Source organism: Sporosarcina cascadiensis (genome assembly GCF_009650995.1).
GTDB lineage: Bacteria > Bacillota > Bacilli > Bacillales_A > Planococcaceae > Sporosarcina > Sporosarcina cascadiensis.
Genome location: NZ_WHVV01000020.1, coordinates 1 through 50,292, shown reverse-complemented (window position 1 = coordinate 50,292; position 50,292 = coordinate 1). Strand labels below are relative to the sequence as shown.

Annotated in this window: 54 protein-coding genes, 2 pseudogenes and 1 other annotated feature; of the genes and pseudogenes, 17 read left to right on the top strand and 39 right to left on the bottom strand. The window is 40.4% G+C overall.

Annotated features, from left to right (window positions below; all coding sequences use genetic code 11):
- The first annotated feature begins 284 nt into the window (after positions 1–284).
- Together GDZ68_RS16130 and GDZ68_RS16125 are read left to right on the top strand one after the other, a co-directional pair.
- Positions 285–770, top strand: a complete 486-nt coding sequence (locus tag GDZ68_RS16130; RefSeq protein ID WP_153723338.1) for an RNA polymerase sigma factor — start codon at positions 285–287, stop codon at positions 768–770.
- Positions 767–1,459 carry a zf-HC2 domain-containing protein gene (locus GDZ68_RS16125; RefSeq protein ID WP_153723337.1) on the top strand — a complete coding sequence of 231 codons (693 nt, stop codon included), beginning with the start codon at positions 767–769 and terminating at the stop codon, positions 1,457–1,459. Before GDZ68_RS16130 ends, GDZ68_RS16125 begins: the two co-directional genes overlap by 4 nt.
- Before the next feature lie 160 nt (positions 1,460–1,619).
- Here the strand turns inward: GDZ68_RS16125 and GDZ68_RS16120 are convergent, their stop codons facing one another.
- Positions 1,620–2,147, bottom strand: a complete 528-nt coding sequence (locus GDZ68_RS16120) for a YceI family protein (protein WP_153723336.1) — start codon at positions 2,145–2,147, stop codon at positions 1,620–1,622.
- A gap of 179 nt (positions 2,148–2,326) precedes the next feature.
- On the opposite strand from GDZ68_RS16120, the gene GDZ68_RS16115 reads away from it, so the two are divergent.
- Positions 2,327–2,773, top strand: coding sequence for a MarR family winged helix-turn-helix transcriptional regulator (locus GDZ68_RS16115; protein WP_153723335.1), 447 nt, complete (start codon positions 2,327–2,329; stop codon positions 2,771–2,773).
- 394 nt (positions 2,774–3,167) lie between these two features.
- Here the strand turns inward: GDZ68_RS16115 and GDZ68_RS16110 are convergent, their stop codons facing one another.
- Both GDZ68_RS16110 and GDZ68_RS16105 read right to left on the bottom strand, forming a co-directional pair.
- Positions 3,168–4,754, bottom strand: a complete 1,587-nt coding sequence (locus tag GDZ68_RS16110; RefSeq protein WP_153723334.1) for a 2-isopropylmalate synthase — start codon at positions 4,752–4,754, stop codon at positions 3,168–3,170.
- A gap of 67 nt (positions 4,755–4,821) precedes the next feature.
- Positions 4,822–5,058: a binding site (T-box leader), on the bottom strand.
- 85 nt (positions 5,059–5,143) lie between these two features.
- On the bottom strand, positions 5,144–6,043 hold the full coding sequence (locus tag GDZ68_RS16105) for a stalk domain-containing protein (RefSeq protein ID WP_153723333.1): 900 nt from the start codon (positions 6,041–6,043) through the stop codon (positions 5,144–5,146).
- A 174-nt stretch (positions 6,044–6,217) separates the two neighbouring features.
- On the opposite strand from GDZ68_RS16105, the gene GDZ68_RS16100 reads away from it, so the two are divergent.
- Positions 6,218–6,502 carry a YqhV family protein gene (locus GDZ68_RS16100; RefSeq protein WP_228551142.1) on the top strand — a complete coding sequence of 95 codons (285 nt, stop codon included), beginning with the start codon at positions 6,218–6,220 and terminating at the stop codon, positions 6,500–6,502.
- Between the two features lie 172 nt (positions 6,503–6,674).
- Here GDZ68_RS16100 and GDZ68_RS18265 read toward each other — a convergent pair.
- From GDZ68_RS18265 to GDZ68_RS16035, 14 genes and pseudogenes are all read right to left on the bottom strand, one after another.
- A pseudogene (locus tag GDZ68_RS18265) lies at positions 6,675–6,841 on the bottom strand (ABC transporter substrate-binding protein); the annotation flags it as partial.
- A 58-nt stretch (positions 6,842–6,899) separates the two neighbouring features.
- Entirely contained in the window at positions 6,900–8,330 is a 1,431-nt protein-coding gene (locus GDZ68_RS16095) for a DHA2 family efflux MFS transporter permease subunit (protein WP_153723331.1), read from the bottom strand.
- A 37-nt stretch (positions 8,331–8,367) separates the two neighbouring features.
- Positions 8,368–8,937 carry a TetR/AcrR family transcriptional regulator gene (locus GDZ68_RS16090; RefSeq protein ID WP_153723330.1) on the bottom strand — a complete coding sequence of 190 codons (570 nt, stop codon included), beginning with the start codon at positions 8,935–8,937 and terminating at the stop codon, positions 8,368–8,370.
- A gap of 229 nt (positions 8,938–9,166) precedes the next feature.
- Positions 9,167–9,691 carry a GNAT family N-acetyltransferase gene (locus tag GDZ68_RS16085; RefSeq protein WP_153723329.1) on the bottom strand — a complete coding sequence of 175 codons (525 nt, stop codon included), beginning with the start codon at positions 9,689–9,691 and terminating at the stop codon, positions 9,167–9,169.
- Positions 9,692–9,853: 162 nt separating this feature from the next.
- On the bottom strand, positions 9,854–12,265 hold the full coding sequence (locus GDZ68_RS16080; RefSeq protein WP_153723328.1) for a heavy metal translocating P-type ATPase: 2,412 nt from the start codon (positions 12,263–12,265) through the stop codon (positions 9,854–9,856).
- Between the two features lie 132 nt (positions 12,266–12,397).
- Positions 12,398–12,598 (bottom strand): copper chaperone CopZ, encoded by a 201-nt coding sequence (copZ, locus tag GDZ68_RS16075; RefSeq protein ID WP_153723327.1) that lies wholly within the window; start codon positions 12,596–12,598, stop codon positions 12,398–12,400.
- A 76-nt stretch (positions 12,599–12,674) separates the two neighbouring features.
- Entirely contained in the window at positions 12,675–12,962 is a 288-nt protein-coding gene (locus GDZ68_RS16070) for a metal-sensitive transcriptional regulator (protein WP_153723326.1), read from the bottom strand.
- A gap of 1,051 nt (positions 12,963–14,013) precedes the next feature.
- Positions 14,014–15,555, bottom strand: a complete 1,542-nt coding sequence (locus GDZ68_RS16065) for a BCCT family transporter (protein WP_153723325.1) — start codon at positions 15,553–15,555, stop codon at positions 14,014–14,016.
- A 713-nt stretch (positions 15,556–16,268) separates the two neighbouring features.
- The gene (locus GDZ68_RS16060) at positions 16,269–17,666 is read right to left on the bottom strand and encodes an amidase (RefSeq protein WP_153723324.1); all 1,398 of its coding nucleotides are present in this window, start codon (positions 17,664–17,666) and stop codon (positions 16,269–16,271) included.
- A complete protein-coding gene (locus GDZ68_RS16055; protein WP_153723323.1) occupies positions 17,666–18,988 on the bottom strand; it encodes an MFS transporter in 1,323 nt (440 codons plus the stop codon). The genes GDZ68_RS16060 and GDZ68_RS16055 overlap by 1 nt, the downstream gene beginning before the upstream one ends.
- A gap of 392 nt (positions 18,989–19,380) precedes the next feature.
- The gene (locus GDZ68_RS16050; protein ID WP_228551141.1) at positions 19,381–21,069 is read right to left on the bottom strand and encodes a sigma 54-interacting transcriptional regulator; all 1,689 of its coding nucleotides are present in this window, start codon (positions 21,067–21,069) and stop codon (positions 19,381–19,383) included.
- A gap of 501 nt (positions 21,070–21,570) precedes the next feature.
- Complete coding sequence (locus GDZ68_RS16045) at positions 21,571–22,236, bottom strand: hypothetical protein (RefSeq protein WP_153723322.1); 666 nt, start codon at positions 22,234–22,236, stop codon at positions 21,571–21,573.
- A 493-nt stretch (positions 22,237–22,729) separates the two neighbouring features.
- On the bottom strand, positions 22,730–23,215 hold the full coding sequence (locus tag GDZ68_RS16040) for a hypothetical protein (RefSeq protein WP_153723321.1): 486 nt from the start codon (positions 23,213–23,215) through the stop codon (positions 22,730–22,732).
- A 49-nt stretch (positions 23,216–23,264) separates the two neighbouring features.
- Positions 23,265–23,657, bottom strand: a complete 393-nt coding sequence (locus GDZ68_RS16035; protein WP_194841209.1) for a hypothetical protein — start codon at positions 23,655–23,657, stop codon at positions 23,265–23,267.
- 133 nt (positions 23,658–23,790) lie between these two features.
- On the opposite strand from GDZ68_RS16035, the gene GDZ68_RS16030 reads away from it, so the two are divergent.
- The 5 genes from GDZ68_RS16030 to GDZ68_RS16010 are packed head-to-tail and all read left to right on the top strand — an operon-like array spanning position 23,791 to position 27,994.
- On the top strand, positions 23,791–24,501 hold the full coding sequence (locus tag GDZ68_RS16030; RefSeq protein ID WP_153723319.1) for a lantibiotic protection ABC transporter ATP-binding subunit: 711 nt from the start codon (positions 23,791–23,793) through the stop codon (positions 24,499–24,501).
- Positions 24,494–25,222 carry an ABC-2 family transporter permease gene (locus GDZ68_RS16025; RefSeq protein WP_153723318.1) on the top strand — a complete coding sequence of 243 codons (729 nt, stop codon included), beginning with the start codon at positions 24,494–24,496 and terminating at the stop codon, positions 25,220–25,222. The genes GDZ68_RS16030 and GDZ68_RS16025 overlap by 8 nt, the downstream gene beginning before the upstream one ends.
- Positions 25,219–25,980 carry a lantibiotic immunity ABC transporter MutG family permease subunit gene (locus GDZ68_RS16020; protein ID WP_153723317.1) on the top strand — a complete coding sequence of 254 codons (762 nt, stop codon included), beginning with the start codon at positions 25,219–25,221 and terminating at the stop codon, positions 25,978–25,980. The genes GDZ68_RS16025 and GDZ68_RS16020 overlap by 4 nt, the downstream gene beginning before the upstream one ends.
- Positions 25,981–25,991: 11 nt before the next feature.
- Complete coding sequence (locus GDZ68_RS16015; RefSeq protein ID WP_153723316.1) at positions 25,992–26,654, top strand: response regulator transcription factor; 663 nt, start codon at positions 25,992–25,994, stop codon at positions 26,652–26,654.
- Positions 26,642–27,994, top strand: a complete 1,353-nt coding sequence (locus GDZ68_RS16010; RefSeq protein WP_153723315.1) for a sensor histidine kinase — start codon at positions 26,642–26,644, stop codon at positions 27,992–27,994. The genes GDZ68_RS16015 and GDZ68_RS16010 overlap by 13 nt, the downstream gene beginning before the upstream one ends.
- 296 nt (positions 27,995–28,290) lie before the next feature.
- Here the strand turns inward: GDZ68_RS16010 and GDZ68_RS16005 are convergent, their stop codons facing one another.
- A complete protein-coding gene (locus GDZ68_RS16005) occupies positions 28,291–28,659 on the bottom strand; it encodes a spore germination protein GerW family protein (protein WP_153723314.1) in 369 nt (122 codons plus the stop codon).
- A 177-nt stretch (positions 28,660–28,836) separates the two neighbouring features.
- Here GDZ68_RS16005 and GDZ68_RS16000 point away from each other — a divergent pair, with 177 nt between their 5' ends.
- From GDZ68_RS16000 to GDZ68_RS15990, 3 genes are read left to right on the top strand one after another with little or no spacing between them, the layout of a single operon-like run.
- On the top strand, positions 28,837–29,385 hold the full coding sequence (locus GDZ68_RS16000; RefSeq protein ID WP_153723313.1) for a TetR/AcrR family transcriptional regulator: 549 nt from the start codon (positions 28,837–28,839) through the stop codon (positions 29,383–29,385).
- A gap of 1 nt (position 29,386) precedes the next feature.
- Entirely contained in the window at positions 29,387–29,707 is a 321-nt protein-coding gene (locus GDZ68_RS15995; RefSeq protein ID WP_153723312.1) for a DMT family transporter, read from the top strand.
- A gap of 32 nt (positions 29,708–29,739) precedes the next feature.
- Entirely contained in the window at positions 29,740–30,087 is a 348-nt protein-coding gene (locus GDZ68_RS15990) for a DMT family transporter (RefSeq protein WP_153723311.1), read from the top strand.
- A 93-nt stretch (positions 30,088–30,180) separates the two neighbouring features.
- Here GDZ68_RS15990 and GDZ68_RS15985 read toward each other — a convergent pair whose 3' ends face one another.
- The 3 genes from GDZ68_RS15985 to GDZ68_RS15975 all read right to left on the bottom strand — a co-directional run bounded on the left by GDZ68_RS15985 (position 30,181) and on the right by GDZ68_RS15975 (position 32,340).
- Positions 30,181–30,768, bottom strand: a complete 588-nt coding sequence (locus tag GDZ68_RS15985) for a lysophospholipid acyltransferase family protein (RefSeq protein ID WP_228551140.1) — start codon at positions 30,766–30,768, stop codon at positions 30,181–30,183.
- A 91-nt stretch (positions 30,769–30,859) separates the two neighbouring features.
- Entirely contained in the window at positions 30,860–31,285 is a 426-nt protein-coding gene (gene fabZ / locus GDZ68_RS15980; RefSeq protein ID WP_153723309.1) for a 3-hydroxyacyl-ACP dehydratase FabZ, read from the bottom strand.
- Positions 31,286–31,332: 47 nt separating this feature from the next.
- Complete coding sequence (locus GDZ68_RS15975; RefSeq protein WP_153723308.1) at positions 31,333–32,340, bottom strand: ketoacyl-ACP synthase III; 1,008 nt, start codon at positions 32,338–32,340, stop codon at positions 31,333–31,335.
- 281 nt (positions 32,341–32,621) lie between these two features.
- Here GDZ68_RS15975 and GDZ68_RS15970 point away from each other — a divergent pair, with 281 nt between their 5' ends.
- Positions 32,622–32,942, top strand: a complete 321-nt coding sequence (locus tag GDZ68_RS15970) for a DUF1700 domain-containing protein (RefSeq protein ID WP_194841208.1) — start codon at positions 32,622–32,624, stop codon at positions 32,940–32,942.
- A 247-nt stretch (positions 32,943–33,189) separates the two neighbouring features.
- On the opposite strand, the gene nadD is transcribed toward GDZ68_RS15970, so the two are convergent.
- From nadD to GDZ68_RS15950, 4 genes are all read right to left on the bottom strand, one after another.
- Positions 33,190–33,810, bottom strand: a complete 621-nt coding sequence (gene nadD / locus GDZ68_RS15965; protein ID WP_408020126.1) for a nicotinate (nicotinamide) nucleotide adenylyltransferase — start codon at positions 33,808–33,810, stop codon at positions 33,190–33,192.
- Between the two features lie 112 nt (positions 33,811–33,922).
- Positions 33,923–35,389, bottom strand: a complete 1,467-nt coding sequence (locus GDZ68_RS15960) for a nicotinate phosphoribosyltransferase (protein ID WP_153723306.1) — start codon at positions 35,387–35,389, stop codon at positions 33,923–33,925.
- A 40-nt stretch (positions 35,390–35,429) separates the two neighbouring features.
- Positions 35,430–36,338, bottom strand: a complete 909-nt coding sequence (locus tag GDZ68_RS15955; RefSeq protein WP_228551139.1) for a cysteine hydrolase family protein — start codon at positions 36,336–36,338, stop codon at positions 35,430–35,432.
- Positions 36,339–36,461: 123 nt separating this feature from the next.
- The gene (locus GDZ68_RS15950; protein WP_153723305.1) at positions 36,462–37,268 is read right to left on the bottom strand and encodes an NUDIX domain-containing protein; all 807 of its coding nucleotides are present in this window, start codon (positions 37,266–37,268) and stop codon (positions 36,462–36,464) included.
- A 381-nt stretch (positions 37,269–37,649) separates the two neighbouring features.
- Between GDZ68_RS15950 and GDZ68_RS15945 the strand changes: the two genes are divergently transcribed.
- Complete coding sequence (locus tag GDZ68_RS15945; protein ID WP_153723304.1) at positions 37,650–38,336, top strand: FadR/GntR family transcriptional regulator; 687 nt, start codon at positions 37,650–37,652, stop codon at positions 38,334–38,336.
- A 68-nt stretch (positions 38,337–38,404) separates the two neighbouring features.
- Positions 38,405–39,208: an ABC transporter ATP-binding protein gene (locus GDZ68_RS15940; protein ID WP_153723303.1), complete on the top strand. Its 804-nt coding sequence runs from the start codon at positions 38,405–38,407 to the stop codon at positions 39,206–39,208.
- 119 nt (positions 39,209–39,327) lie between these two features.
- Here GDZ68_RS15940 and GDZ68_RS15935 read toward each other — a convergent pair whose 3' ends face one another.
- From GDZ68_RS15935 to GDZ68_RS15875, 13 genes and pseudogenes are all read right to left on the bottom strand, one after another.
- The gene (locus tag GDZ68_RS15935) at positions 39,328–39,732 is read right to left on the bottom strand and encodes a disulfide oxidoreductase (RefSeq protein ID WP_153723341.1); all 405 of its coding nucleotides are present in this window, start codon (positions 39,730–39,732) and stop codon (positions 39,328–39,330) included.
- A complete protein-coding gene (locus GDZ68_RS15930; RefSeq protein WP_153723302.1) occupies positions 39,725–40,369 on the bottom strand; it encodes a DsbA family protein in 645 nt (214 codons plus the stop codon). Before GDZ68_RS15930 ends, GDZ68_RS15935 begins: the two co-directional genes overlap by 8 nt.
- Before the next feature lie 53 nt (positions 40,370–40,422).
- Positions 40,423–41,262, bottom strand: a complete 840-nt coding sequence (locus tag GDZ68_RS15925) for a M56 family metallopeptidase (RefSeq protein ID WP_153723301.1) — start codon at positions 41,260–41,262, stop codon at positions 40,423–40,425.
- A 3-nt stretch (positions 41,263–41,265) separates the two neighbouring features.
- The gene (locus GDZ68_RS15920; RefSeq protein WP_153723300.1) at positions 41,266–41,679 is read right to left on the bottom strand and encodes a BlaI/MecI/CopY family transcriptional regulator; all 414 of its coding nucleotides are present in this window, start codon (positions 41,677–41,679) and stop codon (positions 41,266–41,268) included.
- Positions 41,680–41,786: 107 nt separating this feature from the next.
- Complete coding sequence (locus GDZ68_RS15915) at positions 41,787–42,926, bottom strand: ABC transporter permease subunit (RefSeq protein WP_194841207.1); 1,140 nt, start codon at positions 42,924–42,926, stop codon at positions 41,787–41,789.
- An 8-nt stretch (positions 42,927–42,934) separates the two neighbouring features.
- Positions 42,935–43,807 (bottom strand): ABC transporter ATP-binding protein, encoded by an 873-nt coding sequence (locus GDZ68_RS15910; RefSeq protein ID WP_153723298.1) that lies wholly within the window; start codon positions 43,805–43,807, stop codon positions 42,935–42,937.
- A complete protein-coding gene (locus tag GDZ68_RS15905; RefSeq protein ID WP_153723297.1) occupies positions 43,807–44,547 on the bottom strand; it encodes a hypothetical protein in 741 nt (246 codons plus the stop codon). Before GDZ68_RS15905 ends, GDZ68_RS15910 begins: the two co-directional genes overlap by 1 nt.
- Entirely contained in the window at positions 44,540–45,094 is a 555-nt protein-coding gene (locus GDZ68_RS15900) for an RNA polymerase sigma factor (RefSeq protein WP_228551137.1), read from the bottom strand. Before GDZ68_RS15900 ends, GDZ68_RS15905 begins: the two co-directional genes overlap by 8 nt.
- 227 nt (positions 45,095–45,321) lie before the next feature.
- A complete protein-coding gene (wrbA, locus tag GDZ68_RS15895) occupies positions 45,322–45,933 on the bottom strand; it encodes an NAD(P)H:quinone oxidoreductase type IV (protein WP_153723296.1) in 612 nt (203 codons plus the stop codon).
- A gap of 193 nt (positions 45,934–46,126) precedes the next feature.
- Positions 46,127–46,693, bottom strand: a complete 567-nt coding sequence (locus GDZ68_RS15890; RefSeq protein WP_153723295.1) for an NADPH-dependent FMN reductase — start codon at positions 46,691–46,693, stop codon at positions 46,127–46,129.
- A gap of 59 nt (positions 46,694–46,752) precedes the next feature.
- Positions 46,753–47,820: an LLM class flavin-dependent oxidoreductase gene (locus GDZ68_RS15885; protein ID WP_153723294.1), complete on the bottom strand. Its 1,068-nt coding sequence runs from the start codon at positions 47,818–47,820 to the stop codon at positions 46,753–46,755.
- 51 nt (positions 47,821–47,871) lie between these two features.
- A complete protein-coding gene (locus tag GDZ68_RS15880) occupies positions 47,872–48,315 on the bottom strand; it encodes a MarR family winged helix-turn-helix transcriptional regulator (protein ID WP_153723293.1) in 444 nt (147 codons plus the stop codon).
- Positions 48,316–48,421: 106 nt separating this feature from the next.
- Positions 48,422–49,078: pseudogene (locus GDZ68_RS15875) on the bottom strand (DUF4179 domain-containing protein); the annotation flags it as partial.
- A gap of 12 nt (positions 49,079–49,090) precedes the next feature.
- On the opposite strand from GDZ68_RS15875, the gene GDZ68_RS15870 reads away from it, so the two are divergent.
- Complete coding sequence (locus GDZ68_RS15870) at positions 49,091–49,468, top strand: helix-turn-helix domain-containing protein (protein ID WP_228551136.1); 378 nt, start codon at positions 49,091–49,093, stop codon at positions 49,466–49,468.
- A 161-nt stretch (positions 49,469–49,629) separates the two neighbouring features.
- Positions 49,630–49,854 carry a hypothetical protein gene (locus tag GDZ68_RS15865; RefSeq protein WP_153723291.1) on the top strand — a complete coding sequence of 75 codons (225 nt, stop codon included), beginning with the start codon at positions 49,630–49,632 and terminating at the stop codon, positions 49,852–49,854.
- Between the two features lie 135 nt (positions 49,855–49,989).
- On the opposite strand, the gene GDZ68_RS15860 is transcribed toward GDZ68_RS15865, so the two are convergent.
- Positions 49,990–50,277, bottom strand: a complete 288-nt coding sequence (locus tag GDZ68_RS15860; RefSeq protein WP_153723290.1) for a hypothetical protein — start codon at positions 50,275–50,277, stop codon at positions 49,990–49,992.
- Positions 50,278–50,292 lie beyond the last annotated feature (15 nt).

The following is a 50,292-nucleotide window of genomic DNA, read 5'->3' as shown; positions in this document are numbered from 1 at the left end:
TTTTTATTTAGTCACAAAAAGTTTAATGGGATAAATATACATCTATGTTTTTATGTGTATTTCATGCAACGCTAGTGGAGAGTGCCTGTGTGAAAAACAAACATGAATGTTACAATAGTCATGTTTGTTGAAACAATCGTGAATGTTTAAATAAACAAGATTGTTTTGCGTACAGGCACCATACACTCACTTGATAGCAGACTTTATATGTCTGCTAATTTTTTTTGTGATTTTTGTAACAAAATGAACTTAACTTAGTCTTAGTTATGAAAGGAGGTAGAAATGTGACTGAGTTCGAGAATATATACAATCAATATTTCCGGGCAGTTTACTTTTTTGCATTATCGTTAAGTCGGAATGAAAAGATTGCTGAAGAAATAACGCAAGAAACATTTTTTAAGGCTTTAAAAAGTATAGATAAGTTTAATGGTCATTGCAAAATCGATGTATGGCTTTGTCAAATAGCAAAAAACACATACTTCACCTATCTTGATAAACAAAAGCGATTTGATACAGAAGATATGGCAGAAGATATGAGCGGAAATAGTATTGAATCACTGATAGCGAATAAGGAAGAAACATTCCGTTTACATAAAGTCTTACATCGCTTAGAGGAACCTTATAAAGAAGTTTTCACATTAAGAGTTTTTGGGGAATTGCCCTTTAAACAAATTAGTCAACTATTTGGAAAAACGGAAAGTTGGGCAAGAGTCACATTTCACCGTGCTAAAGGTAAAATTCAAAATTCGCTAAAGGAGGATTGGAAATGAGTAATAAAATGTCGTGTGAAATAATTAAAGATATCCTTCCGTTGTATTATGATGGTGTATGCAGTGACGATAGCAAAAAAATGGTAGAAGAACATATGTTAAATTGTGATCATTGTAAGTGTGAGTTGGATAGAATGCAAGATGAAATAAAAGTTCCTAAAAGTGAAATTCAAAAGTATAGAAACGAAGGTGAAGTAATTAGAAATATAACCAACGCATGGAAACGGACAAAGGTGAAATCTTTTATTAGAGGTATCATTATCACCATAATACTTTTTTCACTTATCACCCTCGGATATAACCGTTTGTTTCATTGGAACATAACCAAAGTACCAACTAGTGTGGTAGAGGTAACTCAAGTAAGTGAATTAACTGACGGCAAAATTGTATTTCATGTTGAGTTAACCGATGGTTACGCATTAAATGAAACTATTTACAATATAGATAAGGATGGCAAATTTTATGTAACTCCTGTAAGACCAATTGTTAAGAAAAAGGCGCAATCACCTTATGGGTTGGCAAATGATTTTGACTTCATAGATATTGAGGAAGCAGAAGAGAATAATGGTGGCAAAAAGATAAATGCTCTATATTATGGAACTCCAGAAGATAATATATTGATTTGGAAAAAGGGAATGAACTTGCCTAAAGCAAGTGAAGAAATAGAAAACATGTTTCACTTTGAATAAATAAAATGGCTTTTTCTAATTAGTGAAGGAGTACTTTGCTTTAAAGTCTTTAATACGAACTTCAACATTAGAGCGCGATTGTGGAGCAATTCATACAAAGCTTAACAAGAAAATGTGACGAGAAAAAAACGCACAGTACTGTGCGTTTTTTTATATTTCCTCACTGTGCCGGATTCACTTCTAGTTCAAGTTCAATTTTAATGTCTTTACCGACCAGGACACCGCCTGTTTCAAGTGCTGTGTTCCATGTTAAACCGAATTCTTCACGATTTAATTTCGCAGAACCTTCGAATCCATATGTCTCTACACCCCACGGATTCGTTGCTTTGCCATTGTATTCTACATCGAATGTTACAGGTTTCGTTACGTCTTTAATGGTCAAATCACCTGTTACTTTATAGTCATCGCCGTCTTTTTTAATGTTCTTTGATTGGAATGTAATGGTCGGATAACGTTCTGCATCAAAAAAGTCCTCTCCGCGTAAATGGTTATCGCGGTCTTCCGATTTTGTATTAATGGATGCCGTTTGAATTACGAATGAAATATTTGCATTGGTCAAATCTGCCAAGTCCGCTGCTTCCACAGTTGCTGTGTACTCTTCAAACGTGCCTTTTACTTTTGAAACCATCATATGCTTTACTGAAAATCCAATGCTTGAGTGTGAATTGTCTACTGTCCAACTTGTCATAATTAATCTCTCCTGTTCATTTGATATTACCTCTAATTCGAGATATACTAATTAGAAGTATATTCGAACTGTCGGCATTCGTCAATAAGAAAGCTTGATGCTTTCTTCTTCAGTTGACAAGAATTGAAGGCGGCCGTATAATTTTCTCGAATTCGAGATATTGAAAAGGTGTGAGTGATATGAATAAAAAACCGACCGATGAAGAATTATCCCTGAAGTTATTTGTTGTACTGAACCGTGCCTTGAATGCTGTAAAGAAGCGCGTGGAGGAAGATATTAAAGGCTTGGGGCTGAACCCTACGGAATTTGCTGTTCTGGAGTTGATTTACCATAAAGGAGATCAGCCGATACAAAAAATCGGCGAAAAGATTTTAATCGCCAGCAGCAGCATCACATATGTCGTCGATAAATTGGAAAAGAAAAATTACCTCGAAAGAAAGCCCTGCCCAAAAGACCGCCGCGTGACGCATGCCGCGATCACTGAAGCAGGAAGGCAGTTCATGGACGAAGTATTCCCTAAACACACTCAGGATATTAAGGAAATATTTTCTGGTTTAGATACCGGTGAAAAAGAATTGATGATTGAACAGCTGAAAAAGCTGGGGCTGCACGTGCAAGGCTTGTGACAGCAGTTCGGTGAGTTGATTTGCAGTGCGGGCGCGCCAAAAAAGCGTTCTGCCGCACCAAAACACTGTCGAAACGAACCAATCAACACGGGGGCCGAACATTTACCGGGCAGCAACGCACTAAACACGCCCGCCAACGATCCAAACCACCCGTTTGCCGCACCAATGAGCGGACACGCGGCGATCATGAGCGCCTGCCCGGTGGTTATGAGCGCGAACCCAGCGCATTTGATCACATATACATGAAGTATGAGCACCCGCGGTACGTTAATGAGCGTAACCCGGGGTTTAATGATCATGCAGGGATAAATTGCACGGCTATTCACAATGGGACACCAAAAAAACAAGCTCTCCCCGTCATCTACATCCCCGGGAGAGCTTGTTTCCAATGAAATTAACTATTTGCAGCAACCGGCTGAACGGATGATTCCTTCAGTCCCGCCACAATCACGCTATTGACCGCATTCATGTAGGCCAGTGCACTTGCTTTCAAAATATCGGTGTCCGCAGCTTTTGCAACATACTTTTCGCCTTCATGTGAAATGGTAATCTTTACTTTCCCCAGCGCATCTTTCCCGCGCGACACGCTACTGATGTCATACTCCACCAGCTTGACGTTGATTTTCGTAATGTCGGCGATTGCGGAATACAAAGCGTCAATCGGACCTGAACCGACGGCGCTCGCCTTAAAGACTTCTCCGCCTTTACGGATCTTCACGCTGGCTGAAGGGAAACTAGAATTGCTGACGACTTGCAGATCATCGAATTCAAAGAAATGGTCGCTGTAATTTGTTGCATTCGCCATGTCGTTCTTCTCGTAATAATTCTCCACGATGACATACAGATCATGATCATATACTTCCTTCTTCGCGTCCGCAAGCGCCAGGAACCCTTCGAAAATCCCTTCAAAGTCTTCCTTAGAAAGCTGGCTGAAGCCCAATTTCTCCAGCGCATTTTTCACTGCATGACGGCCGGAACGCGCGGTCAGAATTAATTCCATATCGTCCAGTCCCACATCTTCCGGATGCACAATTTCATACGCATCCCGCGACTTCAGCAAGCCGTCCTGATGGATGCCAGATGAATGCGCAAACGCGTTATCCCCCGTGATTGCCTTGTTCACCTGCACATCCAGTCCCATGAAGCTGGAAACGAGACGGGACGTATTCATGATTTCTTTCGTATTGATTTGTGTAGTGACGTTATAAATCGAACTTCTCGTTTTTAGCGCCATGACGACTTCTTCTAGTGCTGCATTGCCCGCGCGCTCGCCAATGCCGTTAATCGTACATTCCACTTTATCCGCCCCGTTTTTGACCGCCGCCAATGTATTTGCAGTCGCCATACCCAGGTCATTATGGCAATGAACGCTCAATAACACGTCGGGATTCAAGTTTTTCATCCGGTCATTCAGCTTGTAGATCATGGCGCCGAATTCTTCCGGTTCCGCAAAGCCGACCGTATCCGGCACATTGATCATCGTTGCGCCTGCTTTCATAACTGACTCGATTGTGTGCCATAAATATTCAAATTCCGAACGTGAAGCGTCTTCCGTGGAATACTGGACTTCAGGCAATAAAGTCTTGGCATATTTCACCGCGTCCACGCCGATCTGCAAAATTTGATCCTTCGATTTATTGAACTTTTTCTCCACGTGGATATCTGACGTGCCGAGCACCATATGGATCATCGGATTTTCTGCCTGCTTCACTGCGTGGTAAACGGAATCGATGTCTGCTTTCACCGCACGCGCAAGCGCCGTGATAATAATATCACTTGTGTTCCCTACTTTTTGCGCCACTGCCTGCACTGCATCAAAATCACCTTGAGAAGATGCAGGGAATCCTGCTTCGATGATGTCGACACCTAGTTTCTTGAGCTGCTGCGCAATTTCCACCTTTTCATAGAGATTTAATTTCGCACCCGGTACCTGTTCGCCATCACGCAACGTTGTATCAAACACCCAAATTTTTCTGCTCATTCCTCTGCACTCCTTTGTGATATGTGATTTAAAATGAAAAACAAAAAAATCCCGCCTCTATATTGGAAATAGAGACGAGATTATACTCGCGGTACCACTCTAATTGACCTGTCAACATCAACAGATCCACTTGAATCGACAGCAATCACTGTCTGTCCCGTTAACGGAGGAAACCGACATCCCTTACTTTTTTTCAGGGAGTGACTCGTGGATGAGTTCGAAATGCGCGCCTGCCGGTTTTCACCAACCACCGGCTCTCTATAAAGGCACTGCGATTTCTACTGGTTCCAGTCTTCGTCTGAACTGATATATTGTATGCAATATTACAATACATCACCCGAAGTGTCAACAGTTTTCTGAAAAATAAATCGGTTGGTTGTTTTCGCCGCTTATTCCATCAAATCATCGACGATTGAAGCCGGCACATAGGTTTTATTCGTTTCCAGAAGTGCAGGTGCTGCTTCGAACTGACGCAATGATTTATTATAGCCGTATTTCTTTTCATCGCGGGTAATCGTCAGCGACTTAGCGTCTTTTACTAAGATTGCACCTGTACCTGTCGATTTCACTTGGTAGCCAAGCTCTTCCGCCACTAAACGAAGAGGGACCATTTTCACGCCGTCCACCATTTTGTGATCTGCTGCGATCAAGTCTTCAAGCGCAGAGTTTGTGTCTTCATCAGAATCTGCTGCAGTTCCATCCAGGACCACTACTTTTTCCGGTGTTGTCTGTGCAGGGATACTTCTAGTCGTTGCTGTATAGAAAACGAGCAGATCCTGATCTTTCAGGTCTTCCGCTTTCACTTCTTTACCTGATACACTTGTGATTTCTGTATTTTCGCCGATTTTCAGCTGCAGTTTCAGACTTGCATCCACTAACTCCTTATCAAATGTGCCGACTGCCGTAAATCCAGTCTGATCTGTCTCCACAATGACAGCGTCGGGACTGTACTGCGGCGGATAAATCATGAGCATCGGCTTGTCTGCATCTGTGTACGCAGTGACCTGATCACCCTTCTTTAATTCGGCTTCTTTGCCTGTGTTATCAAAAACCAACGTATCTTTCATGACTGCCAGCACGTTAGTTTCTTCGCCGTTCTTCAACGTATACAGCGTCACATCGCTGTTTTTCTCCACGCTGTCAATTGTGCCTTCCACTTTAATGAATGACATTTGCTCCTGCACCTCTTCCGCTTGCGAGTCGTCATTTGCAAATACTGCCGCTGGGACTGCCGCTCCGCTGATCAGCAATGCGGACATCGCAAACGGTACAAATTTGTTTTTTTTCATGAAAAACCATCTCCTTTTTAGTATTCATTAGAGTAGTCGTACGGCAAAGAAAAAGGTTACAACACTATTAACCCATTATTCTACTTCTACCCTTCCTGCCGCCTGAAAAACTAATTTCAAAGAAGATGACGATAATGAAAGCGAACATACTTACATAGAATGGATGGTAGCAAAATGAAAGGGGCATACTCATTCATGGAATCCGCTCTTCTACTGATCATTTTATTACGGATTTTTTCAGGCAGTATAGATATTTCAGCTGCGCTGCTAATGTACAAGTTCAATGATCTCGAAAAAGCGTTCTATATTAACACTATGCTGGCACTCGTTGGCCCTTGCGTATTGATCATCACGACAGGTATCGCATTATTTGGACTGGCCGAAAAGATTTCCATAACACGTATGGTGTGCTTGTTTGCCGGAATTACGCTAATTTTGATTAGCTTGAGGTCTGAATAATAACGAGGAAAATCCTGATTTTTCTATGTAAAGAAGAAAAATCAGGATTTTATATCTCAGCAGAGAAATCAATTTCCGCAAACTGAAACCTTATATAAATGTCTATCACTCACCGAGGTTATTCTATGACTTTTTCTCCGTATAGTGAAACTATAGCTTGCACTAATAATCAGCCTGTTGAAGAATCCATTATATTTGGAATGGACACGAGTCCTTTAAATTCCGGCTTCGTCAAATCCGCAATAGAAGACGGCATGGATAAACCTTTTTCTCCGGCACCTCGGTATTAACGAAAATAGAACCGGTATTTGCCAAAACAGGCGTATAATACGGTAGATATATCTCTAAAGCATTCGTTGTGAATGTTAAACCAAATCAATTCTTTATATGATTACACTTATCTAACAGTCGATGATTTAATAAAGAATGACATAATCAGACCTATGACAGCAATCACCAGACCAAAAATAAAGGCGTCTTGCACCCCGGCAGTTAATGACGCACCGATTACCGATGGGTCTAATGGGTCTTTTACGCTCTCCATATAAGTACTCTGAGAAGCTGACATAATCGTAATAGCAACAGCAGTTCCAATGGCTCCGGATACTTGCTGCAGTGTGTTCATTAAAGCAGTTCCGTCTGGATAAAGGTTTTTGGGCAGCTGATTCAACCCATTCGTCTGCGCTGGCATCATTACCATAGACACACCAACCATAAGTATGGTGTGCATCGTGATCACCATAATAATAGACGTTTCCGTTGTGACGTTTGATAAATTCCATAACATAATAATCATAAGAATAAACCCGGGAAGAACCAATCCTCTTGGTCCGTATCTGTCAAATATTCTTCCCGTTATCGGAGACATAATACCATTCAGTACACCGCCCGGTAAAAGTACCAGCCCTGCTGCGAATGCAGTTAATGCCAGTCCTGTCTGTAAGTATAACGGTAAAAGAATCATAGAAGACAAAATAATCATAAATGTGATAAACACGGACAATAACCCTAAAGTAAACATGGGATATTTAAATACGCGCAGATCCAGCATCGGTGTACTCATTTTAAATTGCCGGATAGAGAATAGAACAAGCGCGGCAACACCTATGGCAATAGTAGAAATAACAATCATACTGCCCCATCCATTTTCGCCTGCACTACTGAAGCCATAGACTATTCCGCCAAAACCGATAGTCGATAAAATAATGGAAAGAACATCAATTTTAGGCTTAGTAATAGTAGAGACATTTTGCATATATTTCATACCAAACAGCAATGCAATGACAAAAAACGGTAAGGAGATCCAGAAAATCCAATGCCAGCTTAGATATTCAATAATTAAACCAGACATCGTGGGTCCAATCGCGGGTGCGAACATGATAACCAATCCCATTAATCCCATAGTTGCTCCCCTTTTGTGAACTGGGTAAATCACCAAAATGGTATTAAACATAAGAGGCAGCAATAAGCTGGTGCCGATTGCCTGAACCACACGTGCCAGCAGTAATATGCCAAAACTTGGCGCCAGTGCTGCAATTAGTGTTCCGACAATGGAGAACAGTAACGAGGTAATGAATAATTGACGAGTAGTAAACCACTGGATTAAGAGACCTGAAATAGGAACTAGTATCCCCAAAGTCAATAAATAACCCGTTGTCAGCCATTGCACTGTAGAAGAGCCAACTTGAAATACTTCTATTAAATCTTTAAGCGCCATATTTAAGGCTGTCTCACTAAATAATCCTATGAACCCTGCTATTAAAAATGAAATCAAAATCAGGTTCGTTTTGATTATTTGTTTTTCTTGTTGTACTCCAATTGTTGTCATGAAAAGTCCTCCGATTACTAACTTAAATTTATATAACTTACTTTTTTCTTAATACTGCTGGGATCTGTTCCGCAATAACTTGAAGAGGATTTTCACTTTTCAATGTTTCAGATAAAATAATACCACCTTCCAGTAAAGCGTTAATCACTATACTTAAATCCTTTGACTGTCTCTCACTGTAACCAGCCTCAAGTAATTTATTTTTATAAATTAATTGGAAATGTTCAAAAGCTAATTGACAAGTCATTCTAATAGGCTCGCTTGTTGAATGTTTTTCGCCCGCGATCGTTCCAATTGGCAGACCTATATAATGATCATCCTGTAAAATATCTTCAGATAATTGATATATATGAGCCTGAAATGCTTTTATAGGATCTTCATATTTTTCAAATACCTCTTGAATTTCGGTAATTACAATTTTTTTTGTATGATGAATCGCCTCAATGGCTAAATCTTCTTTTCCTTTTGGAAAGTAATGATAAAGCGAACCTTTCGGAATCCCACTCTCCTTAATAATGTCATTTATCCCTACACCATCATATCCGCGTATTCGAAAAAGCCGGGAAGCCGCTTCTATCAGGATATTTTTAGAATTATTTGCTGTCACATAAGTCACTCCTTACAATTATAGCAACCGGTCTATTATATTCCTTGCAGCGCAGACTTGTCAATAACGGAAGCTTTTCAAGCAAGCATAGAAAATTATAAAAAACATGTATCAAATCCCCGAAAGTCAGAAGACCGATACATGCGATAGGAACCTGTAACAATATTAACGAGTAATGATGGATGCTATTCACTTGTGCGGCTATATTGAGAACAGACCCAGTACGTGGTCATACTCCAGGAACTTCATATTCCATTATATGATCAATTTGTTCTTCGTCACCCATAAAAAAGGAATGAGATGTAGTTTGAATAAAACCTAAACTCTTATAAAAGGCAATTGCATTCTCATTCTTCTCCCAGACTCCCAGCCAAACAAGCTTTTTCTTTTGTCTTTTAGCTATTTCAATCGCTTGATTTAGTAAATATTTTCCGAATCCTTTTCTTTGAAATTTATTTCTTATATAAATCCTTTCAATTTCAAGTGACTCATCACCTCTCTTCTCCGATTGGGCATCGTTACTATTTATCTTTAAATATCCAGCGACTTCATCATCTGAATAGAGAAAGTAAAATTCAGAAGAACTATTGGACATTTCCTCTTCCAGCTGCTTAAGATGAAATGCTCTTTCTAAATAAGCATTCATGTTGTCAACTGAATTCTGACTTGCAAATGTATCGTTGAATGTTTCAATGCTTATTTCTTGAAGTGCCGCTAAGTCATCAAAGTTACACCTACTGATTTTTATAGTCATTTTTAATCGCTCCTTTGCAGTATGTATCTGTACAAAAACTAACGTAACATAATCCTGAATATTTTTCACACAAGTTCTAGTTATTTCAATTGTAAGGAAAACCCCTCTCCAATTAAAAGGAAAGGGGCTGGAACTATTAACTCTCTTCATTCAGTGATCTATTCAAAGTTTAACCCGCTGCAGTCTCAGCGCATTCAAAACGACAGACACTGAACTGAATGCCATTGCTGCCCCAGCTACCCAAGGGGCTAACAAGCCAAGAGCTGCAATTGGAATTCCGATTGTATTGTAGAAAAAAGCAAAAAATAGGTTTTGTTTGATATTGCGCATAGTTTTCCGGCTCATAATAATGGCATCTGCCACACTGTTTAAATCGCCGCGCATGAGCGTTATATCTGCTGCTTCTATTGCGATATCTGTTCCTGTACCGATCGCCATTCCGATATCCGCAAGGGCTAGTGCCGGGGCATCGTTAATGCCGTCACCGACCATCGCCACTTTTTTGCCTTGTGCTTGCAACTTCTTAATTTCCTCGCTCTTTTGTTCAGGAAGAACCTCCGCAATGACATGACTCAAACCAACTTGCCGTCCAATTGCTTCGGCAGTATGCTGGTTGTCTCCCGTCAGCATAATGACATCCAATCCAAGGGCTGCCATTCGTTCAATTGCTTTTTTAGATGTTTCTTTTACCGTATCTGCTACTGCCACGACACCCGCAAGCTTCCCATCGACTGCCACGAGCATCGCTGTTTTTCCTTCACTCTCCATACTCTCCATAGTGGATTCAATGTTTTGAAGAGCGATGTCCCTGCTTCGCATGAGTTTTCTTGTTCCAGCAAGTACATGCTTTCCGGCAACTTCCGCTTCAATTCCGTAGCCGGGGAGCGCGTTAAATGTTGTCGGTTCGATCAAATCAATTCCTTTTTCTCTAACGCCCGTTACAATCGCCTGTGCTAATGGATGCTCGGATTGATTTTCAGCGGAGGCGACCAATTCCAAGACATTCCGTTCCACAAATCCTTCAGCCACGATAACGTCTGTCAATGCAGGCTCGCCTTTCGTCACTGTACCTGTTTTGTCCAATACAACGGTGTCAATTGAACGGGTATTTTCCAGGTGTTCGCCGCCTTTGAAAAGCATACCCATTTCTGCTGCTCTCCCTGATCCTGCCATAATGGAAGTAGGGGTTGCCAGACCGAGTGCACATGGACATGCAATGACGAGAATCGAAATGGTCGGGATGAGAGATGATCTGAAATCTCCCGGTGTTACGACAAAATACCAAGTGAAGAATGTCACTATCGCGATGCCGACTACAATCGGAACAAAGATACCAGAGATCCTATCTGCCAAACGCTGAATATCCGCTTTTGAACCTTGCGCTTCTTCAACGACTTTGACAATTTGTGATAACGCACTGTCTCTTCCAACTTTTGTCGCTTTAATCTGCAGCGACCCGTTTTTATTGATTGTCGCGCCAATTACAGGGTTTCCGACCACTTTATCTACAGGGATACTTTCCCCGGTAATCATCGATTCATCGATTGCTGATTCGCCTGCAACGATTTCACCGTCGACAGGAATCTTTTCACCCGGTTTTACTAAGATGATATCCCCTGCCACTACCTCTTCAATCGGAACTTCCTGTTCAATCCCGTCTTTCAATACACGTGCGGTTTTTGCTTGTAAACCAAGTAACTTTTGAATCGCCTGGCTCGTTTTTCCTTTTGCTCGAACTTCAAATAATTTACCAAGCAAAATGAGCGTGATGATGACTGCAGATGCCTCAAAATAAAGTTCCGGCTCGCCAACACTGCCGGTATTCGCCCATTCAACTGATAAAAAGAGACTGTAGAAATAAGCGGCACTAGTTCCAAGCGCTACTAATACATCCATATTAGCGCTTTTACTTCGCAAAGCATTATAAGCCGCTTTATAAAACTGCGCACCGACTATGAATTGAACAGGTGTAGCCAAAGCAAGCTGTACCCAGGGATTCATAAGGAATTCTGGTAAATAAATAAAAGACGTGAACTCGAAATGTGCAACCATTGTCCACAGCAGCGGCAAAGTCAGAATTGCGGAGAAAATGAATTTCCGTGTCTGCTTTTTGATTTCCTGCTCTTTATGATCCATCTTATCTTTGCCATCTGTTTTGGGAATCAATTCATATCCCATCTTCTTCACATTGACAATCATTTCATTTGGGCTAGTCTGGCTGCTATCATAATTAGCTGTCAAAGTCTCTAGCGCAAAATTAACTGAAGCGCTTGAAACGCCATCCATTTTATTAATTCGCTTTTCGATTTTTGTCGCACATGCCGCACACGTCATACCAGAAATATCGAATTCAACTTTATCTTGAATCACTGCGTATCCTAACTTTTCGATACGCGCCTTAAAATCTTCGACATTTGTTTGTTCAGGATCGTATATGATGGTTGAATTCTCCAAAGCAAAATTGACATTCGCCTTTTCAACACCTTCAATTTTAGATAACCCTTTTTCAATACGGTTTGCACACGCTGCACATGTCATTCCATTGATCTTCAATGTTTTTTCTGCAGTTGCCATTTGTAACCCTCCAATACTCGGCGGGGGTATAAATTTTTGAAAAAAGAAGAATTATACGATAGATGTATAATCACTTCTCAGCCGCTTTATACCCCCACGTGGTGTAAGCGGAAGACGCTCTGTCATTGTTATTTAAGCAACTTCATAGCCTTGGTCTTCAATTGTTTCCTTAATTTGATTTAACGTTTCTTCGTTATCGAACTCCACTGTTACTTCATTGCCTGCAAGGTCGACTTTAACTGAAGAAACACCTTTTAGTTCACCAACGCTCGACTCGATTGAATTCACGCAATGACCGCAAGACATACCTTCTACTTTTAATACTTCTTTCATAATGAAAAACCTCCTATTTTGTTGTTAGTTACAATATATTATACCCCATACCGGTATGTCAAGTGGAGTGCTGTACTTATTTTGTCATTGTTCTCATGACGCTCATAAGTTCCTCTATGGCTGCCTCTCCATCTTGCCCTTTTATGGCATTGACGACACAGTGATGTGTATGGTCTTCCAATAATGCTAGAGAAACCTTATTCATCGCAGATTGAATGGCGCTAATCTGATGGAGAACGTCTACACAATAACGATCATTTTCAATCATTTGATGGACGCCTCTCACTTGTCCTTCAATTTTTTTTAATCGATTCAGCAATTGCTGCTTATTCGGCTGGACAGTTTTCTTTGTCGATTCAGACATACGATCACTCCTTAGAGTTTATTTGTACCCCATACCCCTATAGTAACATCTATAATTAGGAAGAGCAATGATCTTGTCTCGACAGTGACCAATACGCTATATAGCCAACAATTTCTTTATTTCTTCTTCATTTCTTTCGAAGCCAATCAATACTTTCGGTTTGCTTCTCAATCCTAGAAATGATTTTTCCTTGAATACTGGCAGCATGTACCTGTGTAAAAAACCAATATGAAAGTTCGAACATTAATGTTTATTAAAATAGTTGTGAATTTTTTCACACATCATTCACTGACAGGGAGAATAATCTGGATCTGGGATGTTTTAGAGCTTGAGCATTGCAAACGGAACCTTGTCATTGTATGATATATATAAGATTTGCATATAATAAAAAGACCGCCGATTTACGAGATCGGTCGGTCAATGCAATAGGTAGATCCCTTAGGGGGGTCGGCTGTTAATGGAGAGATAACCCATCGGAGCGCTAACTCAAAGATGGGTTATTTGTTTTTATTATTAAATGACAGGATTATCACGATTAATGTTGCAAATGCAACTGCGAACATTAGCGATTCAAACACTGACATAGACACCACCCCTTTCCTGCGGGAGTGTGCCGACCCACCCTTGAGCTATCTATTCTATTGTACTGCTATTCTACCACACACACGTATGTTTGTTCTATAGGGTAAGTTCTTATTTATAGTTTCCAGATTATTAACTTGCCAATAGAACCTATGTCTTGTATAACTAAATTCAGGCTATTTTTGATCACGGTTTAAATGACATGATTATCACGATTCACGTTGCAAAAGCAACGCAAACACCCCATCTTTGAGGCTCTAACTCAAAGATGGGGTGTTTGTGTTCCGAGCAGGATGTTTTCCAGCCATTCGAATTAGATTTCACAAAGGGAGAGAGGTGACGGAAAACTCTCTGGCCGCTCTGTAAGCGGCCAAACACACATAAACGCCGCTCATCAACTTGCATGATGAGTGACGTTTATGGTTCTGACGCGAAATGACCGGCTTATGACTCGCAGCCATGTCATCTCTTATTTCTTTTTAACAATCCCCTGCTCTATCGCCAATACTTTGGCCACTTTTGGTGCATACCAGATCACCGGCAGCAGCAGGATCGATACCGGAACAGCCGCGATGACGACAAATGACTGCAAGGCGCCGATCCCGCCTCCGCCTATTTTAATCAGGATAGCAGCGACAGCAGACATCATGAGTGTCCAAAATACACGGATCGTTTTGGGCGGATTATCGTCTCCTGTGACTGCCATCGAAATAGAATATGACATCGAATCTACAGTAGTGACAACAAATAAAGTGGTCAGCATTAAGAACATGGAAGGCATAATGGCACCAAGCGGCATTTGTTCCGCAATCGCGATAATCGCACTCGGCAGTCCGCCCTCGGCCAATGGCCCGCTCACAGAACCTTCATTATTCAATTCATAGAAAATCCCTGAACCCCCGAGTATCGTAAACCAGAGATTCGCTGCAACTGGCGCCAAAATCGCGACGACAACAAAGATTTCCCGAATTTTCCGTCCATTTGAAATCCTGGCTACAAACAAAGCGACCAACGGACCGAACCCGATAAACCAACCGAAGAAAAACAATAGCCAGGCGCCGAGCCACGCATTATCTCCACGATACGTACTAATATTGATGAATTCACTAATATACGTCGCGTAAGAGGTAAAGAACGATTTGACGATAAATACGCCGGGACCCAGCAGCAGTAAAAATACCGCGATGACCGCCACCATATTCACATTCAGTTTACTTAGAAATTGAATCCCTTTTTCTATCCCTGTTAATGTCGAGACAAGCACTACCCCTGTAAGGATAAGGATAATGATAAGCTGAGTTAAAAATGTATCCGAAATTCCGAAAATCGAATTGACTCCATAACTGACTTGCAGACCAAGGAAACCAATCGGCCCGATCGTTCCTGCCGCGGCCCCTATGATACAAAATATATCAGCAGCCGTCCCCCATTTGCTCGTTAAAATCCGCTCTTTCAATATCGGATACAAAAGAGTTCTCGGCTTCAGCGGCATTCCTTTGTGATTATGTGCGTAAATCAGGATAATAGCGCTGACTGCCCCGTACACCGACCATGCTGTAAAACCCCAAGACATATAACTTTGCGCCAGCGCCGGCCCAATTGCCGCTTCCGTTCCACCTGCAATCCCTTTATGCATGGGCGGGACGTCAAGAAAATAATACATCGGCTCGGCCGCCGCCCAAAAGACACCGCCCGCTCCGAGACCTGTTGTCAAAATGACAGCGACCCATTTGAAATAGCTCATTTCAGGTTTCAACGCATCGCCTAAACGAACCCTGCCATATTTCGACACAGCCAAAACTGCTCCCACCGCAAAAGTAGCCAGCATCAGAAACTGCCAATACGCACCGAAGTAGCGGATGGATAGATCAAATCCCTTGTTCACAAAATTACTGACCGCTTCCACTTTAATGAATGAAAACAGTACAAATGCCACTAGCACCCCACCGCTGCCTATAAATACAGGCCAATCAACCTTTTCCCTAATAAAATGCCAATAATTTTTCGTCATCATTTCCTCCTAAGTTTTCCTTTACCGCAGCTACAGCAAAAAAATTGTGCCAACTAAACTTACCCCTAAAATAAAAAAAGTAACCATCCTGCCGTTTCAACCACTCTCGCAGGATGACTACTTTTAAATTAACGATTTTATACAGCAACCCGTCTGAACTTCCATATACGAACCCGCTGCATGGACTGGGTGTTGGAGATAGACGTATAGTTTACCATACTTCATCCAGGAACACTCGCAAAGTGCCTGGTAGTTTTTTGGAACTGACTATTTGGAATTAATAGATCGGAATGTGAGGGGTTGTGAAGGGTTATGACACGATACAAGAAGCATTATAAACTACGATTACTGGGTAACTCATTTTAATAGGGCGGGGAAACGGCCATTTGGTGCAGAGGGAGCAGCGGTTTGGTGCCGTAATTCGGCATTTTTCTGCGTTATTCCGAGCGTGCAGGCAAAATCAGCGATAACAGGGGATTCTTTTGGTCGGCTCTATGGGTTCAGCCGGATGGCTTTCCCTCAGGCGAAAGACAAAACCCCGCAATTACGCGCCCACCTTGTCGATTGTGGAATAAGCCTGGTCGCCAACTAGGATAAAGCATGGCCCCTAGTCCCTTCCGACCAGGCTGTCCGATTACATTACCAATGATCACTCGATTTCAAAAGTAGGAACCATGAAGGTCCCCTATTTAACTATCAAAATGGTTAAAATCTCAAGTCCTACTATTATATTTGCGAACTCTCTCGGTAAAACCGGCTGCCTGTTCAAGAGCAAATCCCAATTGATACAATAATCCCTCACTCCAATGCTTTCCTATCAATTGAACGCCAATTGGAAGGCCGCCTTTAGATAATCCATACGGTAATGATAATGATGGATTTCCAGTGTAATTGGTAGGTGAAGTCAAACGAAGAAGCGCACTGCGAACGGATTCAGTTTCTTCCCCAATCTGCACTTCTCTTTGACCGATATCAGTAGGCAGGATTGGAAGTGTAGGGGTCAGCAGCGCATCTACTTCTTTAAACACCAAATTATATTCGTCAATTAAAAAGCGACGATTAATTTGAGCTTGAACATACTCATAACCTTTGATAGATTGACTTGCGATAAGACGATCATAGACCTCTTCATCCAATTCTTCTTTATGTTTTCGTAAAGTTTCTTGATGTACTGCTGTTGCTTCTGCTTGAATCGTAACTATTTGGGCATTGGCAATATCACGCAGAACCGGCATGTGGACACGCTTAACTTGTACACCCATTTGTTCATATAGTTTTACGCAGCTTTCCACTGTCTCCTTTACTTCTTCTTCAATCCGTTCAAAATACCAGTCCGGAATTCCTATCTTCAACCCACTAACGTCCCTGCCAATCCGTCCTGAGTAATCTTGCACTTCTCTTAGAACAGAATGAGGGTCATGGACATCATATCCAGCTATTATATTCAATAACAGCGCATTGTCTCGTATGGTATTAGTCATCGGGCCTATATGATCAAGTGTATAAGCCAGTGGAAAGGCTCCCGCCTTACTGACCAATCCGAATGTCGGTTTCATACCGACCACTCCACATGCAGAAGCCGGAATCCGGACCGAACCACCTGTATCGGTCCCGATAGCTCCTGCAACCATGCCCGCCCCTACCGCTGCTCCAGAACCACTACTCGACCCACCGCTGATTTTCTGTCGATTGTAAGGATTATGGCATGCGCCAAAGAAGGAACGATCGCCGGTTGGTCCATAGGCAAACTCATGTGTATTCGTTTTCCCTATGATTACCGCTCCGGCATTTTCCAACTTATTAACTACTTCAGCATTCATTCCTGGATAATGATTTTCGTATACTTGTGACCCCATCGTTGTCCGGATTTCACGGGTGTTAATCATGTCCTTTACTGCTATGGGGATACCATGCAACTGACCTTTAAAGTTTCCTTTATCCGCTTCTTTATCCATCTTTATTGCAGCTTTTCGGGCTCCTTTTGCGGCAACAGTGATGAATGCATTACACGCAGGATCTATCTCCGAAATTTTATCAAGACTTACTTCAACAAGTTCAACAGATGAAATCTCCCCTCTTTTGATTTGCTGAATAAAAGACGTTAGTGTCATTAGGCTATTCCCCCTTTCAATTTCCCCTTGTATTGTTGTTGACCAGGTTTTACAAAAATCATGCAGAACATTCCGATTGCCGCTGCAACTGCAGCCGCCGTAAACATTGCAGAGTAGCCATGGCTGACAACAAGAAAGCCAGTAAGTATAGGCGCAATAATTGTTGCCGTGTTTGTTATGAAGTGTGTAATTCCGCCATACGTACCAGCACGGCTTGGCTCTGTGTCAATGATGACTGACCAGTAGACCGAGTTAGGCAGTGAGTTGAAGGCATTACCGATACACATCAAGACCATAACCCCGGTAATTGAATTTACTGTTGGAATCATTATAAAACAAGTAGCAGTAAGCAAGAGCGATACGACTGCAAGTCCGGAACGTGCAATTCTAAGACTGCCCGTCTTCATCCGCAAGTAATCTGATATTTTCCCACCGAGTAATACAGTGAAACAAGCACCAATCCAAGGAATCATACCTAGATACCAAAGCGCTGACAATTGAAAACCGAATTCATCCTGCAAATACTTCGGCGTCCAGGTTAAGAGTAGGAAGTTAATGTATTGAAACGCGAAATAGCCAAATGCATTAAAGATAAGAGTGGGATTTTTAAAAAAATGATACCACCGGATTGAATTATCATCCGGATTGACAACTTTTTCGTTTGGTAAAAGATCTTCCACAGAACGGATTTTCTTAAGTTCTTCTTTTGAGACTTTCGGGTTTTGTTCCGGCAAGTCTGTAAACATTCGTGACCAGAAGAAAACCCAGATAATTCCGAGCGCCCCCAGCAGAATAAACATCACTTTCCAACTGGTAAAGTGTAACAGTGCCACCGCGACTGGTGCGGTCAGCATTGCACCAAGTGGTGTACCGAGAAGTCCCATCGAAACTGCAAATCCACGTTCTTTTGGGGTAGCCCAGTTTGCATTCGTCTTATTAATTGTCGAAAAAGTTGGACCTTCCGCAAAACCGAACAAGATCCGGACTACAGCAAATCCTGTAAGCGCAGACCCTCCAAACAGAACCAGACCAATATCACCGGCGAATGCTGTTATAACAACAAAAACAGACCAACCTATCCCGACCAAAATCCATACAAATTTTGGACCTTTGCGATCCGCTAAAAACCCTCCAAAGAGTGAACCAAATAAGTAACCAAAACCAAAGTAACCAAGAACTGCTCCCCAAGAAATCGGGTCAAACCCGTATTCTTTAATAATGTCTGCCTGAGCATACGAAATAGCCCCGCGGTCAATGTAATTAATGATCACCATAATAACCATCATTAACATGATCTGATAGCGATAATTCTTTTTCAGCATTTTACTCCTCCATTTCTCATTCTTAAGTAAACGCTTGCACAACTTGATTGATCAATGATCGTTTTTCGACTTCTTCATAGTTATAACATTCAATAATTTATCAAACAATTCGATTTTATTGATTATTCTATGCATTTGAACATACTCATAAAGTATTTGATCGGTGCTCTTCCCTCTTAAATGACGAAATAGATAGTAAAAGACCAGAAAAATTATTCAGCATATATTAAGAAGCAGATTCATCAGGATTTATCTAATAGATGAACACTTTAAATAAAAAAACCAATCGTTAAGAATCTCTTCCCGCAACGATTGATTGGCGTATTTTTAGTACCTATAAACACATATATCCGTAGCTGTGCAATTTTGCATAGCCATTATGCATTTCTGCATTACTTTTCTTTAAAGTAGCGCTTCAACTTTCGGCTTACAGTTGATTGATTAATTTGCAATGCTTTTGCAATTTGAGTAGTAGAAGTGTACTTTTTTCCTGCCAATTCCAAAAGTTGTTGTTCAACCAATTCTACTGCACTTTTTAATGGCATAATTTCATAAACTTGAACCGCCTGCTCGTTCCCGCTGAGCAGATCGAGCGAGCTTGGCAACGCTTCCGGTCCAATCTCTTGCCCCTCTGAGGTAACATAGAGTCTCTCGGTAATATTACGCAGCTCTTGAACATTTCCAGGCCAATCATATTTCTCGAGAATTTTAAGCACATTAGGGTTAATCTTCCTATCATCCTTGTAAAGCTCGTTTAATTCCTTTAAGAAGTAGATAATAAGCGGAATAATGTCCTCACGTCGCTCCCGAAGTGACGGCACCTCAATTGGCACGACATTCAAATAATAATAAAAATCTTCCCTGAACTTACCTTCCTCAAGCTTAACCTTCAAGTCCTCGTTCGCCGTTGCAATAATTCTTACATCAACTTTTTTATCTTCTAAAATTCCCCGTTGCAGTGCACGCACTAGTTTGGCCTGAATAAACATAGGCATTTTGTCAACTTGCTCCAAAAATAGAGTCCCTTTGTTTGCCATCTCTATCAGCCCAAGATGATCCTCTGTTCCAAGTAGTTCCTTTTCTAACATTTCAGCAGAGACTGTTTCACAGCTGATGACCAGCAATGGACCACAGCTGCGGTTACTCCATTTGTGAATCAACGTAGCGATTCCTTCTTTGCCGACCCCCGATTCGCCGAGCAGGAGAATTGGTGAGTCCACTTTTGCAACCCGCTGTGCAAATTGAATTACTTGTTTCATTCCAGCACTTCTGGCGACAAAACGTCGTTCCAGTGCCACGTTTTCACGGAGTTGCTCGATCTCTTGTCGGTATCCTTCCATCATCTGCTTTAGCAAATCAATTTCCACTTTTAATTCCTTTAACTCTGTAACATCTCTGGAAGCGTTTACAACTCGAAGTATATTCCCATTCGAATCTTTTATGGGCGTACCAACAACAAGTAGCCGTCGACCCATCTTAGTTGTTTGAACCAACGAAACCTTTTCCTCGCGTTCCAAAACTTCACGAGTAACAGACGGCGTAAACACTCCTTCCGCCTCAAGCTGATAGACCGTCTTCCCGACAAGTTCGCTTTCCTTATAACCCCATAGCCGCTCACTAGCTGCACTCACTCGCAGAGTCTGGCCTTCCCCATCAGATACGTAAATTACGTCATACGAGTGGTCAAAGATTGCCTTGAAATCAAGCAACAGATTTCGATATGTATCTATTCCAAGTAAAAGTTGATCCAATTCTTCTTCTGTTTGCAGAAGCAAATACTCTCCGTTTTCATAATTCTCCATTTTTCCAATTAACGTCTCTCCAGCTACGTTGCACCTAATCATTTTAAATATATCGGATTCGGAAATCGTTTCTATGAAATCCATTATATAAGACCCTTCAGATATCGCTGCACCCTCAAACTTTTCACGGGCATAATGATTAAGCGATTTAACACAGCCCTTGCCGTCCAAAATCACAAGACCAATTGGAGCAGTTTCAAATAGTAACCCCATTCCTTCTGCAAGTAACCTATCATCATATTTGGTCATCCCGGATTTTGACGAATTTTGGTATTCCATCTGCCTCATTCTCCTTTCATTTACACTGAGCATTTGACGATCACTTCTATTATCTGTTTAAGTAAGGTCTAACACATATGCAAAAATATAAGTTAAGATCCAATAAAACAGCCGGGTTGAATCAGAATTTGTGAAAGTAAAAAACCGGAGAGAGGAGTCCTATTTATTCTCTCTTTTACTATATACGCCCATTCCAACGTAAAAGTATGCATGATTCAAGGAAAGGTTGTCTAATGACTGTGCCGGCACGCGTGCCGTTTCGTTGCAACGACATTATTTTCGGGTGTGGCACACTGTGCAAGAATAGTGCCCGTTTGCAATACATCCTATTCAGGATACCCTATATGATCCCCTCATCTATCAGGTTAAATTCGTCATCGAAATACCATCACTTTTCTTCAATAAAAAGGTAAATTAAAAAGCATCTGTGCATAACAAATTAATAAACAACTTTGTATTGTTTATCACGCAGATGCCGACAGCTCTTTCGTTCAGGAGTTTTCATTGTTTTTGTTTGGTAAATTCCCACGGGACGTTCGTTTCCATTCCGCTTTCAACTATGTTCACACTCTTTATTTCTTTAAATGCATACTTATCTATCCTGATGACCAGGATTTTCGGTGTCAAGTCGGCAGTACATTCTCTGTTTGGCGAAGATAAAAATATGAACAGCATACGGTTTTTAGCGCTGAATGCAACGGCATCTATTTCAAAGGGACAACTTGCAGACTCTTGAAGACCAACAAAAATCAAGTCATCCTCATTAAAATTGACGCTTGGCATTTCATTTTCCAAGCCATACCAAGCCCACATTTCTTCATATTCGAATTGATTTTTAACCTGATTCACTAAATACTTAACAATCGGTGCGGCTTTTCTTGTAAACGCAATCTCATCAAAATTTGCCTGCAAGTTATCCGCATTAGCTAGTACATCAAATTCGATGGCTTGATAGCTTTCATCTAGATCGTTAGTTGCGAATTTACGCCCAAACTCCTCTTGTAAAACTCCTTTTACAAGGTTCTCAGTGTTTGGCTTTGGCTCATCATCCATCTCTGATCTTTTTGGGATCGTCGGCTGTATTTCTTGTTTACCTTCCGTCTTTTGTGCTTTAGAGATCGAAAAATCTACATTTTCTTTATTGGAATCTGGAGCGTCCCCATCCAAAGTCCCCGCATTGTCGCTATCCTTAGCTGGATAAACGCTGACTCTGTCTACACCACCTCATCCTATTAATAATGTGCCAACCAACGAAGCAATCACAAACCAATAGAATCTTTTCATTCCCACACCCCTCCCTTACACGGTTAGACGGATAAAGCGCACGATTGTTACAGATTTTGTCCGCTATCTGTGCGCGATACAGGTACCGATCACTAAGCGCCACAATCGAATAGCTCCGTTTTTGGAAATTGAGTGCTGATCTCTCTTGCAGAAAAGCGCCCTATTAAAAGATACTTTTTCTAACGTCAATTCAAGAAAATGTTGCTCAATCTCTTTGGGCAACTCCTCAACCGCCAATACCTTCATTTTTTTAGTTCCTGTGTTTTAAAAAATTACCGTAACTAAAAAGGGAAACCCAAACATCTGTACAATAAATCGCATGTTAACTTTATAACTTTCCTGCCGCGGCACTGCTTCTTGAATCAACCATCTATTTCTATCGTGATAACCGCTCTAATATATCAAGCATCTTTGTATGACTTTGAAATCCCGCTAAGTTGCCGAATTTAAAATCCTTCGCTGCCCTTGCGCCAAATTCTGAAATCCAATCTCTTTGCCCATTACTGGCAGCAACCGTTTCAAACATAGTAAAATCAACCGGGACATATCCCGGTGCCTGACGTTTCAGATTATTAGCAGCTCTGTCGTAGTCAAATGTTAACACGGCATGTTCTTTTAACGAGATCTCGCCTGCCTCATATAACGCATTGGACATTTCAACTATTTCTCCAAAAGTCGCTTGTCTGACATCATATTTCTCTGAAAGCCCTTTATAAAGAGCAGCAGAATCTTCTGGTTCAGTATATTCTTCCGTATCTCCGACAAGAAATACAGTCCCCTCTGCTTCTTCCGGCTGCAAGTCAGCATGCCTAGTGTAATGAGAGGCTGCTTGATGAAGAGCAATTGAATTCAGTATCATCATCCACCACTTTCCGCCAAATCATCTGACAATTTATTGATCGAACGTAACTTCAGATTCCTGTTTTATACTTGGTTATACTATTTTCAGTTTCCCAAGATGACATATAGGGGTTCTTCTCTTTTTGATGATCCGAAAACACTTCAAGTTGTTTCATCAACAGATCATGAGCTATATCAACCGGATCTCCCGATTCATTTTCCACCGTACCATCGGGATTTTCCTTTTGTTTTGTCTCCATAACAAGTATTTTATCCCCATTTGCTTTTACCACGTACTTACGTATATAGCCGCCTTCATTTCTCACTTCGAATCTCGGTTTCCCACTCGTCTTTTTCTCCTCTTCATCCAAAAAGAGATGGGAGATACCTTCATTTTGTTCTTTGTCATGTTTCCTACCCACATACCCCAGATTATTTGAACCAAGACTGGATTGAATCCTCATCATTTCCCCTCCTGCCATTTTTATCATTACATCTAGTATCGGCTGCTATGAAGAAGATTTGAGAATATTCGCCAATCCTTATAAAATCCTTATAATTGACTTATATACTCCTCTAATAAAGGAGGAGATCGAAATGAATGATTGGCAGATTGAAACGATAAATTTAACAAAAGTATATAAAGGTCACAAAGTTATCGATAAAGTTTCCATGCAGGTTGAAGTTGGTTCCGTCTATGGACTATTAGGACCGAATGGGGCGGGGAAATCAACAATAATGAAAATGTTGGCAGGCTTGGTTCGCCCGACTTCAGGGGAAGTTCTTTATCAAGGAAGACCGTGGAATAGAGAGGATATCCCCAATATTGGAGCGCTAATTGAAAGTCCCGCCATCTATCCCAATTTAACAGCCCATGAAAATTTAGAGGTGTATCGCTTAATGTATAATATTTCGGATCCTCAATGTATCCCAAACGTACTGGAAACCGTTCGATTGACTGATACAGAAAACAAAGTAGCGAAGAAGTTTTCAATGGGGATGAAGCAGCGACTTGGTTTGGCAATTGCCTTACTGAAAAGTCCTAAACTTCTCATACTTGACGAGCCTACCAATGGTTTAGACCCTGCAGGAATAGAGGAGTTTAGAGAAATGATTCGAACATTCCCACAGAAGGGGATCACCGTCATCCTCTCTTCCCATATCCTTTCAGAAGTCCAGCAAGTTGCTACCCACATCGCAATCCTTCATCATGGACAATTGCAATATGAGGCTCCGATTGTACAGGGAGAAGATTTGGAACGCAAGTTTAGGGAAATTATCCTCTCAGGAGGGCCGCAACATGTATAATACACTCAAATTGGAAGCGGTAAAAACTAAGCGAACATCTGTTAGTAAACTATGGATTGCTATCGTGCTATTCGCCGTTATTGTTTCAGCTGTTCTGGCACCTGGTTTTCTTGTTCAAAACTCGCTCAATTGGTGGTACACCTTGTTATATCCATTGGTAACAGCCCTGATTTGCTCAACAATATTTGGAAAACTGGATAAAGACCAAAATTTTCAAACATTATTCCTTAGTAGGACGTACGTCGGCAAATTTTTCACGGCAAAGTGCATGATTGCAGCAGGATATCTCCTCCTTGCCTCTGTATTGTACTGTTTATTATTACTCGCGTTGACATGGGTTTTTCCTTCAGAGTTTGACTCGCTGTCTATAATTTCAGCAGTCTTTGTAACATGGCTAGGTTATTTATTTTTAATTCCGTTATGCGGGATGTTCATGCTTTATTTTCCATCGCTTTTAGTTACTGTATGTATTGTTGTGGCTACGGAAGCGATGCAGATTTTTTATAACCAATTTACAATATGGCAAATAAACCCGTTCATAACGCCTGCAATACTTATGACAACGATTATTAATACGTTGCCAAATGGGCTTCTGAATAATGGGGTTTTAATTCCTATTCCCATACAGCCAATGTTAGTATCATTGTTGATTTCTATTGTTTATTTATTTGTCATGATAGGAATGGGAAGAAGTTTATTGCAAAGGAAGGCCGATCGATGAAGCGGGCGTTGCAACTCTGGAAAGCCGAACGGGTGAAGTGCAGGCGGACGGCCGCCACGTGGGTACATATCTTGGTACCGATAACCATCTCCTTTCTCTTCCTTTGGTATTATCATTCCTCTCCAACTGGCTTGGAGACAAAATGGGAAACCTTTATACAAGTACTGGCAATTGGATTTCCATTCATGATTTCTATTGTGGTATCTATTGCGGCAGCTCAGGAACATCAAAGTAGATTCGCTGTTTTAATAGCAGGGACAGCTACCAAATCTGCCGTGCTCGTTGTGAAAATGGCTCGTCTCACTTGCTGGGGAATCTTCTCCCTCGCCTTAGCCATTAGCATTTTTGGTATAGGTATGTATTTGCAAAACCCTAGTGCCACCGTCGGCATGTATGTTTATTTTTCTACTGTCATTATCTTTATCTCCGGACTGCTGCTATATGTAGTACATTGGTTAGTAGAGTTGCGCTTATCGAGAAACTATTCGATTGCGCTTGGCTTGGTGAAAAGTTTACTCGCGGCTGTTTTTATGACCGGTTTAGGGGATGGCATCTGGATGTTCGTTCCAAGCAGCTGGGCAGTTCGGTACACCTCCTATTATCTGGCCTACAATGAATCCACCGATCCCGGTTTGCTGGAACAAATTAAGCAAGTCGTCATGAATGCAGCAGTAATAGATATAGCGATCACCCTTCTTTTGCTTATTGGATTTTTCCTATGGTTTACCAATTGGGAAGGGGAGCATTTAGACGATTAGAGGAGCATTCCATGAGAAGAATTTTAGTAATAGACGATGAACCAAAGATTCTGAAGCTAATTCAGCGGGCATTTCAAGGGCAGGATTTATCTGTAACCACAATCGATGACCCGCATGATTTGTCCTTGATAGATGTTACGGTATTTGAACTCATTCTGCTGGACATTATGATGCCAGGGATTGATGGGTTTAAACTGTGCCAAAAACTCCGTCAAAAAGTCGATTGCCCGATCATTTTCCTTTCTGCTTTGGAAGATGAACAGTCCATTTTGACTGGTCTTGAACTCGGAGGCGATGACTACTTAGTAAAGCCTTTTTCATTGGCAGAATTAAGGGCCAGAGTCCATGCACATCTCAGAAGAGAGCATCGGACAAAAGAACATTCTATCTTTCGAGGCGATATCCGTCTTAATCTATCAGGAGCTAAGATCTTTGTAAAAGACGTAGAAATGGAACTGACAAAGGGTGAATTTTTAATCATTCAATTATTGGCCATGCACCCTGGCCAAGTATTTTCCCGCGAGCAAATTTTCATTGAGGTATACGGCTATGACCGAGATAGCAATGAAACAGTTATTACTGAACATATTAAAAACATCCGCAAAAAGTTTACTCACTTTAATTTACATCCTATTGTCACCGTTTGGGGGATCGGCTATAAATGGGGAAAATAAAGAGGATTGATCTGTTTCTGCTTCGCTATACTCTTCTGCTTGCCATATCGCTGATCTCCGTCTGGGCAGCGGCTGCTCTATTTGTCGTATCTTCCGGATTCGGTACTCTCTATCCAGCCAATGCCAGTGAATTGTATTTATCCAAAAATCAGCAGGAATTTGTTCAAACAGACAAGATTACAAAAAGTTTATTCCTTCCATTTAATCAATATGCCGTCTATGACGAGTCAGGAGATTTTCTCTATGGAGATGCGGACGATCCTCAAGTATTATGGGATAGTTTTGATAGCAAATCGACTTACTTGGAAAAAGGTCTATATATTAAAGCAATCGAGAGACCTGAAGAGTTCCTTCTGATTTCCTATCCGATCAAAATGATGTACAAAAATAATTGGCTAAGAGACCATTTTCCGAACCCAGAACTTGTATTGATGATTTCTGTGCTGTCTGCATCCGTTTTGATTGTCTTCATTTTCGTCAAAAGATACGCACTGCGGCTTTCTCGCGCGATGGCATGGATCAGTGAAGGTGTACAGGAAATTAAATTGCATCGTTTGAACTTCACCATCAAAGATACCGAATTCAAAGAACTCAATGAAATCACACAAAGCCTCAACTTAATGAGAGATGAATTGATCAGTTCATTGGAAGAGTTATGGAAAGAAAAAGAGCAACGAGAGCTTCAGCTCAAAGCGCTTGGCCACGACATAAAGACACCTCTGACAATCATTAGAGGTAATGCTGAGCTGTTAGCGGAAATAAGCAGTGATTCTGAAACTCAAAACATGCTGGAAGAAATCATTAGCAGTACTCAACATCTCAGTGACTATACTAAAAGTTTGCGACATATTGGACCAAATAGGTTGGAAGAAAAAGAACTAGTTAATGTAACAGCAATTTTCAGCGAACTACAGAAGGATTCACGCTCTCTCGCTTCATTAAATGGTAAGAAACTAGAATGGGAAAATGAAATGGCTCAATCTATTTTTCTACACTGCGAGCGAAATAAATTGAAAAGAGCTTTCATGAATTTGATGATGAATGCAGTAGAACGAGGAACAACCATTGTCACCGTATCCATTAAGACAACTGAAAACATAATTGAATTCTCTGTAAAGGATGACGGTCACGGATTTTCAAAAGAAAGTTTAGCGCGTGCTACAGAGGCTTTCTATACAGACGACCCAAGCAGAAATACTAAACATCAAGGGCTGGGATTATACGTTGTGCAATCTGTCATCTGTGAAGAATTAGGCGGGTCGGTTTGTCTTGAAAATATATTTGCAGATCCTAGCGGCGAAGTAATAGGAGCGAGTGTAAAATGTCAGCTGCCTATATGATTTTGACTGTTAGGGGGGACCAGGCACCTAATTTAAAAACTTACTACTAATACTATAACTATACTACCGACCAAATGAAAAGGTACCGGTTCCAAGAATGCGATCTTGGAGCCAATACCTTTAGTTAGTCACAGTAAAAAAAATTGTAGGATGTTCCTTTGTGGCACAACCTTTTAATTAATTATTTTTACAGCTTCCCGTCCGAACTTCGGTGTACGGACCAGCTGCTTTTTGTGTTTTTGCTCTGCCGGCAGAATACCTGCCCGTATCACTATTTTCTAATTAGAGTAATAAATTCACTTTCTCTTCAAAATCGCGAATATGCTTAAAAGCCCACCGATGAATACTGTCAACGCAGTTATTTTTTTCACGTCCAGTGTAGATGTAAACTTTACTTGGTCCGGCGTAATTACGTATACACCCACAGGTTTGATACGAAACGTGCCGCCACCGCCTTCTCCCCCACGGCCATCTCCTCCGCCACCGACCGCATACAATACTTTTGCTACCGGAACTATCTTTTGCAGTCCATGGTCAATCGGTTCTCCATATACCAGCGACACATCTTTTTGGTTCGCAAACTTCTTGAAAATGGTTGTAACCGGTGTTTCGACATACTGATTTTCTCCAGACTTTGCGTGGATATGGTCTTGTTCGGTATTCATGATCATTCCCCCTTATCTACTCTTTCTATTCACAACCGTTTTTTCCTTCTATCTGTCTCGAAAACGGTTCCTGTTCGTTACACAACTCCCCCTTCACCGCTGTATAAAATTTTTCTTGAAAAAAGTCCGTCCAGACGGTATTATTAAAAATACTAAATATATGGGGGAAATGAGACTATGGAATCCAAAGCAGAAAAAACAAAAAAGCTAATTGTAAATAGCGCCATTCAGTTCCTGCTTGAGCATGGTTTTGAAAAATTAACGTTGGAAGCTGTGGCAAAAGAAGCCGGCGTAAGTAAAGGCGGCCTATTGTATCACTTTCCTAATAAAGACGCGTTATTACAAGAAATCGCGGAGGTTATTTTTAACGAGCTTCAGGAAAACTTTTATCAATTGGTGAAGGCAGATCCAAATGAAGAAGGAAAATGGACTCGGGCGTTTATTGAATCCTCACGGTTGGACTTAGTAAATTTAGCCGAACAAAACATAGGAAAGCTGGCACTGTCCTTGTTGAATAGAGAAGCCGGCAAAAATATTTCTGAAGTATATCGTTCCGTCCTCGTTAAATTAGAAGATGACGGAATCGATCCGATCACATCCACCATTATCCGGTTGGCGCTGGATGGAATCTATTACACGGAACTGCTGAATGTTGCCCCTGTAGGCAAAGAAATACAAGACAAAGTGTTTCAACGACTATTCCAAATGACAGAAACGGAGAAATAATATGAGTCTACTACTTCTGGGCACAGCCATCATAAGCGAAGTATTTGCATCTTCCATGCTGAAAGCTACAGATGGCTTTAAAAAAATCATCCCTACGCTTGGCGTAATAATTGGTTACATCATTGCTTTTTATACTCTTTCCGTGCTGCTGAAAACAATGCCGATCGGTGTTGCGTACGCCATCTGGGCCGGAGTCGGGACTGCGCTTACCGCATTGGTCGGTATGTTCATCTATAAAGAGAAACTAAATAAGCCGAAGTTGGCAGGATTAGTTCTAATTATAGGCGGTGTCTTTTTAATCAACTTTACGTCAGCCATATAATTACACACATTTCGAATTGAGGAGTACGTTCAATGAAAGCCTATTTCATATTAACTCTGTCTATTTTGTTTGAAGTTTTTGCCACCACGATGCTAAAAGTATCCGAAGGGTTTACGGTGATTCTCCCTTCCATCGGATCGATTGTCGGGTACGCATTATCGTTTTATTTAATTGCCATTGCGCTCAAAACGCTTCCTTTAAGTTTTGCTTATGCGATATGGGCTGCGGCAGGTACTGCCATGACTGCAATAATCGGTATATTGATATGGGGCGAGTTATTTAGCGCAGCGAAGGTGGCCGGGCTATTATTGATCATTGGCGGCGTGGTCCTGCTCAATATTTCTGATCCTGCAGAGCCCGAGGAGCAGCCATCCATTTAGTTCTGTATAATTACGAAACGAGATCAGACGCACACTGAACATAAAATGCAAAAAATCATCCTCTTCACTCAGCCGAAGTGTGAAGAGGATGATTTAATTTCCGACTGAAATTTCCTGCGAAAGAGCATCCATTCTTTCTTCCAGCAGATTAGTAAATTCAGCTCGCTGTCCTTTTACATCAGAAAATTGTATAGGCTCGCCAAAAATAAGATAGGCATCCCGCTTACCGAACAATTCTTTCAAGCTATTCGGACCAACATATACTGCAGGTATAATGGGCACCTTTGAACGCATCGCAATAGTGATGGCTCCTTGTTTAAGGGCCGTTTGTTCCTCTATTCTGGTTCCACTTGGAAAGATCCCTACAATTTCACCTTGTGCCAGCAATCGAGAAGGAATCTTTAAAACACTTGGGCCTGGATTTGACCGGTCCACAGGAAATGCATTCAGTTTGCGTAAAAACCAGCCTACTAATTTATTCGCAAATAGTTGTTTCTTTGCCATGAAATGAACTTTGTTTGGCAATAAAGTGATACCTAAATACAACACATCCACCCAACCTGTATGTGTACAAGTGATAACATAAGCTCCATCTTTAGGGACGTTCTGTTGACCATATACATGAATTTTCCCAACTATACGCAAGATACCTTTCAAAAAATATGCCACTATTTTATACACTTCAGCTTCCTCCACAACATAACCGATACGATCATTATTCGATATGGACTGCTTCATTAGCTGTAAAACGAACTAGGGATTGATTTATATATTAATCGCCAAATGCGAAAATTAATTCCAGCTCACATGCTAATTCTCCATCTACGGAGGCTACCCCTGTTCCTTTTCCAATCGACCCTTTTACTCGAGTAATTTCTACCTCCAAACGAAGTTGATCGCCTGGCTGAATTTGTTTTTTAAATCGACATTTATCTATTCCTGCTAACAGACCTAATCTCCCTTGATTTCCCTCTTTCGTAAGCATCACAATTGCACTTACCTGAGCTAATGCTTCCACAATCAACACACCCGGCATAACTGGGTAGCCCGGAAAGTGTCCAGTAAAAAAGTGTTCATTTGCTGTAACGTTTTTTATACCTACAGCTCTTTTACCTTCTTCTAGCTCCAAAATTCGATCTACTAAAAGGAATGGATAACGATGTCTAATAACCTCTTTAATAGCAGAAGAATCTATCAATAGTAAAACCTCCAGAACCATAATTTTTCGGTGTAAGAATCAACATCTCACAAAGGGGTCGGCGGATTAATTTGCTCGTCAAAATTCATTTCTAACAGTTGTCCAGCATGAACCAATCCTGATCCGTAGCCATACATAAGAACTCGATCTCCATTTTTCACGTGCCCTTCCCGTACTCCCAAATCCAGAGCTAATGGGATAGAGGCAGCAGAAGTATTACCAAAGCGGACTAAACTATAAAGAGTCTTTTCAATGGGATATCCTAATTTTTCGCAAATGGGTTCTATCATTCGCAAATTGGCACTATGAGGAATAAACCAATCCACTTGATGCAGATCCGTCTGCGTTTTTTCTAAAATTTGTCGTATACTTTCTGGAATGTTCCGAACAACCCATCGGAAAACCTCTCTGCCATTCTGCACAAGACATTGCGTATCGATCAGCTCGATTCCGTTCACTTTATTCGACAATCCCGAACGATAGATATGCTGTGCCTTGCTGCCGTCACTACCCTGATGAAATCCAAGGAAACTATTTGATTGTTCATCTTTTTCCACTAACACTGCACCTGCTCCATCGCCAAATAAAACGCATGTATTTCGATCCGTGTAATCGGTGACTTTAGAAATAGTGTCTGCGCCGAGAACCAGGACCTTTTTATGCAGGCCCGAAGAAATAAAACTGTTTGCGGTATGTAAGGCATAAACAAACCCTGCACATGCAGCATTTAAATCTATAGCGCCTGTTTGAGTAATGTTTAATCGTTCTTGAATCATGCTGGAAACAGATGGGAATGGAACATCAGGCGTGCACGTCGCCACAATAATCATATCTACATCTTCCACACTTTTATTATATCTATGCATTAAATCCTTCACAGCAGATATACATAAATCACTGGTAAATTCATCAGGACAACTAATTCTACGTTCTTGAATACCTGTTCTTTGAACAATCCACTCATTATCGGCTTCTACCATTTCATTCAGTTCAGAATTCATCAATACTTTTTCAGGCACATAAGTCCCTATCGCTGTTATTCTGGCTCCGGACATTCTCATTCCACTCCAATTTGAATTAATGGTTAGTATTAGTACCTGGTGTCAATTATAACAACTAGTATTGTGTAAAATCAATTTATTTAAAAAACTGATCTTCTGAGAATTCAGTAGAAGGCCATGCATTCACTGGAGAACATCTTGCTACGGCTCTTCAAACTGCTAAATTCCATCTGAAAAATTCTAATGAACAGGAAATCAGTCTGAGGGCCGATTCGGAGAAAACTTCTTCGGCTATAATGGAAGGAAGCAGAACTACTTGGGAGGAGGTGATCACATTGGGGAAAATAAACTTTTTTGGATTACTGGGCGTATTGTTTTTTAATCTGATCATCGTTTCAGGAATTGCAATTGCCGTTGCTGCATTGTTATTTTCATTTTGGACGGTTATTATTTCGTTTGTTCTTTCACCTATTCTCTTGGCGGTTGTCAACCTGTTGAAACTGCAGGACTTTAATCTGATGCAAACCATTCTGAGTGTTGTTCTATTGTTCGTTGGAATTGCGCTAGTCCCGCTAGCTATAAAGACTACACGTCTTGTAACTGAATGGTGCCTAAAATATATGGAGTTGAACAAAAGAGCCATTTACGCAAGATAAAGCCAATTTAGTATTCCACCACATGGCAGTCCTATTTAAAACTGCTCGGGCATTCGATTATTTCATCGGATATCCGAGCGGTTTTATTCGTATAATTAAACATCGGATCATTGATTGCTGTTCCCTTCCACAAAGATAGGTTAAAATAGTCAAGATGAGGGAACTATGATTATCTAATGTAATATACAAAACGCGGCACCTGACTGGATGCCGCGTTTCATTCGTATCAGTGATTAGTTGTACCTCTTCAGCGAATGACTTCTTGATAAAGCCCGTTGCGCTTGATGTATTCATAACAGGAATCTGGCAATAAATACTGCGGTTCCCCTCCCATGGCAAATTCTTCACGAATGTAGGTTGAACTGATTTCCATCGCCAATCCTTTATCCAGCAGTTGAAATCTGCCGTCATCATGATTACGCAAAATCGGTGCATTTGAAATCGTACTTAAAATATCAATTCCGTTTCTGGCCATGACGATAAATTTATTTCGGCTAATTAATTCTTCGGCAAACCGCCATTCTCCCTTGCCTATATCCACCAGCAAATCCGCTCCCATAATAAAATAAAAGTCTACGTCTGGAAAGGTTTTTTTGAAATATTCCATTGTGTAATACGTATAGTGATTGCCTGGCAAAACATTCAGCTCGTAGTCGTCCAGTATGAATTTATGATTATTGCCAATTGCCAGCTTAAGCATTTCTACGCGATGCTCATTTTGCGTCTGCACTTGCTTATCTGACCGCTTGTTTGAAGAAGGCAGAAAAATAACATAATCTAATTTTTTTCGATGAGCCACCGTAGAGGCAGTCCATAGATGAACATTGGTTACTGGGTCGAAAGAAGAACCGTAAATCCCTATTTTCATCCCTGCTTCAAATGCTTTCCCGATATCTTTCCCGGGATTCAGCTCTTGCAAATGTGCTTTAATTTTTTCTGCCATCTCCATCATAAAAACCGCCTCCTTAAAAATTCCTGCATCAGCTATTCAGCTTCTGAATTTTTTCTTTTTCCTCATAAATATTTCTCATCTTATTGTCCCAGCATTTCTGACTTAAATCTACGGGATACTGTTCGGGATTCATGATACGCTTATATTCATCCCACAGAAGCGTTAAATTATTTTGAGCGTATGCTTGGATATCCTGCAGGGAAGGAGTGGCATACACAAGATTCCCTTCCGTGAAAATGTCTTGATGCAAATTGACAGCTTCAAAATTCGTCACAAACTTCGAGATAAATGTATGCGTTGGATGAAACATCTTTAATTTTTCTTCTGCTTCCGGATCTTCATCTTTCATCGCAATATAATCACCTTCTGCACGGTTGTTCACCATATTTACAATACGATACAAGTTCTTCAGCCCTGGAGTCGTTACTTTCTCCGGATTGCCAGATATTTTAATCGTATCAACCATTTTACCGCTTTCATCCTCAATTGCCGTTAATTTATAAACAGCACCGAGGGCAGGCTGGTCAAATGCAGTGATCACTTTCGTCCCGATACCCCATGCATCAATCTTTGCGCCCTGCGCCTTTAGATTCGTGATCGTTTTTTCGTCTAAGTCGTTTGAAGCGATAATCTTGGTTTCCCTAAATCCGGCTTGGTCTAACATTTTTCGGGCTTCTTTAGACAAGTATGCTAAGTCGCCGCTATCTAAACGGATCGCATGAAAATGAATACGGTCTCCGAGTTCTTTCGCTACTCGAATCGCTGCCGGCACACCTGACTGTAACGTATCGTAAGTATCTACTAAAAACGTACAGTCTTTATGACGCCGGGCGTATTTGTGAAATGCTTTATATTCATCTTTATACGCTTGAACCATAGAATGAGCATGCGTTCCAGCGACCGGAATGCCAAACCGCTTACCCGCTCTCACATTACTCGTTGCGGAAAAACCAGCAATATAAGCTGCTCTAGTTCCCCATATCGCCGCATCAAATTCATGGGCACGTCTCGTTCCAAATTCCATAACCGCCTGTTCTCCTGCTGCTTGTTTTATCCGTGCTGCTTTTGTGGCAATGAGTGTTTGGTAGTTTACAATATTCAAGAGAGCTGTCTCTATTAGCTGGGCTTCTGCCAAACTGGCTTCCACCTGCAGTATCGGTTCATTTGCAAAAACCAGTTCCCCTTCTATCATTGACCGGATCGTTCCAGTAAAACGCAGCGTTTGCAAATAGGCCAGGAAATCTTCTTCATAACCCAGTTCTTCACGCAAATAAGCAATATCACTTTCTGTAAAACGATACGCTTTAATAAATTCAATGATTCGTTCCAAACCCGCAAAAATTCCGTAACCAGCACCAAAAGGCAACTCGCGGAAATAAAGCTCAAACACCGCCCGTCTATCATGCATGTGATCTTCCCAGTACGTTTCCGCCATATTGATTTGATACAAATCTGTGTGCAGCGCAAGTCCGTCATCTTGATAGTTCTTAGCCATTTACTTTTCCTCCTTTTTATCTGGTAATGTAATACTTCTTTTACAGCATGATTTCGGTTGATTTCACTAGATGGATGCCATAATTTTTCTGAAGTTCTTTACATGCGCGTTCTGTTGATTCTTCAAATCCTGGAATGGAGCTCATGCAGTCCTCCAGCAAATAAATCTTTGACAGCAATTCAGGTCGCCTCTCGTTATACTCAACAATCTGCAAGACTGATTCTAAGACACAGTGAGATTTTGCTTCCCCGGCAATGATGATTTTGTCGTAAGCGTGCAGTGAGTCTAGAAACGCATAATTCGTCTGCTCTTCCCCCGCATACTCTGGTTTAATGATCCCGTACATTTCGCTCAATGGATCTTGCCCTTTTACGATCTTTTGAATAACCGACTTTCTTGTCATAGAATGAAAGTGAACTATATTCGAAAACTGGCCTTCCAAGGCAGCGCCGTATGTCCCTTCAATACAGTGGTAAGGCCATATTAATAATTGTTTTTTTCCGCGGTGTTCCAAATGAATAATATAATCCAAACTTTCTTTCTGCTTTTCTAAAGCCTTCCATCTTCCGCTTTCTACGTCTTCTCTTGTGATGACCGTAAAAGGAATAGGATGATTTCCCTCTGCATCACTCCACCAACTCGTATGGAATATTTGCTGCAATCCATGTGTATCTAAAGATAAAGCAATCGTTGTAATCTTATCTAAATTTTGATAAAGGAATTTAGTTACACGTTCTATATCCTGATGAGAATTCGGAACACCCAGCTCTCCGTTTTCCATAAAGTCATTTTGAAAATCAATCCCTATGAACAGCACTTTTTCAACGTCCTCATTAAAAGGCGCCAATTTCTCCGCAGCTGCTAATTCTGCCAATTCATTTATCCTTTTCGCACTCACAGTTCCTATTTTAGAGACATCCACTATTTCCTCAAATTTCGTTTTCATCATTTTCTACACACTCCTTTTACTTTATTAACAATTATATATTCGTTAATTGTTTTTCGTGAAAATAAAAGTTATCCTTTTTTATTCGGCATTTCAGACACAGTGGCCAATTTGCAGACATTCCCCTCAGCGCCAAATGGAAGGGGTAATATCTGCCTCAACAAATCGGTATAATTTTGTCGGCCGCTTCGTAGTACTTGTCGGTTCGGCTGTCTTAGGAACTTGATTGCTGTCCAGCGCCTCCGCGATAAAAGGCAGACTGGGTGCTTTTCTGAAAAAACCAGGTTTACTTCTCACAACAGGATCATCAATAATCGCGAGCAGCACTTGGCGCAATTCCTCCAACTTGAATTCATTTGGCAGAAAGTTTTTAACTACTGTCGTTTGAAATACATCTTTCCGTACGGCTTCGAGAGCATCTTGGATGACGTATTGATGGTCAAATGCCAGATCTAATGTAAATACTTCATCTATCGTAAATAATTGAACATCATCGGCATCATCAGCAGCTTTCCTGCTGTCGACTTTTTCATTCGGTACAATTGCGTAATGGGCATTTGATATAATCCACCCGCGTTTATCCCTGCCTAATTTGTCATACACACCATAATGTTCGATATGAATGCCGCTTACACCTGTTTCCTCTTCCAGTTCTCTCTTGGCCGCTTCGTATGCGGTTTCCTCAGGATGAATAAATCCTCCCGGCAAAGCCCATTTGCCGCCTTCGATATTAATTTCACCGTCCGCATCAACACTTGCCCGCTTTATTAACATGAGTGCCAGCGAGTGCACAGAGACTATTTTCTCCTCTCCAGCCAAGTCGTTTGGAACTAACGTGAATATCGCAATATCACTTGTATACCCATCCGGCGTTTTATACTGACTTGAATCATAATTTTTCAGTACTTCTTCTTCTGAAGTAAATTTGGACATTCATTTCATCTCTTTTCTTTTCATTTTAATTAACGATTATCAAACTGTTAATTGAATAATAACGTATATCATGGATGATTGCAAGAGAAACATCGCTATATTTTAAAATATCCCTTAATCGGATAAAAAGGAATTTAGGTCCCATGTAAACTTTTTAAATTAACTATTGATATTACATTATTTTTTGAAAAGGAACACGGAAAGATACCAAGCAACTTCTTGGTTTTGAAATAATATGTACACTTGTCAATCTGGTCTGTTGCGATATAGACTTTCACGATTGTTTGTTACATAGCTATTTGCCTCATCAGTCAAATACATCCTTGTTTTTTTTTAATAGACGTGTTAGTCTGACAATTAAATAAAACAGGAGATGAGCAGATGAATAAGGAATGGTCGTTTCAGCCTTTACGATCACATAGATTAGTGGATGATGTTGTCAATCAATTACAATATAAAATATCCAAAGGCGAGATTCAGCTAGGAGAAAAGCTTCCCACAGAGCCTAAATTAATGGAACTCTTTGGCGTTGGCCGTTCCACAATCCGGGAAGCGATAAGAGTTCTGGTCCACGCCGGATTGCTGGAAAAAAGGCAAGGTTTCGGAACGTTTTTGAAAACAAACCCAACTATACAAGAGCCTCTTACCCATCGGCTCCACCGCGCGGAATTGATGGAGGTATACGAAGCAAGAAAAATGGTGGAGTTGGAGATGGTGCGATTAGCTGCTATTCGTCGCGATGAAGCTGATTTACAGAATATGCGCGAGCATTTGGACATCCGTCATTCTGCACTGCAACATGATGATCGAGAGCTATATACAAAATCAGATATAGAATTTCATATGTCTATAGCCATAGCTTGTAAAAATGGAGTCATAATTGATTTATTTCGTTCATTTTCACAGGAAATGACCCATGCTATGCACATGTTAAATAAAGAGTATCGTTCCCATAATCCGCAATCAGAATATCATGAGAAGCTATATGAAGCGATAAAAGACAAGGATTCAGACCTGGCCGCTACCTGCACTAAACTTATTATTGAAGGAACCATTGCTGAATTATAATTTTTTATATACAAACGTCAGATGATATGCTGTTTAAGCTAATGTTTAGGAAATGGAGTGAATATAGTATGGATAAAGTTATCACTTTTGAAGATGTATCATGGAGAAGAAAGGATCAGGACATTTTAAGCGAAATTAATTGGGAAGTGAAGAAGAACGAACATTGGTGTATTTTGGGATTAAATGGTTCGGGAAAGACATCATTATTGAATATCGTCACAGGATATAATTATCCTACTACAGGAAATGTCTCGGTTTTAGGTTTGGAATTCGGGAGGACAAACTTACCTGAGTTAAGGAAAAGAATCGGATATGTCAGTAGTTCGTTTGATAAATTTGCAACTATTTTAGAACGTGAAACGGTGAAGGAAGTCATCGTAAGTGGTAAATTCGCTTCTTTTGGATTGTATGAAAAGGTTGCCGATACCGACTGGGAAAAGGCAGATGTTTTACTCTCTACGCTTCGATTATCCTATTTAAAAGGAAGAATGTTTAATACATTATCTCAAGGAGAAAAAAGAAGAGTGTTAATTGCCCGGGCACTGATGAGTAATCCTGAAATACTTATATTTGATGAACCATGTACAGGTTTAGATGTGTACTCACGAGAAGAAGTGCTAGACTTGATGAACAAAATCAATGAAAAAAACTGCCATTTACTTTATGTAACCCATCATATCGAGGAGATTACCGATATTATTTCACATGTATTATTAATTCGTGATGGAAAAATAGTTGCTTCGGGCCCCAAAAAAGAAGTCCTGACGGATGAATTATTATCCGAAGCATATAAGATGCCCGTGGCCATTCATTGGGAAGAAAATCGCCCTTGGTTAACGATTAAAAAGTTTACAGCCGGTAAAGTCGAATAATATTTTTTGGTACACAATAGGTAGTAAAAATGAAATACACTATAACCATTTGGAATGAACTGCGTGAAGCCAACATAATTGAGCTTCACACAGTTTGCTATTGTTAGAAATAGTGAAAATTATTTTTTACGCTTCCACATCACTAGCATTGCCGTCGTAATTATCGTAAAAGCCATTAGAGACAGGAAAGGAATCGTGATAAAGTGGAGCCAGTTGATATATTGGCCTGAACACGGCACCCCACTTGTACAAGTGCTGAACTCATGCAGTGAAGGAACTTTTTGCAAGGCATAATGGTAAGCAGAAACCATCATGCCGATTATCGATAGCGGCAGAACATATTGATAAACGTCCCGATCACTCCGATAACAGGCGATTCCTAAAATAATTGTCAGTGGATACATGAGTACACGTTGAAACCAACAAAGGGTACAAGGTATGAAACCCATCTGTTCACTGAAGAATAAACTTCCCCCCATTGCGGTTATGGACGTAATCCATGCAAGTAGAAGGAGCTTATTCACCACTTGAGCCTGCCTTTTCTACCGCTTTAATGAAATCACTCATGCTTGCCCCCTCAAACTGTTTACCATCAATATAGATTGTGGGAGTGGATGTCACGCCGAGTCTATTGGCAGTGGACACGTCTTTCTTAAAAGCTGCTTCCCATTTTCCTTCACTGTAAGCAAGCATGGCTTGTTCCGTTTCCTCAGGACTGGCAACCTCTGCCAAAATATCTTTCATTAATTCATCCGTGAAAAGATTGGTTTGTCCCGTTTTTGTTGTTTGATTATCAAATAATAGTTGATGGAATTCCCAAAATATATCATTGCCAAGTTCTTGATAGACCGTTTCAGCAAATTGAGCCGAGCTCGTTGAATCGGGACCGATGACCGGATAGTTCATAAAATAGAATTTCGCTTTGCCGGTCTTTACCAGTTCCTCATGAATGATGGGAACCATATTGTCATTGAAATCTTGGCAGTGCGGGCATTTATAATCTCCAAATTCCACAATACTGACAGGGGCCGATTCATCCCCCATAAAAGGCTGACCCTCATAATCAATGACAGCCGACTCCTGTTGCACATCATTCAAGACAATAATTCCAATAACCGCTACGGCAATGATGCCAATGAACAAAACTATTTTTTTAGACAAAATCAACACTCCTTAACTATCACTACACAGGGTAGTGTATTATGGTAAAAAATTTACGCAAGCGCGTAAATAAAGAGTCCGCAAATTAGACTGAAAATAATCAATGACGTACATAACACCCTTAATGGAACGCCTAACGGAATATTCCTTGTCGGATTCAAAAGGTACTCAATTCGATAGTTTACAGATGTATCTGCAAAGGAAACGTATGTAAAAGGCATCTTTTTCTGTTTGCCTACTTTCAACATTTTTAATAGGGCACTTCCCAAGTTCACAGTTGTTTCTTGTTGTTTAATGGCATACTCGTCAGCCAAAACCTCTTGAATTATCCTGTATTTTTTATGAAACCACTTTTGAATCGGGATATACCATAAAATCGATGAGCTCAGTGACAGTAAAAATATTTTAAACGGATCCCGACTTTCTTTATGATACTCTTCATGCGAGATCACCGCTTTCAGTTCATCATCCGTCAAAAGATTTAGCAATCCTGTTGTCACAATCACTTTAGGACAGATCAATCCCATCGTAATCGCCATGGGAGAGGGATGCGAGAGAACCATTATGTTCTTCCCATAAGTCCGGTTCACTTCCAATGAAAGCTTCTCCGCCTTGTATAAATGAAATCGTTTTTTCATTTTAGCAGTTTGGACTGCCTGCGAGCCAATTTTCCAAAGTAAACATAGCAGCGTATACAAAACAAGTCCATCAAGCAAGTATTCAAGAGAGGACAGCCCAAAAGCTTTTAACCAGCCATGACAGATCTCAACCAAATTGAATCGGGCATTCCAACCTGCAAACATGGAAATAGCGTATATGGCCATTTGCAGTAAAATAACACCCGATATGATCAGCGAGCCGATAAATATAAAAGATGATTGACGTCTGGACATAAATTACCTACCCTTTTTCAATTCTTCTACTTTTTTTTCAAGTTTCGCAACCAGTTCATCGTCCGCTTCTTCAAGAGCATTTAGCATATGACTGATGACCACATCGCCAAATTCGTCGATGAGCTCGTGGGTCATATCTTTTGATTGGGTATTCAAAAACTCGGCTCTTGTCTGTACCGGCTTATATACGGAAGACCTGCCCTCAGCTCTTTTTTGCAGAATTCCTTTGTCGACCAGCCGATTCATCACCGTCATCACCGTGTTAAAATTGGTGATCTTTTCTCGTTCAAGAGCTTGTTGAACGTCTTTAATGGTCTTCTCCTCACCTTCCCATAGAACATCTATAATCTTTGCTTCCAGAGGACCAAAAAAGCGATTCAATCCATTCTCGTTTATCTTAAACTTTCTAATTTTCATTCGCCATCACCTCACATTACTCATTGTAGTGTAAGATTTTTATCACGTCAATAATGGAACTAACATATGGTTACTATTTTTAAAAATAGAAAGGGTTGAAACAGTTATCAAGCGATTTGGTTATTTTTCATTCGCCAATACACCATAATGTCTAACACGACTTTGGCAATAAGCAGTACAATCATTGTAAATACTACGTTTTGTATGAAAGAGTTCAGTAGAAAGTCTCGTTTTGAACTCAATAAAGATAAGAAATTGTAAATGCTATAATTATTGATCGGGAATAAGTTCAATAGCTTGTAGATGATTCCCCTCTTAAAGAACTCTGTCAACGCTTTAGGTAAAAAGAATAAGCCTAGTGAAATAACCAATGAACTAAATGGAGAACGAGTAATAGAGGAAACAAATAAGGTGATCCCAACAATCGACAGCATACTTACAAAGTGGAATGCCACAACTAATAAAAAGACTTGTAACTGATTGAATTCAACCGGGAAAGTGAATAATTTTAATGAAAAATTCGTTTGGATACTAATATCCCAACCGCCAAAACCGCTATTATAAACATAAAAGCATACGACAGATACAATTTGTATAAAAAGAAATACAAAAGTTGAAATACACGTTGCAGCAATAATCTTAGAAACGGTTAATTGGTTTCTGCCAAATTTTGTCGACAGTAATAACTGGTTGAGATTTCTTGAAGCATCGCTTGAGAAAACAATAGAACAGATTAAGATCGTAATAATGCTTATGAGAATGAATAATTGGTCGTTTACTTTATAAAGATCATACCATGTCACATAACTTCCAATGGTAAGTGGCGCATCAAATGCAGTAAAACCGAGATCTTCAATAGCCTTAAGATTTATTTCATCAATCGTCATTTTATTATTCTGGGCTATAGCTTCATTCATTGTTAAATAAATATCTATATCTTTCGGAAAAAATGTATCTCCAATCTGCCAGGAAAACAAATCAAACGTTTTGTTATCTGACTCCTTGCTTTGGTATCTGTCTATGTAAACTGAAAGAATATCTTTTACCTTTTGATCGGTAAACTCTCCGGTACTTTCTTTCACCACCTCATGATACAGTTCTGTTCCATCACCTATTTTTTCTCCACTAATATGAAGTTGTGAATAATAAAAACCGATGAAGAGGATCCCTGCCAACACAACCAATGACACTAGCATTCCGCCGATAAATGATTTACTTTGTATGATTTTTTCTATTTCATATTTCACAAGGGTCCTCATTTATTCGCGTCCTCCCTAAAATAATATAGATACAAATCCTCCAATGTCGGTTGAACTTGTTGTGCATTGGGAGTCGGCTTCTCCTTTGAAATAATTCTTAACACCGTGCCGTTTGCCGTGTGCTTTTGATTGCTAATTACATAATCAGCCAATATTTCATCAAGTTTGCTTGCTTCCACTACTGATTCCCAAACATCACCACTAATCGTGTTGACTAATTCAGCGGAAGCCCCTCTGTTTTCAAGTCGGCCTTGATTTAACACAAGTATTTCATCTGCAATATACTCAACGTCAGAAACAATATGTGTGGAAAGAATAATAATTTTGTTTTCGGAGAATGAACTAATCAGGTTCCTAAAACGAACACGTTCTTTTGGATCTAAACCGACGGTAGGTTCATCTAAAATCAACACTTCCGGATCATTGATCATGGCTTGGGCAATTCCTAATCGTTGCTTCATTCCACCAGAATACTTTCTGATCTTCTTATTCTTCATATCCTCTAATCCGACCAGCTCCAAGAGTTCAAGACATCTTTTTTTAGCGATCTTTTTATTAATTCCTTTTAAAGCCGCGATGTATAACATAAATTTCATTCCCGTGAAATCAGGATAATAGCTGAAATCTTGTGGCAGAAAGCCTAAGATCGAGCGAAAGGCATCTGGGTTACTATGGATGTCCCTTTGATTATATGTAATGGTGCCTGTATTTTGCTTCGTCACTCCACAGATAATCCTGAATAAAGTCGTTTTACCAGATCCATTAGAACCTAAAAGGCCGTATACGCCTGGTTTTAATGTGAACGAAACATCATGAAGAACAGCAGCATTATCGTATTTCTTTGTAATATTATGTAACTCCAATAACATTAGCAAAACGCCTCCCACTTCTTAACTCTCAAATTATTCATCACAAGAAACAATAAAATTACTAGTGATCCCACGTATCCCATGCCCCAGTATTTCAAATTAAATTCGTAAACGTTAAATAGATTCGTTATAAACAGGATACTGACCAGCACCACTCCTGAGCTTATCCAAAGAATTGCAGAAGAGAGGGTGTTCCTCCATACAGTGAAAACAGAAAATAGAAGGATACAAGAAATATTAAAGGGAACCAGTAAATACAAAAGTATCCTCGATAAAGAGATGGCAAGTACACCTTGCGTAATGAAAGAAATAGAAACAATTAATAGGAGATCGGCTACTCCAAAGATCAATAGCTTGATCATGATATGTTGACGCAACTCGTATTTTAATGTTTGCTCTAATTCCCACATTCCAGATGTGAAGCTGCGGAAAATCTCTTCCATAAAGAAAGTAACAGAGATGATGACGATGACTGTTAAACTTTGAATGATGAAAGCAAATGACTCTTCACTCATAACATTCGTAATTAAAATAGTTGTCAACATGAGAAGCGTCAATTGAATCAGCCAAGTATGCAGCCTGGTAAATTGAATAGACGAATAAATAAGATCGACTATGGAATGCCTGTTAAGTTGATTTTTCATTAATACACGCTTTCCTATGTGAATAAGTTCTTGTTTCTGACTCTCGTCAATCTCTACTTCATGAGCTTTCATTTTTTTTAGCGTTTTATTACTCATTCATAAACTCCTCCCTATCTAACAATTTCCTAAGTTTTTTCAGGCCTTGGTTGATTCGAGATTGTGAAGTCGGTACACTCGTTCCCGTTATTTTCGCAATGGTTTTCACTTTAAAGTCATGATAATATTTCAAGATCAAGGCTTCTCTCTGGATAGCGGGAAGTGTATTGAGGGCGAGTTGAATTTGTTTGTTACTTTCTTGTGTAATGATACTCATCGTAATCGTTTGAGAATCAACATGGATCAAACTTTCATCAAATTCATATTGAGTAAGTTTCTTTTTGTTATAGTGGTTGTTACACGTATTAATCGTTATCGTAAATAGGTAATTAAAGAATTTACCGCTAAATTTATAGCTCTCAATGTTTTCGATCACTTTCAAAAAGATATCTTGAGTCAGGTCAGCAGCTAGAACTCGATCGCCTAGACATCTCCGCACACAATAGGAATAAATTTGATGATAGTATGTATGTACAAGTTCCTCCCAAGCTTCAGGATCACCCGATTTTATTTTCCGAATCAACATATAGTCTTTAATCGCTCTCACCTATCCATAGAAAAATACACTTCACTATAGATTAACAAAGTTCTTTACAAAATCATTTAACTTCTTTGAAAGTTTTTCGCTAATTGGTTTGTTTATTTTACTATTAGCAGGAGCAGTAAATTGGCAATTCACATTAGAAAAAGGGACTTCACCAGGAGTATCAAATAAAAAATGCACATAATCAGCCGGGAAGGCCAATCATGTGCATCCGCGTGATTTTTAGTTGCTTACTGATTTCCTTGTGTAACCCACTCAGCTACTTGTACTGTACGTTTTGCTTGATATTTAACGGCTGCTTGGACATCTTCAACCATTTGTCCGTCCTGTCCAACCGTGACGCTCGTTCCATATGGATTTCCTCCTGCGCCAAATAGAACCGGATCTGTATAACCAGGAGTTACGATAATTGCGCCCCAGTGCATCATGGATGTATATAATGATAAAAGAGTAGCTTCTTGGCCGCCGTGCGGATTCTGAGCAGAAGTCATGGCGCTGACCACTTTATTGACAGTTTTACCGCTTGCCCACAGCCCTCCCTGCGTATCCAGGAACTGTTTCATTTGTGACGCCATGTTGCCAAATCGAGTGGGCACACTGAAGATGATGGCATCTGCCCATTCGAGATCTTCTGATGTGGCAACCGGAATATCTTTTGTTGATTCGACAGTCGCCTTCCATCCTTCATTATTTTCAATAACGGATTGCGGAGCCAATTCCTGCACTTTTAAGACCCTTACTTCAGCGCCGGCTTCTGCTGCACCTTCTTCAGCCCACTTGGATAATTGATAGTTTGTTCCACCCATACTATAGAAAATAACGGCTACTTTTACATTTGACATTTTGCATTCTCCTTTATTGTTTACCTAATTTTTACGAAAACCATGTTCTGCGCATCCTTGATATTGACTGCATTTCACCTTCATTTACAGTCTGCAGGAAACCGACTTATACTATTTATTTACCTGTTTGTCCATTACAGTATGTCTACTTTTGAAATAATTAAACCTGTATACCATTACTTTCGCGGTCTTCTCAAAAATCGTACTCCTCATCTTTCTTCATACGAATAGCCTCCATAGCTTCAACGGTAACTACGGTATCTTCCACTAGTCGTTCCAATCGGAAAAGAACGTCATCATTGACAATTTCTTTACGAAGGAAGTCTTTTTCTTCAATGAATACATACGTTGGAACGATAAGTGCCTTCATATAAGATAAAATAGGTTTTAATTGCTGCTCCACCATCAGATAATGCTTCGCGGTGCCTGCTGTGACGACACTGCTGACGACTTTATCACGGAACGCATTGACCGGCAATAAATCGAAAACGTTTTTAAGTGTTGCAGGAATAGATGCTTGGAATGTCGGTGTTCCGATAATAATCGCATCCGCCGCCATAATCGTCTCTGTAACGTATTTTGTATCTCCTTCATATTCAAAGTAATTTCTCCCGTCACTAAACTGCACGGTGTATTCTGCCAAGTCCAGAAGTGTGACCTCATGCTCAGGATACTTTTCTGATAAAATTTCCACTGTTTTCAGCATCGCGGTTTTCGTCTTTGAACCGACGATAGACCCTGCCAGTGCGACAATCTTCATATTATTCTCTCCTTCTGTTGACTGCCTTCTTTTTACATACCGACCTGAAAAAATCGTCTTTATTCTTCTGACTTCACAGCAGTATGTTTGTTAATAGCTGGAATGATGTCATTTCCGATGATTTCGATATTTTTCATGATTTTCTCAAAAGGTACACCGCCAAAATCAATTTGTGCCATAAAGCGCTGCATGCCGTACAGTTCATGCTGGTAGAGCAGCTTTTCAATAATCTGTTCTTTGCTGCCGACCATTAATGCATCCCGTGTATCAGGCGCTTGGGCGAATTGCTGTTTTGGGTAACCGCTGCCCCGGATCGCCTGGAATCCTCCGTTAATATGCGGATACATCCCCTGCAGCGCTTCCTTTGTCGTATCAGCAACATAGAACAGGCTGGTTGTGGCAATCGGTAATTCATTCGGATCAAAACCGCTCCGCTCTGCTGCTTCCCGGTAGGCATCGACGGAAGGCTTAAAGTTGACAGCCGGCCCGCCTAATGTCGTCAGCATCATGGGAATTCCCATGTATCCTGCTTTAATTGCACTCGCAGGAGGGCCGCCGACAGCACGCCAAATAGGCAGAGAGTCATTTTTAGGTTGCGGCAAAATTTGGGCGTTTTGCAGCGGCGCACGAAATTCGCCTTGCCACGTCACATATTCTTCTTCATTGATCTGTTTAAGAAGTTCCAGTTTCTCCTCGAAAATCTCTTCGTAATCTTGCAGGTCAACGCCAAGCAATTGATAGGCACCCACACGGGAACCGCGCCCCGCAACAATTTCTGCACGACCATCTGAAATTAAGTCGACCGTAGCGAAGTCCTCATATACACGAACAGGATCTGATACGCTCAGCACCGTTGCCGAACTCGTGATTTTTATTTTACTCGTCGCTTGTGCGATGGCACCGAGGACGACGGTATGAGCCTGGGTAGTGAAATAAGTTTGGTGACTTTCCCCAACGCCAAAGACATCAATGCCCGCTTGCTCCGCCAGTTGGCTCACTTCAATCAATTCATTAATCCTGGCTTGCGCAGAAATACGTTCACCTGTCAGCGGATTGGGCATATGATCGCCTAATGAATAGAGTCCAAACTCCATACCTTTTGATAAATCGATACGATATTTTTCCATACTTATTTCTCCTCGCTTTAATTTGATTAGTCAAGTGATAGGGTGAAAAAATTATCTGTTCGACAATCTTTTTCTTTCACTGTTTTTTTGTACACGCGACATGAGCGAATACAGGGTTTTTTGTTCATCTTCTGATAAACACTCATCAAAGAACGACGATTGGAATCTCAGCTGTGCATCAAACGCATGATCCAATTTTAGACGTCCTTTTTCTGTCAGCGATATCGCTTTCGTTTTCCAATCCTGCTTGCGTTCAATCAGTCCCTCTTTCTCCAAACGGGCGAGCATACGGGAAATACCACCCTGCGTCACTGTCGCTTTCTCAGCGAGTTCACTTTGTGTTAACGGCTGATACGTTGATATTTGCATTAACACATCAAATTGTGCCGCCGTTAAATCATATGGTTTTAAAAAGTCATTGGATAATAAGTTACTTTGATGGGTGAATCGTGAGAGCCTCAGCCAAATTAATGATCCGCGTGTATTTTGTTTCATAAATCCTTCACTTCCTTTAATTTCTACAATCACTTTACTACTCAATTGACAGAAATACAAGTTTTCCGCCTGCTACTCTTTTTACTCAATTGGTTTTAATTTCGCTCTAATCAAAGCACGTCTTTCTTTTAAAAACACCGGCAAGTCTAATCGATAAAACTTGAAAAAAATCGGTTTCCTTTTCAGAACTTTCATATGACAAACTCATACCAGTCTGGCCGATTGACAGCTCTTTTACCTTTACCTCTACTCCGTCAACCGTTTGGGAATGATTTGCCGCAATTTTATGGACATCTGAAATCCTATTGACAGGTGCAGAGAAATACCAGCTTTCCCCTTCTTCTCCATGGAGGATCAGTCTAAGCTCGAATTGATCCGGCATATCTTCTGTTAAATTGATCTCCTGAATCGCAGTCCGTTTGGTTGATGAGAGGATGTCCTCCCCGTAACTACCGGTGGATCCCTTCGGCAATTTGCCATTGATGGTAAAATCCATTCCAGCTTTAAAGTACTGTTCATCCAGTTCTTTTTCTGATTCAATCACTAAACCAAGTGAAATATTATTTTGATCATAGAGAATTTCTTTCAGTGTAACGGAAATTCCGTTCTCAGTTTGTGTCTCCCCTATTTCACTCGTCAGTCCATTTTCATTTGCTATTTGCAAGCTGATCAAATCAGAGTTTCCAAAAATGGAGCCGATGATCGGAATTTGCGACAAACTGTTTGCCAATGTGGATGAATAGTGTGATGAACCGATCAATAGGGCGAAGGCGGCTTGGCGATATTACAAGAAGCATTAGAAGTCGGATCACAATATTTCTACATTCGTACATTTCTGGACGAAAAGGAAGTCCACCCACTGCTAGAAAAAATTTGTAAAATGTCTGAAGACGACAAGCAGATGAGAGAGCTGTTACCCGCTTATTATTTGCAACAATTCCAAACCAGTGAACCCATTCCCAACGAAATCATAAGTTTGCTTACAACCCGAGAACAAGAAGTATATTCACTTTTGGCGGATGGCTTGACAAATCGTGAAATCGCAGGAAAGTTATTTTTATCTGAAGGAACTGTACGAGTGTATGTTTCTACAATTTATAGTAAACTCGGAGTCGATTCACGATCTAAAGCGATCCTTCTTAAATTTGAATAGATAGAAGACCAAATATCTGCTTGGCAGCAAACCCTTGTGTGAAAAACTAACGTGAATGTATGAACATTCATGTTTATTAAAACAATCATGGCTATTTTTTACATGTGTCATTTTACAATCTCTCTAGCAATCACTATCCTAATATGAGGCGATAAGAACAAGTGTACCGTTCAACAAAAAAGGAGCTGCATACATATAATCCTTCATGGAAGCACTGGACGGTCGTCAGTCTGCCGATTTTGTCGCGGCATATGAAGTTTCAGGTGGCGAAGGATAAGTATAAACAGTTTCAGATTGCAAAGAAGTTAATTTGTCGGGCATCGACTGTTATAAACGGATGCGATGTGGATGTATCTCTATCAAAATTGGTGTACATTAATCTATAAATTATCCGGACTCTTGATAACATAAATGATAATTCGATTCTGATTAACGCACGGAATTATTACTCTGTACGTATATCAAGAAAAACTCAGTTATTATGTGCATTTTAATATTAGCAAGACACCAACTGTCTAAAACTAATGAGAAATACTTTGGATTTTTTCCATTCTTGTTTCTTGAAAATAGAATTCGAGAAAAGATCCTCTTACCGAAAATCTTTTCGGCAAGAGGTTCTTTTCTTTACTTTTCATGTACCTGATAAGTTTAAAATCCACGTAATCCTTGGTTAGAAACTGCTCACCTAGTACATCTTGGCGTTTTTCCCGAGGTTGAGATAGTGTTAAACCAGAAGATATCAGCACAGTGTATTCATATGCATTCACTGTGCTGCTTTTATTTAGTTTTGTTCCCCAGTTATTCAACATTTATATTTCACCATT

Bases quoted from the DNA above. Each gene is read 5' to 3' on its own strand.
- GDZ68_RS16125 (WP_153723337.1), top strand. From the start codon at position 767: ATGAGTAATAAAATGTCGTGTGAAATAATTAAAGATATCCTTCCGTTG.
- GDZ68_RS16120 (WP_153723336.1), bottom strand. From the start codon at position 2,147: ATGACAAGTTGGACAGTAGACAATTCACACTCAAGCATTGGATTTTCA.
- GDZ68_RS16115 (WP_153723335.1), top strand. From the start codon at position 2,327: ATGAATAAAAAACCGACCGATGAAGAATTATCCCTGAAGTTATTTGTT.
- GDZ68_RS16110 (WP_153723334.1), bottom strand. From the start codon at position 4,754: ATGAGCAGAAAAATTTGGGTGTTTGATACAACGTTGCGTGATGGCGAA.
- GDZ68_RS16105 (WP_153723333.1), bottom strand. From the start codon at position 6,043: ATGAAAAAAAACAAATTTGTACCGTTTGCGATGTCCGCATTGCTGATC.
- GDZ68_RS16100 (WP_228551142.1), top strand. From the start codon at position 6,218: ATGAAAGGGGCATACTCATTCATGGAATCCGCTCTTCTACTGATCATT.
- GDZ68_RS16095 (WP_153723331.1), bottom strand. From the start codon at position 8,330: ATGACAACAATTGGAGTACAACAAGAAAAACAAATAATCAAAACGAAC.
- GDZ68_RS16085 (WP_153723329.1), bottom strand. From the start codon at position 9,691: ATGACTATAAAAATCAGTAGGTGTAACTTTGATGACTTAGCGGCACTT.
- GDZ68_RS16080 (WP_153723328.1), bottom strand. From the start codon at position 12,265: ATGGCAACTGCAGAAAAAACATTGAAGATCAATGGAATGACATGTGCA.
- copZ (WP_153723327.1), bottom strand. From the start codon at position 12,598: ATGAAAGAAGTATTAAAAGTAGAAGGTATGTCTTGCGGTCATTGCGTG.
- GDZ68_RS16070 (WP_153723326.1), bottom strand. From the start codon at position 12,962: ATGTCTGAATCGACAAAGAAAACTGTCCAGCCGAATAAGCAGCAATTG.
- GDZ68_RS16065 (WP_153723325.1), bottom strand. From the start codon at position 15,555: ATGACGAAAAATTATTGGCATTTTATTAGGGAAAAGGTTGATTGGCCT.
- GDZ68_RS16060 (WP_153723324.1), bottom strand. From the start codon at position 17,666: ATGACACTAACGTCTTTTATTCAGCAAATCAAAAGAGGGGAGATTTCA.
- GDZ68_RS16055 (WP_153723323.1), bottom strand. From the start codon at position 18,988: ATGCTGAAAAAGAATTATCGCTATCAGATCATGTTAATGATGGTTATT.
- GDZ68_RS16050 (WP_228551141.1), bottom strand. From the start codon at position 21,069: ATGGAATACCAAAATTCGTCAAAATCCGGGATGACCAAATATGATGAT.
- GDZ68_RS16040 (WP_153723321.1), bottom strand. From the start codon at position 23,215: ATGATGATACTGAATTCAATTGCTCTTCATCAAGCAGCCTCTCATTAC.
- GDZ68_RS16035 (WP_194841209.1), bottom strand. From the start codon at position 23,657: ATGAGGATTCAATCCAGTCTTGGTTCAAATAATCTGGGGTATGTGGGT.
- GDZ68_RS16030 (WP_153723319.1), top strand. From the start codon at position 23,791: ATGAATGATTGGCAGATTGAAACGATAAATTTAACAAAAGTATATAAA.
- GDZ68_RS16025 (WP_153723318.1), top strand. From the start codon at position 24,494: ATGTATAATACACTCAAATTGGAAGCGGTAAAAACTAAGCGAACATCT.
- GDZ68_RS16020 (WP_153723317.1), top strand. From the start codon at position 25,219: ATGAAGCGGGCGTTGCAACTCTGGAAAGCCGAACGGGTGAAGTGCAGG.
- GDZ68_RS16015 (WP_153723316.1), top strand. From the start codon at position 25,992: ATGAGAAGAATTTTAGTAATAGACGATGAACCAAAGATTCTGAAGCTA.
- GDZ68_RS16010 (WP_153723315.1), top strand. From the start codon at position 26,642: ATGGGGAAAATAAAGAGGATTGATCTGTTTCTGCTTCGCTATACTCTT.
- GDZ68_RS16005 (WP_153723314.1), bottom strand. From the start codon at position 28,659: ATGAATACCGAACAAGACCATATCCACGCAAAGTCTGGAGAAAATCAG.
- GDZ68_RS16000 (WP_153723313.1), top strand. From the start codon at position 28,837: ATGGAATCCAAAGCAGAAAAAACAAAAAAGCTAATTGTAAATAGCGCC.
- GDZ68_RS15995 (WP_153723312.1), top strand. From the start codon at position 29,387: ATGAGTCTACTACTTCTGGGCACAGCCATCATAAGCGAAGTATTTGCA.
- GDZ68_RS15990 (WP_153723311.1), top strand. From the start codon at position 29,740: ATGAAAGCCTATTTCATATTAACTCTGTCTATTTTGTTTGAAGTTTTT.
- GDZ68_RS15975 (WP_153723308.1), bottom strand. From the start codon at position 32,340: ATGTCCGGAGCCAGAATAACAGCGATAGGGACTTATGTGCCTGAAAAA.
- nadD (WP_408020126.1), bottom strand. From the start codon at position 33,810: ATGAAAATAGGGATTTACGGTTCTTCTTTCGACCCAGTAACCAATGTT.
- GDZ68_RS15960 (WP_153723306.1), bottom strand. From the start codon at position 35,389: ATGGCTAAGAACTATCAAGATGACGGACTTGCGCTGCACACAGATTTG.
- GDZ68_RS15955 (WP_228551139.1), bottom strand. From the start codon at position 36,338: ATGATGAAAACGAAATTTGAGGAAATAGTGGATGTCTCTAAAATAGGA.
- GDZ68_RS15950 (WP_153723305.1), bottom strand. From the start codon at position 37,268: ATGTCCAAATTTACTTCAGAAGAAGAAGTACTGAAAAATTATGATTCA.
- GDZ68_RS15945 (WP_153723304.1), top strand. From the start codon at position 37,650: ATGAATAAGGAATGGTCGTTTCAGCCTTTACGATCACATAGATTAGTG.
- GDZ68_RS15940 (WP_153723303.1), top strand. From the start codon at position 38,405: ATGGATAAAGTTATCACTTTTGAAGATGTATCATGGAGAAGAAAGGAT.
- GDZ68_RS15925 (WP_153723301.1), bottom strand. From the start codon at position 41,262: ATGTCCAGACGTCAATCATCTTTTATATTTATCGGCTCGCTGATCATA.
- GDZ68_RS15920 (WP_153723300.1), bottom strand. From the start codon at position 41,679: ATGAAAATTAGAAAGTTTAAGATAAACGAGAATGGATTGAATCGCTTT.
- GDZ68_RS15910 (WP_153723298.1), bottom strand. From the start codon at position 43,807: ATGTTATTGGAGTTACATAATATTACAAAGAAATACGATAATGCTGCT.
- GDZ68_RS15905 (WP_153723297.1), bottom strand. From the start codon at position 44,547: ATGAGTAATAAAACGCTAAAAAAAATGAAAGCTCATGAAGTAGAGATT.
- wrbA (WP_153723296.1), bottom strand. From the start codon at position 45,933: ATGTCAAATGTAAAAGTAGCCGTTATTTTCTATAGTATGGGTGGAACA.
- GDZ68_RS15890 (WP_153723295.1), bottom strand. From the start codon at position 46,693: ATGAAGATTGTCGCACTGGCAGGGTCTATCGTCGGTTCAAAGACGAAA.
- GDZ68_RS15885 (WP_153723294.1), bottom strand. From the start codon at position 47,820: ATGGAAAAATATCGTATCGATTTATCAAAAGGTATGGAGTTTGGACTC.
- GDZ68_RS15880 (WP_153723293.1), bottom strand. From the start codon at position 48,315: ATGAAACAAAATACACGCGGATCATTAATTTGGCTGAGGCTCTCACGA.
- GDZ68_RS15860 (WP_153723290.1), bottom strand. From the start codon at position 50,277: ATGTTGAATAACTGGGGAACAAAACTAAATAAAAGCAGCACAGTGAAT.